Below are 57,671 nucleotides of genomic sequence, written 5' to 3' on the forward strand. Positions count from 1 at the left end.
TCAGGGATGGTCAATCCCAGCTCCCAGATCTTAGGAACGTAGGCATCTAGGAACATCTGGCGCATCTCGTCGTTGCTCGCCATCTTGACTTTCCAGCGCAGTAGCTTTTCGCTGTGCACGGACATAGAGTCAGGCGGACCGAAGAAGTGCATGATCGGCTTCCACCACCGGTTCAGGGCCTCTTGGAGCATTTGCCGCTGCCGCTTGGTACCGCTGGCGAGCGTAACGACGTTGTCGTATCCGTACTTCAGATGGAAGGACTCTTCCTTGCAGATCCGCTCCAGAGCTCGGGCGTATGGGCCATAGGAGCCCTTGCTATTCAGCGTCTGATTGATGATTGCTGCAGCGTCAATGAGCCAAGCAATGATAGCTGTGTCAGCCCATGTCAGAGCTGGATAGTTGAAGACGTTGGAATACTTGGCCTTCCCGCTGAGCAGGTCATTGATCATCTGCTCACGTGGCTTCCCGAGCGTCTCTGCAGCGCTGTAGAGGAGCTGTGCGTGACCCACCTCATCCTGTACCTTTGCCATGAGCGCCAGCTTCCGTTTGAAGCCAGGGGCCCGAGTGATCCACGTCCCTTCGGGTAGGGCCCCGATAATTTCGGAATGGGCATGCTGTTCAACCATCCGAAGGACTTGCCGACGGTACTCTCGTGGCATCCAGTCCCCTGGCTCAATCTTCTCTCCGCGAGCAATCCGCTCCTCAAACTCTGCCAGGCGCTCCGGATCCTCTCGCTCCTCCGTCTTCAAAGGCTCAATGATGCTGAGGTTGCCGTACATCGGCTGCTCTCCCTTGCTGTGTCGGACAATTCGAGCTTTGGGACGAATGCACCAGCGGTGGATTGTCCATCACGTTCGGTACGGACACTCTGCCAGTTGTGGACAATGGGCGAAGATCTGCAGCGAGTGGCGCACGGCGTTCAACTCATACTGCTGTGCCACTCGCCGCACTAGCTCCTGGAGTTGCGGGATGCAGAACTCCACCATTCGACCACAGTCTAGGCAGAAGAGATGGTCATGGTTCGGCATCCGCGCCGCCAATTCATACTTCATCCCGTTACGGTCAAAGCGATGCCGGACCAGCAAATCGCAGCGCGTTAACAGCTCCAATGTGGAGTAAATTGTCGCCCGCGACACCTTGTCGCCCCGCGTATGCATGTAGACGTAGAGCTCATCAGCGGTGAAGTGGTCCGGCATCTCGGCAATCCGCTCCAGAATCCGCATCCGCTCCTCGGTATTCCTATACCGCTGCTCCTGGAGAAATGCAGCGAAACGACGCTTCAGCTCCTCTACGTCTATTGAGTTTGCCTTCAAAGCTTCTGCAGGCTTCATCGGAAACCAGGGCATCTCAGACCGAGCGGCAAATATACACAAGCCCCACCACAGCTCTGTCTAGCCTTTGTCCATCCCCCTCTCATGCCAAGGCGCTAGTTTAGCAGACGCCATGAACCGTGTAGCACGAATCGCCGGGCTAGTGCTATGCATCCTGCCAAGAGCAAGCGACGGGCAACCTCTATCACAGGAACCCCCTGGAGCCGATTCTGCGAGAATCTACCGAGCCCCGGAGGTTGTCGTGACTGGATCTCGGCTTCCCACCATCGCTGAACGCGCCCCTGTTCGAGTCGAAGTCCTCCAACCCCTCCCTCAGACTCTGGCAGGATTGTCCTCCATAGCTGAGCTCTTGGAGGAGTCGGCTGGGCTGCTTCGACAGTACCGAATCCGGAGCGGGGTTCAGCTCATGGGACTGGAACCGGCCTACACGCTCATCCTGCTGAATGGGCAGCCACTTACCGGTCGCGTAGCCGGTGTGGTGGACCTTCGGCGCATCCCCGTAGGGAGCGTTGAGCGAATCGAGATCGTCAAAGGGCCGATGTCTAGCCTCTACGGCAGCACGGCCCTGGGGGGCGTCATCAACTTGATTACACCGAGACCTCAGCAAGGCTGGGAAGGGCAGGCTGCAGCTCGTTACACTACCCGTGGCGGATCCGAACTTCAAGCGGGGCTGGGGTATGGTAGCTCACGTATCGCAGCCCATCTGTTTGGGTATTTCCGCCACGCACAGCCATTCGAGCTGACAGCGGATAGTGTAGGGATTCCCTATGCCGGAGCCACCGAGGTAGCTCTCCAAGGGACAACGTATTGGCACCCAAGCTCTGCATGGGAATTCCAGTCCGATGCTCGCTGGTTCCAGAGTCAAACACGAGGCGCATTCGCGGAGAGCTTTGCAGGACGAGTGGCCGTCAACCGAGGCCGATTCCGACAGCGGGAGTGGAGTGCGGCGGGGACTGGCTCCTGGACTCGACGCCGCGCACGGCTACAGTTCGGCCTCTTCGGTAATCAGTACGAGGAGCAGTACACCTGGGATGTTTCCCAACCCCTTACTGGAAGTTCAGACGACTTGCTACAGCGCTTGGGTCGCCTCTGGGTTCAGTACGACCTGCTGTGGAACGTACGATACCGCTTCACCTTCGGTGGGGAGTGGCTAGTGGAGGAGATCTCTGGAACCCGCTACCCTGGCAGGCCTATTATGCGTACTCTTGCAGCCTTCACACAGTGGGAGGGCGAACCCTATGAGTGGCTTGGCTATGCACTAAGCCTCCGGTGGGACCGGACCTCTGCATACGGAACTCAGTGGAATCCGAAGGCAGCCTTCTTACTGCGACCCTGGGGATCGAACGCCCCCCAGCTCCGCTTTTCCGTAGGCACAGGGTTCCGGGCCCCTGATCCTCGACAGCTCTTCGTTCAATTCACTAACCAACTGCAAGGGGCCGGGTATGCTCTCCTAGGGGCACGCCTGCTCGGCCTTGAGCTCCAAGCAGAGCGCTCTATTGCAGCCGATGCCAGCCTGATGATTCCCATCTGGTTCCTGCTCTCAATCCAGGGCGAAGGAGCTTTAGAAGTACGCGGCTTCGCCAACTGGGTGCGGAATCTCATCGAACCCTTCTACGTCGGGCGCACTGGAGGGATCGACGTCTACTCGTACCGCAACATTGCTCGGATCGCCACACGGGGTTTTGAAGTTACAGCCTCCGCGACTGTCTTGCCGACCTCAGAGTGGCGGCTTTCTGCCCATGTGGCCTACCAATGGCTCGACGCCGTCGATGTAGACGTGCTGGATGCTATTGCTGCCGGACGGGCCGGTACACAAGACCCTACCACAGGACACTTCACTCCACTACGCCGAAATCAATACGGCGGACTCTGGGGACGCTCTCGCCACACCCTTGCTGGACGCATACAGCTCCAGTATGCACCAACGATGACGTGGCTCACGCTTCACTTCCACCATCGGAGCCGCTTTGGGGACGAGGCCTTGGACCGGAACGGAGTCGCCGTGCTCAACCCGCCGCGGCGCGTTTTGGACCGCCCAGACGAGTATGTGCCCGGTTACTGGAATATCAGTGCCTGGTTGTCGCAGTCCTGGAGAACGACCCCTGCTACGGTGAGCTGGAGTGCTGGAGTTCGCAACATCCTCAACACCTCTAATCCCCGCTTCCTTCCCCACTTGGTAGGGCGTCAATGGTTTGTTGGCTGTGAAGTCCGTTGGGACGCTACCGAACAATGAGCAGCGGGCGCAGCACAATTGCAGTTGGACTCTGGAGCCGCAGCCAGTATAGTCCCGCCGGATAGGGCTCGACAGAGAACACCACGGTGTGATTCCCTGCCGGTACCATCCCAGAGGAAAGCTCCCGGAGTTCTTGCCCATAGGCATCGTACAGTACGAGCTGAATCTCTGTTGGCTGTCGAGTACTGAAGCGGAACCGAACCTCTGTAGTTGCTGGCTGCGGGGACGGTGGCTCTACGAAGAGTTGGGTCGTGTCGCTCCTGCCCTGTAGCACTACTCCACACTGGTCACGCCCGATATACGACTGCGGTAGCAATTCACTCCGCAACGCAATCTGCCTGTACCGGCAGAGCGCCTCGAATCGCAGCGTGTCCACATAGGGGCCTACCACAGGCTCCAACGGTGCAAAACAGACCAAGAGTCCCCAGGACTCTCCTGGGGCCAGCACGAGCGGTAGCTGTCCAGGCGGTATCGAAAACGCTGTCCCCCGCTGCAGCAAGGCATAGTCCAGGCGTACAGTGAAGCGCCCTGTGTTCCGGAGCCAGACTGTATCACACCGGAGCTCGCCGTAAGAGCAGGGCGATACTGCTAACTCCTGCTCTATCGGCTTAACGACTTGCACCGTAAACCCCGGCAACGTATCAGCAACACGGCACTCGTTGCCCGCCGCATCGCGAATCAGGAGCTCATACCAAGCATCTTCGTAGGGGTCCAAGACTCTCACCTGCAGACCTACCCGATACTGCTCACGTTCTACGATCGAGACGGTGCAGTTCACCTGCTGGAGAACATTCAGCTCCACGATGCCGGAGGCCAAACCACCCGTGTCAGCGACGATGACTCGATCTTCCCAGCCGCACGAATCTCGGCGTCGGGACACCGCTGGCGGAGTCTCGTCGGTGCCAATTAGGATCCGAACGATCGCTGCGCTGTCGTCAACGAAGCAACTATCGGCAAGGAGTAGTCGTGCTTCGTAGGCACCTGCCCTCTCTGCTCGGAAGCAGAGCTCCACTCGCATAGCCTCTCCAGGGCCAAGGAGTGAATCAGCAGGGCTCAAAGAGACCTCGGTCCCCGGAGGCAGCGCCCCAACGAACCGAAGCTCCCGAAGGTACTTCGGCAAGCGGCCTACGTTGTGCACCATCAACTCTCCACAGTGTCTCTGCCCATCAGCGAAAGCATCTACCTGTACAGTGCCCGGCTCTGCCCGAAGAGTGAAGCCTGACAGTGCGAAATCCCATCGCTGCTCGTAACCCGCTGAATCTCGGGCATAGAGTTGGAAGAAGCCATCCGAGAAGACATCCCGCAGCACGGCCTGGAAGCGTACTGAATCAGCCGGCTTCGGAAAAGGCTCCACAGTCACGAGCACGTTGTCTGTCGAGAGGACCTCCACTGTCTGCAGGCGACTATCTGCGTCAGCTGTATCGTAAACTACCCCGCTGAGGCTGAAACACCGATACTGCGCCACGAGGCTCGGTGGCGTCACATCCAAGGGGCGAAAACTGGCCCCACCAACGTAGCCGTATGAGTCTGCCGGTCCATAGCCGTAGACGTAAAGTCCCAGCGGGGCTGGTGTCCCATCTGCAAAACGTGCCTCAATGTTGTGAACCCCATCCGTGGTCCGCAGCCAGGCATACATGTAGCCAGAGGTTCCTACGGGCTGCAGAAGGGCTGGAGAGACGCGTTGCCCATCCAACCAAAGCTCGGCTCCTCGCGGGAGAACAGCCGTAGCGTACTGTTCCTGGTAGACAGGCATGTAGTTGCCCGCGACATCGTAGCTATACTTCTGGGCATTGATGAAGCGGTACCGCGACATGAATTGCTGCACGGGCGGGATGAGCATCATGAAGGGGTCGCTGATGTTGTTGACCTGCCCAGCATTGGAGGTCTTATGGAAGGCAGCAACCAAGATGGGCCCGGTTGCGCGCACCTCCAATGGTTGAGCCAGCTCACCCTCGTATACTTGCCCGCGATCCAAGACGGCGACCCGCTGCCCGTTCACGAAGACTTGGGTCCCCGCTTGCGCAGCTAAAACACGAAAGCGGTGAGTTCCTTGGGGGGCAATTCCTTGCGACGGTGGTGGGAAGTGGGTGAGGAGCACGGAGTATCCCCATGTGCTAATCGGTGGCAGCTGCTCCACGAGGATATCACGTGAAGTCAGTCCTGGCTGTCCAACGGGGACTAGGGCCCGCTGATGTCCGGCAAACACAGCGATAGGCTTTGTAGCCCGAATCTCTGTACCCGTTAAGTCCGGCCGAAGCTGGCTTGGAGTAATCCGTGCCTGCACCAAGTACACCTGTCCGCGGTTGAGTACTACCCGCTGCTCCTGGAGTCCATTCCGATAGGTAGGAGCGCTGGGAAGGATCGTGACCTCAGTCTGATCCTCCACAGCGACCACAGCAAACTGCGATGGTGTACTCTCGGGGCTAATTCCGCCAACAGAGGAACGGCCATCGCTCGGATAGCTCATCACCAAGTACTCTCGCCCAAGGACATCGATAGGCAGCACCAGGAAGGCATCGCTGCTGTAGAGCGCCTGTTGGAAGGCATAGACGGTAACTTCGCTCCCTTCCTCTACTACAACGTGGAAAGCCTTGTACACTGGGCGTTCGCCTTGGCCCCCCTCGTTCTCTCCGCTCGTTAGCAGGACACCGCTGTCGTTGTATCCCATGAGCTCTAGCCCCCACCAGGAACGGGCGAAGACGTACGGGAATCGGGGATCTACGATCGCAAAGCGCTCTTGGACACGCTGCCCAGCAGTATCCCACCACTCAATGAAGCCACGACAGGGCCCTTCAGCAACGATGAAGATGTAGAGGGAGTCTCCCAAGCGTTCCCGTGGATCTGGATCTCTGCGGTTGTTGTGGTAGTTAGGCAGGAAGGTCAACCAGAACTCGCGTCCACGGCTGTCTGGATACTGTGCCCTAAGCTCGGCTGCCAACCAGCATCCTGCAACGAGCAGGACTAGCCCTTTCAGGTACCACGTCATAGGGAGCCCGAAGGAGGTTCGACGTCTAGAACGAACTGGGGAGTAGCATCCTCTGTGATGAACCACAGCCGACATGCGGAGCCGCTCAGCGCCACATACACGAATCCTGGCCGTGCTAGCGCAAATAGGGAGTGGGGACCGTAGGCTGTCGACCGCACTCCCCCTCCAGCACCGGAGACAACACAGAGGAAGCTGTCATCGGGATGTTTCAGCAGCTGTAGGTCGTGCTCGTGGCCGCAGAAGTAGGCCACTACCCCATAGCGGTCGAAGAGTGGCTTGAGGAGCTTCAGCAAAGCCTCGTTCTCCCCGTAGGCACCAGCAGAGCGCAGTTGATGATGCCCCCAGACGAACTTCCAGCGTCCAGGAAAGGAGCGCAGCGTTTGCTCCAACCACCCCAACTGGCGGCGGCCCGCTCTCGGATTCGTTAAGAGCTCCTGTGTATCCAGGGCTACAAAGAGGACTGGCGTACCATCGGGCAGTGTTTGCGTTACGCTGTAGTATCGTTCCGGCATGCGCCATCGGGAACTGCGCCGGCTGTATGCTATCTGGGCTTCGGGTCGCCCTCGGTAGTCATGGTTGCCCAACACTGCGTACCAGGGCACCTGCAGAGAGCTGTCAGAATAGATGCGCTCATACTTCGTGCTCCACTGGGGATCATCAGCAGCGAGGACGCCCGAAGGGTAGATGTTGTCGCCTGTGCTGAGGATGAAGTGGATGGGAGCCCGACGGGCTATCGCAGCCATCGCGCGAGCAACTCGGCGCTGCGTGACGCTCCCGGTTCCCCAGTCACCGATGACAATCCAGCGCAGTGTGGAATCCGCTGCTTCTGGAGCTGCAATCGTGCTCTCGACTCGGTAAGGTGGCTTCCCGTAGACAGTAGCGCTCCCCGGAGCTACCTCAGCCTGAACGAGCCAGAGCTTCGACCAGTGGCTGGCAACGGCAACAGCAAACGCGAGAAGCCACACCATGCGTCTATAGCGGCGCGTACCTGCAGAAAATTACGTCCTTTCATGCCATGCGCAAGCTCAGCTATGAGGAGCTCTGCCAGCAGAGGCTTACCATCGAGCAATCACGGCAGGCAGTACGCCACCCAATTACGATTGTGCTCGACAACATCCGCAGTCTCTACAACGTTGGCTCCATCTTCCGGACTGCCGACGCCATCCGGGCCCAGGAGGTTATCCTCTGCGGGTATACCCCGGCCCCTCCCCGACCCGAGATAGAGAAGACTGCTCTCGGGGCCACGGAGAGCGTACCATGGCGCTACGTACGCTCTTGCAAAGAAGCCATCCAGAGCCTGCGCTCCGCTGGCATTCGTATCTTCGCGGTTGAGCTGACCGATACGGCTTTCCCCTACGACGGACTCACCACAGCAGACTTCCCGGCTGCCTTCGTCTTCGGCAACGAAATCGTGGGAATTCAGCCGGAAGTCCTTCAGGTCTGCGATGCCGCTCTTGCCATCCCGATGTACGGAGTCAAGCACTCATTGAACGTCGCTGTTGCGGCAGGGATCGTGCTCTACGAAGCCCTCCGCTGCTACCGACAGGGACAGTGGTCTGAGTCTCCTGAAGCCACAACAGCGTCCACCAACGATGCGCTTCCGACTGGCTGCTCCCGCTGACCCGCTCTACGATCCTCTCGTGGCGGTGTCCACAGACCGAGCCGACATCCGACTCCTACGGGTCAGCCCGGAAGCATGTGCAGAGCTACTGATGGCGGGCCGCGTAGAGGCCGCACTCCTCTCCCCGCTGGACTATGGCAGGGCCAACGGCATCGTTGACTACTGCATTCTGCCAGGTCCAGCCCTCGCCTTAGAGGGCTACACACAGCGGGTGTGGTTGTACTTCCGCCCAGGACTCAGGACCATAACGCGCTGTGCTACCCCTTCCACTCAGCACTTCTTGGCACAGGCATTGCGCCTACTCTTCGCAGAGGCCTACGATATAGAGCTGCAGCTCCTCGACATGCCGGCCTCTGGTGTCTCCGAAACCCTCCATAGCGTTGATGCTGTTCTCAGTTGGCAAGAAGACCTCCCGAGCTTGGGCCGCCTAGACATCGGGGAAGAATGGCTCTCTGCCTTCGGCTATGCTCTGCCCATAGCCTTCTGGAGCTGCCGCGCTGAAGTGGCTTCCGAAGAGCTGCTCGCTGCAATCAACGAGCTTACTCACCCACAACTGCCGGAATCGGAGCCCGTTGCGGAACTTTCCCCGTACTGCCGAGGAACTGTCTACTGGCGCTGGAATGAGACTGTAGCCAACGCGCTGCGTGAAACCTTGCTGCTGCTCTACTACCACCAGCTCGTACCGCATATCAGTGAGGTTAAGCCATGGGACAGCACTATGCCAGAATAATCAGCGCTGCGGCCGTTCTTAGCCTTGTCGGTTGTGGTCCCGTCTACCTTCCTGCCTTCTACCAGCTCGAGCGTCCACTCCTCCTGCATCCTGACCTTGACCGCGACGGATGGGCTATCGGAGCAAACCTCTCTGGGGGTGAGAGCCTGAATTCTGATAGATCTCGGTTCACTGGAATCTGCGCTGGGGCTGCTTACGGCATAGGCAGCAAGCGTCGGATTGTGTCCTTGCGCAGCATGGCAGTGGCATACGGTGGCACCATTGGAGGAGAGAGCTGTGGCGGGATTGGAATCATCAATGAGCCTGCCCTGAATCTCCCGCTCGGTAAATGGCTCAGCATCAATCTCCTTTCAGAAGTAGGCGTTGCCTACGAGTTTGGACCGTATGTCCTCCATCACTTCCAGAACCCTTGGTTCCCCAGCCTCAGCTTAGGCGGTGGACTTACCTTACACTTCTCTCCACAGTCACGTCTTGCTGCCGACTGCAGACTGCTAGTGCCGTTCTCCATACGTCTGGCATATCTCACAGACAGCTGGGGTTTTCACGCTTCCACGCTGCGGTTTGGATCAGCGTGGTCCTTTGGGATCAGCTATCTACTGGGCCAAGATCCACTGCCTCGGCGATGAGGCGTCGGAAGGTCTGCACATTCTGCACCAGGTCACCGCGAAAGAGAGCAGAGCCACTGACGATGACAGTGGCACCAGCACGGACGACATCTCCAACATTTCCGGCATGGATACCACCATCGACTTCGATATCCCTCTCCACTCCCTGCCACAGCAGAAAGTCTCGTAGTTCTGAGATGCGCCGCAGCACACCAGGGATGAACTCCTGCCCACCAAAGCCAGGGTTGACCGACATGAGCACGAAGAAATCGCAGTATGGCGCAGCTTCATAGGCGTACGCCAGAGGAGTCGTAGGGTTGAGGACCACCCCTGCCCGCTTGCCGAAGCTACGAATAAGAGTGAGCACCCGGTGGAGATGCCAACAGGCTTCAACATGGACAGAAATCCAGTCAGCTCCAGCTTCAGCGAAAGCGGGGACATATCGCTCTGGCTCCGCAAGCATGAGGTGACAGTCTATTGGGAGTCGTGTGTGGGGGCGCAGAGCTGCGACGATTGAGGGACCAAGCGTAAGGTTGGGAACGAAGTGACCATCCATGACGTCCACATGGAGCAAGTCTACGCCAGCCCGCTCACAGGCAGCTATCTCCTCTCTCAAGCACGCAAAATCTGCAGCCAGCAGTGACGGTGCAATCCGGACGGTGCGTCCTTGCATTACCGCTTCAGCGTTACCCGGTTCCTATGGGCGCGGCGCAAGCGGTTCGAGGATGGCTGCCGATCGCTCTGAGATAGCCTCCAGAGCTCCTCTAGCCGCTTCTGGACTTTGCCGAAGAGTGTGTTGCGGGGATATGTACCATCGGGACGGAGAACACCCGCAGGCATTCCCATCAATAGCGGGATCCCTTCCTCGAAGTGGCGGATCGGCCAAATGTGGAACCGGCCTTCCCGCACAGCATCAATGATGATGTCGGGCAGCATCAAGTCTTCGACGTTCTGCCGGGGGATGATGACACCTTGGGTTCCCGTCAGGCCTCGCGCTTGGCAGATTTCAAAGAAGCCACGGATCTTCTCATTGATGCCTCCCACAGGCTGGATGTCCCCCTTCTGGCTCAGCGAGCCTGTAACAGCTATCTCCTGGCGCACCGGAACTTGGGCCAATGCAGAGAGCAGTGCATAGAGTTCTGCCGCCGAAGCGCTGTCACCGTCCACACTACTGTATGACTGTTCAAACGTCAGCGAAGCCGTCAACGTCAGAGGATGGCGGTGGGCAAAGCGCTCGCGTAACAACCCCGCGAGGATGAGCACCCCTTTGCTGTGGATGCGTCCGCTGAGCTCCGCCTCCCGTTCAATGCTGATGATACCGCTACTTCCGCTACCAACAGAAGCCGTAATCCGAACAGGCTTGCCGAAGTTGTAGGTGCCGGTGGAGTAGACCGTCAGGCCATTCACCTGCCCAATTCGCTCTCCCGTTGTATCAATCAGCAAGCTGCCCTGGAGGATGAGCTCGCGGATCTTTTCATCCACGAGGTCGGAGCGGCGCCGACGTGCGGAGAGTGCTTCCTCCACGTGAACCCGCTCTATGCGCGCCGCACCTTGCTGCTGCGCTACATGGTGAGCCTCCCGTACGACATCGGCCAGATCGCTGAAGAGGAGTGTCAGCTTCCGTTGAGTCTCTGCCCATTCGGCAGCCCATTCTGCTATCGCCGCCACGGCGCTACGATGTGCCGGCAGAATCCCCTCCTGCTGGCTCAGCTTACGGATGAAACGAGCGTAAGCCAGCAAGAGCTCTGGAGAACGCGGAGCTTCGGAGTCAAACTGGGCATGCACCTTGAACATCTTGGGGAAGTCCTCATCCAGCAAGTGTAGCAGCGTGTACACCTCCTCTGGTCCGATGAGGACCACCTTCAGCCTCACGTGGACAGGCTCTGGTTTGATGCCTGTAGGCAATAGCGCGAAGAGAGGATCCCAAGCCTGGATGTCCAACTTGCCGTAGAGGATAACGTTCTTCAGCGCTGCCCACACTCCAGGCTGGATCAGGACATCCAGAGCGTTGAGGATGAGGTAGCCCTGGTCAGCCCGCAACACGGAGCCAGCCCGGATGGAAGTGTAGTCAGCCGACCATAACCCGCGACCATCCACCGCACGGTCAATTGTACCGAAGAGGTTGGCATAGGTGGGCGATGTCTCTACGATGACCGGAGCACATTCTGTCTGGCTATTGTCAACAACGACGTTGACGCTGTAGTACCGTAAGCGCTCGTTCAGCAATGCCAAGCGCTGTTCGGCCTGGAGCGGAGTCTCCTGAGGTTCTGCAACGAACAAGTGGAGGTGATCCAGCAAGTCCTGTTCTACCTCTGCAAGAAACTCCTCCACACGCTCGTACGGGAAATTCTCGCGTAGCTCCCCAAAGATTCCGCGAACAAGCACCATGACAGCTGAACGATCGTGCTCTCGCACCGCCTGTTGGTATTCCTGCCAGAGACGTGCCGCCGCGCGAGTCAGCTCTTGGAGGCCAAAGCGCGCTTCGTCGTAGCGGCGCCGAATCTCCTGCGCTTCTTCCGGCGTCAACTTTCGTCCGCGTACGTAGTCATCCAGCTCGCCAATCGTAATCGGTGTTCCAGCAACGACAGGGAAGATCTCGGGCTCTACTCCAGCTTGTGTCTCCACCTGTCCTAACGCAAATCCCTGCTGTCTAAGCCGTTCCTCAAACTGCTGTAGGAGTTGGCGATGACGCTGCTCGAAGTCTTGCGCTAAGCTATGGCGGCGGGAGCGGAACTCCTCTTGCTCAAACAACTGAGGAATCCTTTGGCGCAAAAGAGCAATTGCCCGCTCCAAGGCATTCCGGAATGCCGTTCCCTGCCCTTTGGGAAGGCGCAAAAGGCGTGGCTGACTCCGATCCCGAAAGTTGTGCACGTAGCAGTAGTCGTAGAGGGGCGGGCAGACAGTCAACGCCTCTTGGAGAATCTTCTGCACTGTTGCCAGGCGCCCCGTTCCCGAGAGCCCGGAGACGTAGATGTTGTAGCCCGGAGCCCAGAGGCTGACCCCCAACCTTAATGCCTCCAGTGCTCGGGATTGACCTACAATCTCTTGCAATGGCTCCAGCTCATCCGTTGTCTCAAAAGGAAGCTCCTCTTCGCTGCATCGCCAGCGCAGCTTCTCCGGCGGCAACGGTTCCGGGAGCTTAGCGCCAAATCGCTTCATGGCTCTTCTTCGAGGACTTGGAGCTGACGGATACGACACAGGGCTGTATACGGACAAGTGCGACAGAACGTGTGACGATACGGGCGCACGGGGAAGAGAGCCGAGCGAATCCCTTCTACCGCCTCTTGGGCATAGCCGAGGCTTTGCTCCAAGACCTCCTCCACCGATGGGAATTGGCGTCTTCCCCAGGTGCTGACGAGCAAACGCTCGTATTCCGCAGCCTCCTGCCGCTCCCGCATAGGCCGAAGGGCATAGAGGGCGGCAAATACCGGCCTTGTGTCAAGACCGTAGTCGCGCCGTAGGATTCGCTGAACAGCCCAGAGATACAACGGGAGCTGGAGGTGTATCCCCCTGGAGACATCGGCTGCTGTGAGCTGCCGCAGTAGGCCACTCTTGTAGTCAGCAATTCCCAACCGCACATCTGCTCCCTCCTGCCACAGCTCAATACGGTCAACACGTCCCTGCAACCATGCCTCGCTACTGAACTGGATCGGCTCCGCAAGGGTGGGGCGCATCCCGAAACCGAACTCAAAGGCTACCGGGAGGAACCCAGGACGCTGCTGCTGCCGCCTCGACTCCGACTGGAGCCAGTACCATAGTATTCCCTGCTGCTCCCCGTAGCCAAGCAGTCGTTCAACCTCCAGTGTGAACCAGGGATGCTCAAACTGGAAGCGCTGGAGCTCCTCCTGAGCAATCCGACGGAGCCGTTCATAAGCAGCATCTAGTTCCTCCACAAGCGGTGCCGTGCGCAGCGGTGGCAGCCCTGAGCGTCGGGCTGTAGCGATGAGCTGCCCGTACTCCTCCTGGAGTTCGCGGAAGAAGCGGTAGACGATGCGGTGAAGGAGGAGGCCTCGCTCTATCGGGGAGAGCTCTAATGGAGGGCGGCGCTCGCCGGGTAGCCTCAAGACATGGGCAGCGAAGTAACGGTATGGGCAGCGGCGGTAGAGCTCCAACTCGGTCGCAGAAAAGTATACCCCAACTCGCTCCAAGAAACGCCGCTGAAGCTCCGGTAACAACTGGAGTGGATATGGCACTGCTGAGGGCTCCCACGGATGGAGCCTAGAAGGAAGTAGGAGCTCTTTCCCTGCAAGCTCCGATATCTCCTGGCCGCGCTCCCATGCCAAGAAAGCCAGCTCTGCAACGTTGCCTTGGACTACTATCCAAGGGGCACGCTCGAGCATTTGGAAAGCCGGGGGTGGTTGCCCCTCCCAGCCTTCATGGAAGACCTGTAGCAATGCAGGGACACTCACCACACAGCCGTCTTGCTCCAGCGAGGTCACCTTCAACAGCTCCTCCACGAACGGGGAGCGCACCAATTGCTCTGTCTCCTCCGTCGTAGGGTAGGTAATGAAGAGGCGTTGCTCCCCTTGCTCCAAAGCCTCGGGGTGGTTAGTCAGGAACTGGTAGAAGAGCATTCGCTCAGCACGGCGGTGACGCTCTTCTGCGCCAGGAAGTTCATAGCCCAAAAAGACCTCTGTCTGGTAGGGCAGTGGGAACTCGCCATCTACGGCGCCGCAGAGGATGAGTGCCCGGAAAGGAATACCGCGGGTCTGCTCAATTGAGGTGATCGTCACCCCCGCTCCCGGTTTCTCTCTCACCTGATACCGCTCTCCCCGTAGAGCTGTCGCGAAACGCTGGACGTACTCCGCCAGTGGGCGTGGCTCCATTCCCCAACGACGCTGGTAGAGAGCTACCAGCTCTTCCGTTACTTCCGTCAGTCGCGCAACGGCTCGCGCCTCTTGTTCCACTCGCTCCAGCACTGTTAGCCACTCTGCAGTGCTCTGCCACTGCTGGTTACGGAGCTGCTCGTGAGCAGCCGTGATTGACCCGTAAATCCCCATGCCGACGAGAATCTCCTCCGTAATGAGGCGCAGGAACTCCATCGGGGTCAGGCGGCGGTTTGCCCAGGAGAGGCGGCGCTGGAGAGCCTCAAAGTCGTACAGTGCCTGCTCGCAGGCTGCTAACTCGCGCTGCAGTTGTTCTCGCTCCAAGGGATCAGCGTAGGGGTCCTCTTCCAGCAGCGCCAGGTGCCGCCTGAGGAACTCCGCAGCACTCCGCATCTGCCGCAGCCACCCGAAAGCGCCGCCGAATTGATGCCCACCGACGATTCGTAGCCGAGCTGCCACAGCAACGAGGTTCCTTCCATCAATCGGCTCGCCTCCAGGTCCAGAGAGGGTAATGTGCGGGCTATGGACGAGGCGCTCTAAGTCCACACGGCGAAAACCGTTGATGGGAAGCTCCAGCAAGCTCATAACGGCAACGACAACCGGAGACTGAGAGAGCCAGAAGCGATCTGTAACGTTCACCGGTATGCCGTACTGGGTGAAGATTTCCCGAAAGAGTGCGGAATACCGCTGCGGCTGACGCATTACAACCGCAATCTCCTGCGGGCGGTACCTTTGGCGGCAGAGCAACTCTTTAACGAGCCGAGCAATCGTACGAACCTCCTCCTCACGGTCTCGACACTCCAGTATCGTGATGACCTTGGAGAAGCCAGGATGGCGAATCTCGCGCTCCGTATTGAAGAGCCATCGACGCAGATATGCCCCCAGCGGCAGGAAGATTCGCTCCTCTGCCGGTGTCTGTTCCGTCATGAGTACTGGGGGATCGGTAGCGTAGGCCGTGTACCCTGCCTGCTGCAGTCGCTCGATGAGTTCTTGGAAGTTGCCGAAAAGGGGCCCATTGTCGGGCGAGTAGTCGATGCTGACAACTACCGGCAGCGTCTGCGTTGCCAGGAGCTGCAAGAAGCTTAGCTCCGGCATGCGGAAGGCGGAGAATCCTTCCACCAGCAGCATCTCCGCCGCTGGGAAGAGTTCCTTCAGAGCGTTGCTGCCCCGACAGGTTACCTGCTCCGCCAGAAGTTCCCAACCGCGCGGCTCGTCTACGAGATCGTCTCCTAACAGCTCCTCATACGCTTGGGCAATCGCAGCGATATCGTGGAGGCGGGCGGTGTCAACGTTGGGATCGTTTTGCTCGCGAGCCTCCTTGAGGCGTACCCAAAGGGCTGCAGCCTTCACTCCATCACGTCGGATACCGTCCAACACTGCAGCCAGTTGCTCCAGCAGAGCAGATGGCAGCGGTCTGTCGTCCTCATACCTCCGATAGAAGGAGAGAGCAGCCTGCACCGATGCGTCCTCAACCAACGCCAAGCGGTGAGCATCCGACAGCACTGTGTAGCGCCCTGGCGGGAAGAGCTTGCCGAGGCATGTCCAGAGAAAGCCTGCCAGCGTTAGCACCGCCGGCTCTGGGGTGGATTTTCCATGAAGCTCAAACACTCGGCGAAAGTACTGCCGCTTCAACCACCGGACACGCCGCTCTGTTGGGACAATGCAGAGGAAACGCTCTGGCGTATCCGTCCTGGCAGCCTCGTCCAGCAAGGTCTCAACCCTAAGCTCCTCCCCAAGAATCCAGGGCTCGTGCTGTAGCCGTTTCCATTGCTGCCACGCGGCCGTGTTGAAGAGGAAGTATGCCACGTTGAGGGTCAGGCTGGTTGAGTATATTGGCACAACGAAATTCGGACTTTCTCAGCACAGGACTCCAAGCCTCTGATGTTTACCGGCATCGTAGAGACTCGAGGCAGAGTAGTGCGTCGGCGCCGTACGACGTCAGGCTACCGGTACTGGCTCGAAGCCCCAGAAATAGCGCCAGAGCTACGGCCGGGAGCTTCTGTTGCGGTCAATGGGGCCTGTCTTACTGTGGTCTCCACAGAGGGCGACCGCTTCTATGTGGACGTTGTTCCGGAGACTCTACGGAAGACAACGCTAGGACTCCTGCGAACTGGCTCCTGGGTCAATCTGGAACGAGCATGTCCTGCCTCGGGACGCCTCGACGGCCACATTGTCCAAGGACACGTAGACTGTACTAGCCGGATCATAGCGGTCGAACGCGAATCCGGCGAACATCGACTCTGGATTGAGCTACCACCAGCATTCCAGCAGTACGTCGTCCTCCATGGCTCTATCTGCGTTGACGGGGTTAGCTTGACAGTTGCCCGCCTACGGAGCGGAGCTTTCATGGTTGCTCTGATTCCCGAGACGCTCCGCCGAACGACCCTAGGGCTCCTCCAGAAAGGCGATACCGTCAACTTAGAGTTCGACGTCGTCGCAAAATACGTCGAGAGTCTACTGCGTCCGTACGTGCGCCTATTCTTCCAGCAGACCGATACAGAATGAAGCCAACCGCCCGTACCCTGGGGGAGCTCAAGCGCAGCGGCTACCGCGTGGTACCGGTCAAAGAAGAAATGCGGCGCAACCTCATTGAGAAGCTCCGCCGCCGCGAACGGCTCTTCCCAGGAATCATCGGCTTCGACGACACCGTCATCCCTCAGCTCGTCAATGCCATCTTAGCCAAGCACGACTTCATCCTCTTGGGCCTGCGCGGCCAGGCCAAGACCCGGATTGCGCGGATGCTCATCAACTTCCTGGACGAGTATGTCCCAGTCGTGGCTGGCTCTGAGGTCAACGATAACCCCTTCGCCCCCATCTCTAAATACGCTGTGGACCTAATCGCCGAGCTTGGAGACGAGACCCCGATCGAGTGGATCCATCGTTCGGAACGCTACGGGGAGAAACTGGCAACGCCCGACGTTACGATTGCGGACCTCATCGGGGACATCGACCCCATCAAGGCTGCCACTCAGCGGCTGCACTACTCTCACGAAGGCATCATCCACTTTGGCATCATCCCTCGGACAAACCGAGGCATCTTCGTCATCAACGAGTTGCCAGACCTCCAGCCCCGCATCCAGGTAGGGCTATTCAATATCCTCCAAGAGCGCGATATCCAGATTCGCGGCTTCAAGGTCCGGCTGCCACTGGACATCTGCATGGTCTTCACTGCAAACCCAGAAGACTACACCCGCCGCGGGACCATCATTACCCCCCTCAAAGACCGCATCCAGTCGCAAATCCTAACCCACTACCCGCGCACGCTGGAAGATGCCATCGCTATCACAGAGCAGGAGGCCTGGATTGAGCGTGCTCCTGACATGCACGTCGTCCTGCCGCTGTATATGAAGCAAGTGGTGGAGACAATTGCCTTTGTCGCCCGAAGCAGCGAGTTCGTTGACCAAAGCTCAGGGGTCTCCGCACGATTGAGCATCTCGACGATGGAGGCACTCATCTCCAATGCCGAACGCCGAGCCATCCTCAACGGCGAGTCAGTCATAGCCCCTCGAATTGTCGACCTCCAGCGTGCCCTTACCGGCATTACGGGCAAGGTAGAGCTCGTCTTCGAGGGCGAACAGGAAGGACCCGTCAAGGTTGCAAAAGCCCTCATCGGACGAGCAGTCCGGGAAACCTTCAAGCTCTACTTCCCCGATCCGCTGGCCCGGCCGCGTCGTCGAGAGGGGAGCCCTGCGCCAGAACCCAGTCCCTACGTGGAGCTCCTCCGCTGGTTCGAGGCCGGCAATACCGTTGTGATTGACGACATTATGCCAACAGAGCGCTTCGTCCAGGAACTAGACCGCGTCCCAACGCTTCGCCAATTGGCCGTCCACTACCTAAAGGTGGACGAACGGAATCCGTACGAGCTAGGAACTGCTATGGAGTTCATCTTGGATGCACTCCATCAGCACTCCAAGCTGGCAAAGGAAGAAGTAGACAGCAGCGCTACCTACAAGGACATGCTCGGCACCCTCTTCCGCAGCCGCGAAGAGGAATAGTGCAGCGAGCGGCCAAAGCTTCGAGATGGTGTTGTGCACTCAGTGAACCACTCTACCGATGCTCCCGTCTCCCTACTCACCAAACCGCGAGCTCACAATTGGCATCATCGGTGGCGGACAGCTTGCCAAAATGCTAGCCCAAGCGGCCTACCGTTTGGGACTGCGCGTTGCCATTATCGAGCATGGAGCCGATTCCCCAGCCGGCCGAATGACGCAGCTAGAGTTCCCGGAGGGCTGGAATTCCCGCGAAGCCTTAGAGGCTTTCCTACGTGTCAGCGATATCATCACGCTGGAGAATGAGTTCGTCGCCCCAGAGCTTCTGGAGGGACTGGCCCAGCACCGACCAGTCTATCCTACCCCGGAGACGATTCGGCGCGTCCGTGACAAGCTCACACAGAAGCAGACGATGGTGGCTGCCGGCATCCCCGTGCCCAGCTTCGCCGGCGCGAGTAGCTCAGATGACGTCCTGCAGTTCGCTGAAGACTACGGCTTCCCCGTTGTGCTGAAGACCCGCACCTTCGGTTACGACGGCTATGGCAATCGCACTGTCTACGATCGGCAAGCCCTCCCCGAAGCCTGGACAGCACTGAAGCAGCGCACAACCGATTCCTCGCTGCTCGTAGAGCAGTTCGTCCAGCTCCAGAAAGAGCTTGCCGTCATCGTTGCACGGAACCGACGCGGGGATATAGCCGTCTACCCTTGCGTGGAGACCGTTCAGCAAGACCATGTCTGTCGCGTCGTCTACGCCCCTGCTCCCATTCCAGAGCCTCTCCGGCGACGTGCTCAAGAGATCGCTGTAGCCTGCGTGGAGGCTGTGGATGGGGTTGGGGTCTTTGGCGTCGAGCTCTTCCTGACTACCGATGGGGATATCCTCTTCAACGAGCTGGCCCCGCGACCGCACAACTCTGGGCACTACACCATTGAAGCCTGCTACACCTCACAGTTCGAAAACGGCATCCGCGCCATCTGCAATCTCCCACTCGGTTCGCCAGAGATGATTGTACCGGCAGCCGTCATGATTAACCTGCTGGGGGTCCGCTCTGGTAGCGGCATTCCTGACTCTGTCCTCCCAGCACTTCGAGTCGGGAAGGCCTGGCTCCACCTCTACGGCAAGCGCGAGAGCCGAGTACGCCGCAAAATGGGTCATGTCACCGCTGTCGGCCAGACACTAGAGGAGGCATATGCCCATGCCCAACAGGCAGCTGAGGGGGTGGTGTGGTGAGCTCAGCTGCCATTCGTCAGTGCGCGGACCCGAGCCTGAGCCCGCGCGTACGAGAGTCGACGAATCCGGTGCTTCAATGGGATGAGAGCCGCTGGGATTGTGCTCAGTTCGTCCACTCCTAAGCCAACGAGGAGTTCGGTGGCCTCAGCATGAGCCGCAAGCTCGCCACAGATGCCGACCGGTAGTCCTCTCTGGTGGGCTACCTCCACGACCCTCTCAATGAGCTGCCACACTGCCGGATGGAAAGGCTCAAACAGTTCCGCGAGCTGCCCATGCTCGCGGTCTACGGCAAGCGTGAACTGTACAAGGTCATTGGTGCCGATGCTGAAGAAATCAGCAACCTCGGCAAGCTGGGCCGTGCAGAGAGCAGCTGCCGGGGTCTCTACCATTGCTCCTATGGGGATAGCTTGTGCTACGTTTCCAATGCACTCCTGCTGGACTCTCCAAAGGTGTTGACGGATCGCCGTAAGCTCCTGTGGGGACGTCACCATTGGTACAAGGACGCGGATGTTCGGCCATATCGCCGCTACCCGAACGATAGCCCTCAACTGCGTCTGCAGCACTTCTGGATGTCGCAGCAGAAATCGTACTCCTCGCATCCCCAAGGCTGGATTTTGCTCCGTTGCCCCCTCACCGTACTTATCGCCTCCCAAGTCAAAGAGGCGAATCGTGACTGGATCGGGATAGAACCGCTGGGCAAGCTCCTGGTACCACTGGAACTGTTCCTCCTCGTTCGGCAGACGACCTAGCTGTAGGAAGAGGGCCTCGGTGCGCAGCAGTCCAATCCCTTCCGCACCAACGAGATCTGCCTCTTGGACATCTTGTGGCGTGGTGATGTTGACCCTTAGATGGAAGCGTCGCCCGTCAATCGTCTCTGCCGGTAACCGAGCGAACCGCCGCAGAATTCGCCGATGCCACTCGGTACTGTCCCGATGGCGCTCGTACCGTCGGCGAGTCTCCTCCGCAGGTCGGACTACGACAGTCCCTGTGTAACCATCCACGACCACGAGCTCTCCTTCAGTGATTGCCCCCAACGCGTTTCGCACGCCGATAACTGCTGGCAGCTGCAGACTGCGGGCCAGGATAGTGGTGTGGGAGGTGATACCACCGACGGCTGTTACCAGCCCGCAGGCACCGGCCCGATGGAGTAGCACGACCTCCGATGGTGTCACCGCCGGAGCAACAACAACGGCGCCCGTCGTCCGCGCATAGTCTCGCTGAGGTAGCCGTAAGGCCGCAAGGAACCGTTGGAGGAAGTGCTCTAGCTCGTTCCCCCGCTCCTGAAAGAGCACATCTGCTGAACGGCGCAGGCGTCCGATGAGGCTATCGAACACGCGCTGTAGGGCCTGCTCCGCAGTCATCCCTGCCATAACGAGCTCCTGCACCCGCTCCTCCAACGAAGCATCCTCCAAGAGGTGCAGGTAGCTGTCAATGATGGGCACAACCTCCGCTGCCTCCGCCGCTACGACAGCACGCGCTGAAAGGAGCTCCTGCCGAAGTTCTGAAACTGCTCGGGCATACCGTCCCCACTCCGCATCCGCACTCACACGGCTATCACTTCCTCGCGCCGCAGGAGGGAGCCAGAGAACGGCCGGTCCAATCGCAATCCCCGGGGAAGCAGCGATTGCCCCCAGCCACTGTTCGTTGCAAGGGGAAGCGGGATGGTCTGCGATGGTATCGGGGGATAGGAAGCCCTCGTGTCCCGAAGAGGAACTGTCCACTTCCACTCCAACACCTCCCGAAGACCCGACAAGCTCGCGGGGCAATTTACAACACTGCCGTAACTTCTCACCCCTCCTCTGCCCTCTGCAAGAAGTCAGCTACTCGAAGCACCGCCTCGTCAGCATCCTCACCCTCTGCCTGCACCACCACCGTTGTACCGTGCTCTACTGCTAGGCTCATAAGCTCAAGCACACTCTTTGCATTCGCAGCAATCCCATCTCGGACAAGCCAAACCGCAGCAGTAAACCGGGCCGCCAGCACCGCTAACTCTGCTGCTGGGCGTGCATGGAGCCCCAGTGGGAGCCGAACGACAACGCTCCGCTCCACCATTCCGCTCAGTCCCTCCTACCTAACAACTTAAGGTTGGACGAACGAAGCCCCAATGGGCGGTATGCCGCTTAAGGCAGCGGGAGCAAGGGAATTCGAGCTCTAGTGGGCAGCTGACATGCACTTCCCAACTGCACAGAGCCAGTGGCAGCAAGAACAGCTCTGCATGCCACGGTCCGTTACCAGTAGAGTTACTAGAGAAACGCCCGACCACTCGGCCCTGCAGTGTAAAGAGAGCGAGCATTCCCGCAGTATCTCCTCCAGGCAAAGCTATCCACCCTATGCCAAAGAGGTGAGGCCAGGAGTACCGACTCTTCAATTGCCATGAATGCCATGAACATACCGAGGCTCTCTCCCGCCGCCCATCAACACTGGAATACACAGCGTGAGAGCACAAGCAACCTAGTGCCAGCCTACACCTTCCGCAGGGCTTGGCGCAGTGTTGGTAGATGGCGATGGAACAGGAGCGCCAACAGTACCCCGATCGTCAGGCAGGAGTCGGCAACGTTGAAGACGGGCCAGCGAGTGTATAGCCGCCCGAAGAGCTCGAAATCGGGGAATTCCACATCGATGAAGTCCACCACGCTCCCCTGGAGCAGCGGCGCTTCGCCGTAGAGCACTCCGTAGAAGGCACGGTCTATGAAGTTGCCCGTCGCTCCTGCCAACAGCAAAACGACGCTCAGCCGTGCCCGAAACGGGATACCGAGATACTGCAGGCGGCGTAGATACCAGCCCAACCCAATGCTGACTGTAAGGGAGAAGAGTGTTAGCAGAACCTTCGCCTCTCCGACAGGCAGTCCAAAGGCAATGCCAGGATTCTCTACGAACGTAATTCGGACCCAGTCTCCAAGGACTGGCAGGCTCTCACCCAGACGCATCCCCTCGTGTACGAACGGGCCCACGCGGAACCCCTTAACGAGCAGCTTCGTCACCTGATCGAGCGCAAGCAGTCCTCCAACTACGAGCCAATCCCGGCGCACAGTACTCACACCGAGCTTGACTACTCCTTTAGCGCCTTCGCCTTATGGATGGGGATAATGCGGTCTATACCATCCTCGGGGCAGCGGCGGTGAATCTTCCACGAGGCCGACAGCGTCGTAATCGGTACCGCCATGAGTCGCTCTTTGGCGATGAGGATCCCACACTTGCGGCAGATACCGTAGGTCTTGTCATCGATCCGCTTGAGAGCTTCCTCCAGCTTCTGCAAGTAGCCCGTCAAGCGCTGGATCTGGACGTAGGTCCGCTCTCGCTCCCAAGCCTCCGTCCCCTGCTCCGCGGGGTGTAGCGAGAAGATGCCGCCCTCCTCGATGTAGTTGAAGGCGTTCAAGTCCTCTAACCGTTCCCGGAGAAGGCGCAGCTCCTTCAGCGTCTTCTGCTTCTCGGCGAGGATGATCTTCCGGAACATCTCCAGCTCCTCGTCCGAGTAGCGCACTTTCGGCTGCGTTGAGGATTGTGCTGTTTGCCCGGCTGTTGCTGAAGATGGGCTACTCTGAGCAGTGTCGGCCGCCTGTTGTGTCTCAGCTGCTCCTTCAGTGTCAGAGACCTTCTTCTTCCGCTTCGCTGGCATTGGCTCTTCCGTGCTGCAAGTCGTTACGACCTCTGTAAGCGCTCAACGCAGACATATGCGCGGTAGCCGTTGACGTCCACCGGCTGTCCTGACGGACACGGGGCAAAAATAAGGTTTTCCGCTAGAGTCTCCCGTTGTACGTAGTCACGGAGCAGCTCCAGAGCTTGCTGCAGCTCTGGCGGCGCCGCACAGATGATCCGGATTCGGTCCGTTACGGCAAGGCCAGCCCGCTTCCGGAGATTCTGGACCCAGAAGACGAACTCTCGCGCTAGACCCTCAGCACGAAGCTCCTCCGTCAGCGTCGTGTCAAGAGCCACAGTGAGTTCCCCCTCGGTCGCAACAAGCCAGCCTTCGAGCTCGGTGCTGCGAAGCTCCACTTCCTCCCGATTCAGCTCTATCCTTTCCCCTTCGAGCTCTACTACAAGACGTCCAGTCTCGGAGAAGCGCCGAAGGGTTGCCTGCGGAAGCTCCGCCAGAGCCTTCTCCAACAGCGGCATTCGCTTGCCCAAGCGCTTGCCCAAGAGTCGGTAGTTCGGCTTCGCCGTCCACCGCACAACGTCCACCTCCAGCGGCAAGAACTCGATCGCCTTGATGTTAACCTCGTCGGTGATGAGGGCCTCCACAGAGCGAATATCTCGCCGCAGTTGCTGAGAGGCCGCCGGGATGAGAATCCGCTGTAGGGGCTGCCGAACCTTCAGCTGGGCACGCTCCCGAAGCTGGCGCACCAACCCAACGATTTGTCGCGCCAATCCCATGCGACGCTCCAACTCCACATCCCGCAGCTCTGCCGTCGGCTCCGGCATGTCCCAAAGGTGGATCGACAGCGGCTGCCCATCGCGGCGCAAGCGCTGGTAGAGCGCTTCTGCTAGGAAGGGAGCCACCGGCGCCATCATCAGTAGCGTACCCTGCAGCACGGAATACAGTGTCTGGTAGGCTGCCAGCTTCTCCTGGTCCCGCTCCCCCTTCCAGAAGCGGCGACGGTTACGGCGGACATACCAGTTGGAGACATCCTCCAAGACAAAGTCCTGCACGAGTCGGACGGCTCGTGTCAACTCATAGTCGTCCATAGCCTCGCGGTACTGCTGCAGCACAGCCTGCAGCCGCGAGAGTATCCAGCGGTCAATCTCCGGACGTTCGCTAATGGGCACTTCAGGCTCAGCCCCTGTGAACCCGTCAATGCGGGCGTAGAGTGCAAAGAAGTTGTACACGTTCACCAGTGCCCGCAGGAAATTCGCCACCACCGTGCGCCCGATCTCTTCCTCGTTGAAGAGCAATGGCTTCCACGGCGGATTCGCCGAGAGGAGGTACCACCGAACAGCATCCGCCCCGTAGCGCTCGATGACTGCGAAGGGGTCAACGACGTTCCCCTTGGACTTAGACATCTTCTGCCCCTGCTTGTCCAAGATGAGCTCGTTGACCACCACAGAGCGGAAGGCCGGCTGGTCAAAGAGCACCGTGGCTAAGTTGTGCAGCGTATAGAACCAACCACGAGTCTGGTCCACTCCCTCGGCGATGAAGTCGGCGGGGAACTGTTCAGCGAAGAGTTCCTGGTTCTCGAAGGGGTAGTGGAACTGCGCGAAGGGCATTGCGCCAGAGTCGAACCAAACATCCACCACTTCGGGCGTACGGCGGAAGAGCTTGCCATTGCGAAGGAATACGACGCGGTCTACAAAGGGGCGATGTAGATCAATCTCCACTCCAGCCTCCCGCAACGGCACCCGACGACCGTCTGGGAACTCGTAGAGTCCCTCCATAAGCTCAGCAATTGAGCCGATGGCGAACATCTCCGCCCCATCTTCGCTAATCCAGATGGGAAGCGGGGTCCCCCAGTACCGGTCGCGCGAGAGCGCCCACTCCTTGACCTCCTGCAGCCAGTTGCCGAACCGTCCTGCGCCAATCTCCGGCGGCTGCCAGCGAATCTGTTCGTTGAGCTCTAACATGCGCTCTTTGTACGCCGGCGACTTCAGGAACCACGACAGGCGAGCGTAGTAGATGATTGGATTCCCCGTCCTCCAGCAGTGGGGATAGGTGTGCACGTAGTCAAACGTTGCCCGGTAGAGCTTGCCCATACGGCGCAGCGCAGCGACGATGTCGCGGTCAGCTCCTTCTTCTACGCGGTCGTTGTACCGGAAGGTCTTGACCGCCCGCCCGGCAAACTCGCGAACTTGTTCAGTGAAATGCCCATCCGGGGTGACCGGCTGGAGGAGCGGCAGCTCGTAGCGCTGCCCTAACTCAAAGTCCTCCACCCCAAATGCCGGAGCAATATGGACAATCCCTGTTCCCTCTCCTGTCGTGACGAACTCTGCCGGAAGCACTGTCAGTGCATTTGGGTACTGCGTGCGATCGATCGAAAGGTCAGGGAAGATCTGCTCGTAGACCGTCCCCACCAGCTCCGCTCCGGAGAAGCGCTCCACGACCTCAACCTCCCCCTCCAGGACGGAGAGGCACGCCTCCGCCAGAATGAGCCCTTCAGCAGCCTCCGGCGGGTCATTCGGACGGCGATTGCGCACCAGCACATATGTCACCTCTGGATGGACTGCCAACGCCGCATTCCCGAAGAGGGTCCAAGGCGTCGTCGTCCACACCAACAGTGCCGCCCGCTCCAGACCAGAACGGCTCGGCTGTACAACCCGGACACGCACGAAAACGCTCGGGTCACGCACCTCTCGATAGCCCAAGGCCAGCTCATGCGAACTCAGCGGAGTCTCAATTGTTGGGGACTGGGGCACGACCTTAAAGCTGCGGTAGATTAATCCCCGATCGAACAACTGCTTCAGCGCCCACCAGAGCGACTCAATGTACTCGTTGGAGCAGGTGATGTAGGCATTGTCGAGGTCAATCCAGTAGCCCATGCGGCGAGTCAGACTCCGCCAGCCCTCCTCCATCTCGATGTAGCGCCAGACGAGCTCTTTGCAGGCCTGGTTGAAGCGCTCTACGCCGTAGGTTGTCTCAATCTCCCGCTTGTCAACGATCCCCAGCTCCTTCTCTACTGCCAACTCTATCGGCAGCCCGTGACAGTCCCAGCCCGCCTGGCGGCGGACATAGTACCCGCACATGGTCTTGTAGCGGCACACCACGTCCTTGATTGTCCGGGACATGACGTGATGGATGCCCGGCTTACCGTTGACCGTTGGCGGACCCTCGTAGAAGCGAAACCGAGGTGCTTGCCGCCGCTGCTCCAGTGAGCGCTCGAAGATGCGCTCACGCTCCCAGAACGCCAGCACTTCGTGCTCTAACGCCGACAGATTCAACGTCTCCCCAAGCTGTTCCAGCCACATTCGGCGCCCACTCTCGAGCTCTCGTTGCAGAGCCTTGCAATTTTAGGGCTTTCACGCCAGATAGTCCGGCCGTTGCCCCATAATTTCGCCCAGTACCAGCAACACATCTTCGGTATGGAGCTAACTCCACTGAATCCGCATTTCCGCGAAGCCATCGCCGCTGCTCTCCGCGGCCAGCGCTTCATAAAGCTCCTGGGATGTGAACTGACCCGCATAGAGCCAGGCCATGTCGTAGCTGAAGTTGCCCTCCGACCGCAGCATGACAACAGCTCGGTATCGTCCACGGCGGTCTCATCGCAACACTGGCGGATGTTGCCGCTGGATTCGCCAGTTTTACCCTCACTCCAGAGGGGTTCCAGCCCGTCACAGCAGAGCTCCACGTGCTCTTCTTCCAGCCAGGACGTGGCGAGCGCTTGCGTGCTGTCGGACGTGTCCTCCATGCTGGGCATCGACTCCACTTCGCCGAGGCACGTATCTTCTGCCTGCAGGATTCGGCTGAGACACTGATTGCACAGGCAACCTCTACGTTGGCTCTCATCCGCATCCCCGCTGATCCTTGACACTGCAATGCCTCTGCGTTCGTCTGCCTTGCAGCCATAGTCTGTGTACTTTGCTGACCCTCGGAGGACCATGGCGATTCCATGGCAGCGCCTGACACTGAAATCTCAAGAGGCACTGGAACAGGCTCGTGAACTGGCTGCGACGGCTGGGCACCAGTACATAGAGCCGCTCCATCTCTTGGCCGCTCTGTTGGAAGACGACGCAGGAATTCCTGCAATCCTCCTCCGCAAACTGGAGATCGACCTCTCTCGGCTCCGGCGCCGAATCCAAGAGGAGCTGGATCGGCTTCCAAAGGTCAGCGGAGCAGTCGAGCAGTACCTTTCACGCGAGCTTACAGCGCTCCTGGAAGAAGCATGGCGCCAAGCCTCGGCGTTGAAGGACGAGTACGTCAGCACAGAGCACCTCTTGCTAGCCCTTGCCGAGGGGCACTCCAGCGCCGCTCAGCTCCTTCAGGAGCAAGGGGTCACAAGGGAAGCCCTCCTACGGGTCCTAGCGAGCGTGCGTGGCACCCACCGCGTCACAGGCCCTACGCCGGAAGAGAAGTACCAGGCCCTTCAGCGCTACGGGCGGAATCTCAATGAAGAGGCCCGCCGTGGCAAGCTGGACCCCGTCATTGGGAGGGAAGAGGAGATCCGCCGGGTTATGCAGATCCTGACCCGGCGTACCAAAAACAACCCTGTCCTCATCGGCGAACCTGGGGTTGGGAAGACCGCCATCGTAGAAGGCCTAGCGCAGCGCATTGTAGCTGGCGATGTCCCTGAACCACTCAAGACCAAGACTATCATTGCCCTGGACCTGCCGTCCCTCGTTGCTGGGACACAGTTCCGAGGACAGTTCGAAGAGCGCCTCAAGGCCGTCGTCAAGGAGGTCGTTGAGTCCAACGGCGAGATCATCCTCTTCATCGATGAGATCCACACCCTCGTTGGGGCCGGGGCAGCGCAAGGCAGCATCGATGCCGCCAACATCCTAAAGCCCCCGCTGGCCCGCGGCGAGCTGCGCTGCATTGGTGCTACAACCTTGGACGAGTACCAGAAGCACATCGAGAAAGACCCCGCCTTAGAGCGTCGCTTTCAAAAGGTCTTCGTCGACGAGCCCAGTGTGGAGGACACCATCTCGATCCTCCGAGGGATCAAGGAACGGTATGAGCTCCACCACGGCGTGCGTATCACCGATGCGGCTATCGTTGCCGCGGCCCAGCTCGCAGCCCGCTACATCACTGACCGCTTCCTACCAGACAAGGCCATAGACCTCATCGATGAGGCTGCAAGCCGACGCCGCATGGAGATGGACTCCCTGCCGGAGGAATTAGACCAGCTCGAGCGGCGCATCCGCCAACTGGAGATAGAACGGCAGGCCCTCCTACGCGAATTAGGATACCGAGATGGCGAGGCGTCGCCGTAGAGCAGAAGAGGCCGCTGCGACAGTCCCCGCCGCAGGAGATGAGGAGCTTGCTCGCCTACTGACAGAGCAGAACAATCCCGCAAGCTGGGACATAGACCTTCTGGACACCCGACAGATCCTGGAAATCATCAACGCCGAGGATCACAAAGTAGCTCCCGCCGTTGCCCAGGAAATTCCTGCGATTGCGGAAGCAGTAGACCGTATTGTCGAGGCTTTCCGCAATGGAGGCCGGCTCATCTACGTCGGAGCAGGCACGAGCGGACGCCTGGGGATTATGGACGCCGCCGAATGCCCGCCAACCTTTGGGACACCACCGGAGATGGTCCAAGCTCTCATCGCTGGCGGGGAGGCTGCTGTCTTCCGAGCCCAAGAGGGTGCTGAAGACCGGCGAGACGACGGCGCTGCAGCAATTGCTGCCCGCGGCGTGACAGCCAAAGACGTCGTCTGCGGCATCGCCGCCTCTGCTCGCACACCGTTCGTCATCGGAGCCCTTCAAGAGGCCCATCGCCGCGGTGCTACCACACTCTTGGTAACGACCAACCCCAGGAGGCTCGTCCAGCAGATGGAGATCGCACGCTACACCGACATCCTCATCTGTCCCGAAGTCGGCCCCGAAGTCATTGCCGGCTCTACCCGAATGAAGTCTGGAACGGCCCAGAAGCTGGTCCTCAACATGCTCACCACTGCGGCCATGATCCGCTTGGGCAAGACGTACCACAACATCATGGTAGACCTGCAGCCGCTCAACTACAAGCTCCGCCAGCGGTGTCGGCGTATCCTAATGCTCCTTACAGGTGTTGATGCCCCCACGGCCGAATGCGCCCTCCAGGAAGCACAAGGAAGCACGAAACTGGCGCTCTTTATGCTACTGACAAACCTCCCGGCTGAGGAAGCCCGCAGCCTCCTAGAAGCACACCACGGTCGGCTGCGGGAAGCCCTATTAGCTCGCGCTAACAAGCCTTAAACCTCGCCTCACCGCCTATCTCTCTACAGGCGGTGAGGCAGTATATTTGTGCCTAAGGTCCATCAACACAGGCAGCCTGCCATGAGGGCGTGGCGATCGAGCGGGGCGCTCTTCTCCCTCTCCGCAGCAATTGCCGTAGCTCTCCCCCACACCGTACATGTTCCTGCCGAGCTACGGCCGCTCATCTCTAGCCAGCGCCTGATTGCAGATGCACCAGCCATTCCAGTTGCCCACTTCGCTAATGAGCCACTCCCAGTACGCCAAGCCCAAGTGGAAATCTCTGGAGCACCGGTCCAAATCCCGACACTAAGACCACTCACGCCTCGGATTGCCTACGCTCCAAGCGGTGCCCCAAGTTGGATTGAGCTGCCCTTAGGTGTAGCCCGAATGTACGATGTCCCCCTGCCACTTGGTCTGGGTACTCAGCGCATCCCCGAGATCAGCTCCGTCTTAGGGGTGTTGGAGCAGCATCGCTCCCTGCTGAAGCTTACAGAGCCGCGCCATGAACTGGCGCTCATCTCTGCCAGCACCGATGAGCTGGGTATGGTCCACCTACGATTTCAGCAACTCTACGCTGGCATCCCTGTCTGGGGGGCCGATCTCTATGTCCACCTTCGCCAGAACGGCGAACTGCTCCTCGTCAACGGGCGCTACTACCCGACACCAGTCGGCGTTCCAACACAGCCGAAACTAAGCCCAGCGGAAGCCATAGAGCGCGCCATAGCAGCCGTAAAGCAGATCACCGCTGTAGAACCCTTGCCCGAAGAGCTTCCGAACCTAGCGGGAGCCAAACAGGCACGGGCACAGCTCGTCATCTTCCCCCATCCCCTCTCGGGCTCTCTTCGGCTGTGCTATGAGGTGACACTCATCGCCAACGCCGTAGAGGAGTACTTGGCATTCGTAGACGCCCTCAGCGGGGAGGTCGTCTGGCGGCTCCTCAATACTCGCACCCTGCTGCCGTACACCCCACACCCCTCCGTCATTACCAAACCAAAGCTTCGCCTTCGCAGCGTGCCCAAGCAACGCTCCCTGGCCACCCCACAAATGCCTGGACGCTTCGTAGATGCAACAGCTGCTGACTACTTCGGCACCCAGCGCTCCCTCCGCGTCTACCGCCACGACGATGGCGTGCACTACATGATTTGGGACCTTCCGAGCTACAACCCTAACGAATCGAATCTCCCCAGACAGATCAAGGGCGGAGCGGTGACACTGACCGCAAACGGCCAAGAGCTAAGGGGAAACGTCCCACTCTACCACATCACTTCCACGACAAACACCTGGCAGGACCGAGTGGCTGTCTCAGCCCATTACCATGCCTTCCTGACGGACCGATACTTCCGCACTACACACTCGCGGAACTCTTACGACAACCAAGGTGGCACAGTCTACAGCATCCTGCACTTCACGGAGAATGGCCTACCTGCTGACAACGCCTTTTGGAATCCAGGGCTCAAAGTGATGGCCTTCGGTGACGGGTACCAGCTCTTCTATCCGCTAGCAGCATCCCTTGATGTCGTCGCACACGAATTCACGCACGGTGTTACGCAATACTCCGCCAATCTAGTTTACCAGTTCCAGCCTGGTGCCCTCAACGAGAGCTTCTCCGACCTCTTCGCCGTCATGGCGGACCGCGATGACTACCTGATCGGCGAGGGCACCATTCGGGTCCCCGGCAAGATCGCCCTCCGAGACTTCGGGAATCCAGGCAATCCTCAGGCGCTCAGCCAGCTGCCTGGACACATGAGTGAGTATCTGAACTGGCCCATAGAGCGCGACAACGGTGGGGTCCACTACAACTGTGGTATCCCCAATCGCGCTGCATACTTGCTCATCCAGGCCATCGGGCGGGAAAAAGCAGAGCGCATCTTCTACCGCGTGCTGACTCAGTACCTGACCCGTACGTCGGAGTTCATTGATCACCGGCGTGCAGTCATCCGAGCAGCCCGGGAGCTCTACGGACAGTCTGAAGCCCAGGCAGCTGCGCAGGCCTTTGATGCTGTTGGCATCTATGACGCCGGCGGTGGTGGAGGCGGCGGTAGTGGTAACGAGGTCCCACCCGTCCAGGGTGGTACTTGGTACATCGCATTCGTGCTCTCCGACGGGAGAATTGCTCTGCTGAGGACGTCCGATGGTCAGTCTGGGGTCATTAGTTCCAGCGATCCACGCACGAGGGTGCTGATGACTCAGGATGGATTCCCTCTCTCGCAGCTGAGCACAGCTCGGAGTGGGGAGAGAATCTACTTCGTCAATCAGCAGCAGCAACTAGCCTATGCGGACTTGACCCGGCAGCAGTTCTTCATCGTCAATCTGCCGCAACTTGCCAACCTCCGGAACGCTTGCATCAGCAGCGACGGACGTCTCGCTTCAATAGTAAGGGCAGTTGTCGAGCCCTTCATCTACATCACCGATGGACAGCAGGTTGCGCGCCTCCCGCTAACACCCCAGGCTCCTGATGGCGGCGCGGTTAGCACCGTCTGGCTCGCCGACGTCATGTCGTGGACCCCTAACATGCGAGATCCAAAACTTGCCTTTGACGCCTTCAACGTGCTTCCGCTGCAGACAGGCGATACACTGGCATACTGGAACATTTACGAGGCTCACTTTGCGGGGCCGGCTATTTACGAGCTCGTGCCTCCAAACCCAGCCGAGTACAGCCTCGGGAACATCACCTACAGCAACACGGACCCCGACATCATCGCTTTCAACTACTACAGCCATCAGACGGGGATTTACGAGACCGTCCTGGCGAATCTCCAGACCGGCCAAGTCGCAGTCCTAGGTACCTCACAGTGGACTTACAACGGTCAGCCTCTGCTCGATGTCCAGCGTCCGAGCTTCTCGCCAGATAATCGGTACCTAGCTCTCGTCTCACCAGCTGCAGGACTCCTAATTGTCGCTGACCTCCAGCAAGGGCAAGTCGGTGGTCTAGAAGTAGGACAGCCCGTGTACCATCCACGATGGTTTGCTGTCGGAGCAACGGGGATTGCGTACGAATCCCCTCAGACTGGGAATCTCTGGGCACAAGGTCTGCCAGGAGGAGAGCTGGTACTCGGCTACGTGCTACCTGAGGCTGCGCAAGTTTCGCTGGAGCTTCTGGACGTCTTCGGTCGGCCGGTGGCTACGCTCGTAGCAGGCCAGTGGCAGCCGGCTGGACGTCACGAATACCGCTTCCAGTTGCCGTCCGTCGCAAGCGGATGGTATGCTGTCCGCCTACGCTGGAAGGAGGAGGCCTCAGTTCGTCCATTCCTCTGGCTCCGCTGAACAGCCCATGGTATGCCCGAGTGGATTCTGGCGATAGAGAGCTCAGGGGAGCCGCTGAGCGTTGCTCTGTACGAAGGTGACCGTCTTCGGGGACTCTCCATAGTAGCGGCCCCACGGGCTCACGATCGCATGGCAGCGGAGCTTGTCCGGCGGTTGCTGGAAGACCACGACCTTGAGGTACCGCAGTTGCATGCTGTTGCGATCTCAGCAGGCCCGGGTTCGTTCACGAGCCTGCGCATCGGAGCAAGCTTAGCAAAGGGGCTTTGCTTCGGAAGTTCACCCGTCCTTGTTCCTGTGCCAACTCTGGAGGCTCTGGCAGAGGCAGCGGCCCCCGTTGCTCAAGCCTTGGGACTGCGGCGCATCATAGCCTGTGTCCCTGGGCACCTCACTCAAACAGACTCTGGTACCGAGGGCTGGCTCTTCGTGCAAGAGTTTGATCCCGAGGCAACCCCGATACGAGAGCTTCAGCAGTACGAACTCTCCGCCCTCCGTCCAAGCGAAGACACCCTGCTCTGTGGTCCCGCGGCACCCTTGATCGCTGGAGGCCTGCACGTACCATGTTTGGAGCGCCTTTCAGCCGAGTGGATCGGTACTGCCGGCTACCGTCGCTACCTCCAGGGAGCCACAGTTGCGCCAGAGGAGTTCACCCCCATCTACGGAGCGGAGTTCCAGCCGCGGAAGCCATCGCAACGCCTTTAGCGTCCGTGCTGCTGCTGCCACCGCCGCCAGATTTGTCCCCGCATTGCTACAAAGTACAGCGCCGGCAGCACTACCAGGGTCAGGAACGTGGCGAAGACGAGCCCAAAGATGATCGCCCACGCCAGCGGTTCCCAGAAAGCAGCACTGAAGCCTCCGAAGTAGAGCTTCGGATCAAAGCGGGTCAGCAAGCTACCGAAGTCCATGTTGAGGCCTATCGCCAATGGCAGCAGTCCTAAGATCGTAGAGACCGCCGTTAACAGCACAGGGGTAACTCGCGTAGCTCCGCCGCGGATGACGGCCTGTCGCAACGTCAAGCCTTCCTGCCGCAACTGCTCGATGTAGTCCACGAGTACCACCCCATTACGCACCACGATACCCGCCAGGCTTACAATCCCCACCCCAGTGAGCGCGATGGAGATCGTCAGCCCGCTCAAGATGAAGCCCCAGAGTACCCCCATGGTGCTGAACACAACCGTCGTCAACACCAGCAGAGGCTTTGTCACCGAACCGAACTCCGTCACTAGCACCAGAGCGATGAGCACGATGGTGATGAGGAAAGCTGTCTGCAGGAATGCGACCGTCTTACGCTGTTCTTCCTGTTCCCCAGTGAGCCGCACTGAGTAGCCGGGCGGGAGCTGCAGCCGGGTCAGTGCTGTGCGGATCTGTTCGTTGATGAGCGGGGCACTGTAGCCTGGCAGCACGTTAGAGGTCAGCGTAACGACCCGCTCCTGGTCGATACGAGTGATGGTGCCGTACGTCGTTGTATATGTAGCTGTCGTCACAGCCGACACCGGAATGATCCGGAACTGCCCTGTGCTCATGTCGCGGAAGGCCACTGGTACATTGAGGAGATCCTCTAGCCGCTGACGATAGGGTGACATCAGGCGAACCTGGATTGGGTATTCCTCGTCGGCCGTGCGGAACTTTGAAGCTTCCACACCATAGAGCGCCGTCCGTAGTGCGCTGCCTACCTGGCCCGTATTGAGACCTTCCCGAGCGGCCTTCGCACGGTCAATCGTCAGCAACACTTCGGGCTTAGTCTGCTGCAGATCGCTCGTAATCCCTTCCAGGCCAGCAATCTTCAGCGAGTCGACGATGAGCGCACGAATACGGTCGGCCAAGGCTGCGAGCGTGTCCAGATCGGGGCCGGCAATCTCGATGTTGACGGGCCTTCCTGTTGGTGGGCCCGCTTGATCCTTATCCACCACAACTTGCACTCCAGGGATGTCCGCCACCGCTTGGCGCACCAGCTCGAAGTAGTCCCACGTGGAGATTCCCTTTCGGTGCTCTTGGTCAACGAAGGCGATCGTCAGGCGTCCCTTGTGAGGGGTAACCCCAAAGCTGGGACGGAAGGGATCTCCGGCAGCGACTCCCACGTTGACACTTATCGAAGCCACTAATGGGTTCTGCTCGCCCAGGACTCGGTAGACTCGCTCCTCTATTACGCGCATCACTGAGTCCGTCGTGGCAGCATCGGTCCCCACTGGCAGCGTGACGTACACGTAGACAAAGTTGGGCTCTGGGTTCGTGAAGAATTGGACCTTCGGCCGCACGAGCGCCGTCACTACCAGCGTCAACCCAAAGAGGAGCACAACTCCAACCACCAAAGCCACCGCACGCTGCCCCCGAAGGACCCGAGCCCCAACGCGCCGATACAGGCTCAACACCGCCGGCCACAGCCGCTGCTGGAATGGGACCAGGATGCGCGGTGTGAAGATCGTTCGGTTGAAGAGCCACAGCAGCGCGATCACCCACGTCACCGTTGCCAACCCCGTAAAGATCGGCAGCCGGCTCCAAGCTCCCAAGGCATAGCCGAGCCCCGCAACCCCAATCAGGGCTGCTGTTCGCAGGAAGAGTTCACGTCGCGTCAACGGCCGCGGCTGCCGAGGCATGAAGTCTAGTGCAAAGACTGGGTTGAAGACGTAAGCAACTATGAACGAGGCCGAGAGAGTAGCGATGAGCACAACGGGCAAGTACACGATGAACTCACCAACCACTCCAGGCCAAAACAGTAGCGGCACAAACGGTGCAAGCGTCGTCAACGTCCCAGCCAGCACCGGTGCAAAGACCTCTCCAGCCCCCTGCTTGACTGCTGAGACAATATCCAGCCCTTCCCGCCGGTAGAGCCGGTATGTGTTCTCAACGACCACGATCGCATCGTCCACGATGATGCCGAGCGCCAGCAGGAAGGCGAACGTGACCACGATGTTGAAGGTGTACCCCAACGCAGGTAGCACCAACATCGCCAAGAAGGAGGACAGAGGCGTCGCTAACCCCACAAACAGGGCGTTCTGCACGCCCATGAAGAACATCAGCGAGACGACCACGAAGATGAAGCCAAGGATGATAGCGTTCGTTAAATCGGCCAGTGTCGTCCGGCTTCGCACCGACTGGTCGTTCGTGATGACTAGCTCCACCGAAGGCGGCACGATCCGTGCGCGGAACTCTTCCACAATCTGGTAGATGCCATCGGCAGCCTCTAGGAGGTTTTCGCCCGATTTCTTGACGACGCTGAGCGTCACTACTGGCCGGCGATTCAGGCGAGCATAGCTCTGCTGCTCCTTGAAGTCCTCTACAACGGTAGCAATGTCGCCTAGGCGAACTGTGACGCCTGTACCACTCCGCACGATGATGTTGGCGATCTCCTCAACGCTCTGGAACTCGGCTGCCAGCCGAACATTCAAGAGCAGACCGCCGGCTGAGACTTCTCCTGCGGTAATGTTCAAATTCTCTCGGCGAATTGCCTGCTCTACGTCACTCAGGCTCAGCCCATGTGCCCATAGCCGGTACGGGTCTACGTCTACTCGGACCTCTCGTTCGGGTAGCCCAACGATGTCTACCCGCCGAATCTGCGATAGGGCCTCGATGCGGTCGCGCAGCTCTTCAGCGTAGCGTTTGAGCTGCTCCAGCGGCAGATCGCCGGCAATGCTGACCTGCATAATGGGGAACTCTGAGAAGTCGATCTCCAAGGCCCGCGGATCCTCAGGCAGGTCGGTCGGCAGCTCCGATTTCGCTCGATCTATCGCATCCTGCACACGCTGCTTTGCGACTGCTGGGTCTACTGTGGTCTCGAACTCCACGACGATCGTGGAAACATCCTGTGAAGAGTAGCTCCGTACCTTCGTCACGCCTGCAACTGCTTTGAGCTGCTTCTCAATCGGCCGAGTGACCAGGTTCTCAATGTCCGTGGGAGAGGTGCCGGGGTAAATCGTGGTGACGAGGATCGTCGGGACGACAACATCTGGTAGCAACTCCTTGGGCACTCGGATGTACGTGTAGATGCCCGAGAAGAGGACAACGACTGCCAGCACATAGACCGTGACACGATTGCGGATTGCCCAGTTCGTCAGCCAGAACTCTCGCCGCAGCATCATCACCTCACACCTTACAGCTGGACCTTGAGACCGTCACGCAATTCTCCCGAAGCACGGATGACGACCTCCTCTCCAGGCCTCAGCCCCGCCAGGACTTCTGCCTTCTCGAAGGTCAACAACCCCACTCGCACAAGGCGCTCTCGGACGACTGCAGTGCCCCCAGGCTGACGCTCCACAACGTAGACGACCAGGACACCATTCCGTCGCTGCAGAGCAGCCAGCGGGATCGTGACGGCATTCGGGCGCTCTACATCACTCACCCGAACCTGGCACTGTAACCCTGGTCGAAGCCCTGCTGGCGCACGCTCCAACACTAGCTCCGTACGGAACGTGCGGGTTCGGGGATTGACTGCTTGCCCGACGTTTCGGAAACGTGCCGGAACTGTGTCTCCCAGCTCTGGTAGAACCACCTGTGCTCGCGCTCCCGGTTTGAGACTGCCAGCGTATGCCTCGGAAATCTCTGCGGAGACATAAAGATCGCTCGTGTTCACTAGCCCAACGGCAGGCATTCCTGGTGCTAGGAACTCGCCAGGCTTGACCATCACTTCATTCACCAGTCCCGCAAAAGGAGCCGTGATTCGAGTTTGCGCCAACTGCTCGCGAAGAGTCTCCAGGCGCCGTTCCAATGCTTCCCATTCCTGCTTAGCACTCAGGTACTGGACCTCCGCAATGGCCCGGGCTTCCCATGCCCGCTTGTACTTCTCGTAGAGCGTCCAGGCAAGGTCGCGCTGGGTCTGGGCCTCACTCAAGGTCCTTCTCAAGACCTCCGAATCCAGTTCCACTAGCACTTGGCCGCGGGAGACCCGCATCCCAGGCTGGACTCGAACGGCAACGACGGTGCCAGCAGACTTCGCACTGAGGGTGACGGTTGTGCGCGATTCCACAGTCCCCTGCACCTCCAAGACCCGTCGCAGGAGCTCCTGACGCACAGGCTCCACCACGACCGAAATCTCTCGCCCAGCCCCAGCCTGGGTTCCCTCCAACTCCGCCTCCAGGGCCTGGATCTCTCGCTGGAGGCGTGCTAACTCGCTGCGGAGCTGCTCCAGGCGGCGCTTCTTGGTGTCGGCCTCTTCCGAGCGAGCACCACAACCGCTGAAACTGGTCCAACCGACTATCGTGGCGAGGACGATACCAACGACGATTGTGCGCGGCATTGCCACCCACAGAGCAGTAGTTCCACAAGCTCTTCCACAAGTTCTTCAGGCTTCACTTCCTGCATCAAGCGCATGCGGTATGGGTGTCGTGCCAGCAGCAGAGCTCCGCTGAGCACGACCCAGAACTCTGCCAATACCCGTCCCGGGACCACACCTGGTGGGAAGATCCCCTCCTGGATACCCCGCTGGACGAGCTCCATCCCTCTCAGCACAGCCCGCTCCTGGAGCTGCTGCAGCTCTGCAAGGAGTTCCGACCGCACTTTCTCCAGGGGTAGCTCAATGGCTGTGGAGACATGCATGAGCAGCACGAAGTACTCTGGGTATTCGTTGGCAAAGCGCCAGTACTGCCGAGCAAACGTGTGGATAGCCTGCCGGACGGGCTGTTGTGCTGCCTCCTGCGATGCTTGCGCCATCATCGCATCGAAGAGCCGTAGGCCATCCTCCAGTAGCGCCACGTAGAGCTCCTCTTTTGTGTGGAAGTACTCGTAGAGCGTCGCCTTCCCCAGCTCCGCCTCAGCCGCAACCATCTCCATGGTTGCATTCCGGTAACCGTGCTGGAAGAAGACACGCTGAGCGGCCTCCAGAATGGCCCGCCGCCTCTGCTGCCGTTCCCGCTCACGGCGCTCTGGGATTCCCATCCTAGGCCAAGAGGTTACAGCTCTGGTACAAGCCCTGGCTCGGCAACCCCCAGGAGGTAGTCCAACTCTGCCTGTGCACTCAAGTAGTCATGAAGTGCTTGGGCATATGCCGTCCGGGATTGCCGTATGGCTACATCGGCATCAATGACCTCTAGCTGGCTACCCAGTCCCGTACTGAAGCGTATCCGAGCAATCTCGTAGCCCCTCTCTGCTTGAGCAATCGTACTCTGAGCGGCTTGTAAACGCTGTTGAGCGATGCGCTGCTGTTCTATGGCAAGTGCTGCCTGGACCTTCAGTGCCTCCCGCAAGCGCTCTCGTTGCTGCTGGATTTTCCGGCTCTCAATCTCTGCTTGTTCCACACGGGCGTCGGTCTGGAACCCCTGGAATAGCGACAGCGAGAGCTGAATGCCAACGGAGGCGCTTCGAGCTGTGAGGAAGTTGGATAGCTTCTGCGACTGCCCCTGGTAGCTGTACGCACCAAACCCGACGACGGTCGGGTAGGACTCCGCCCGGTAGATGCGCGCGATATCACGCTGCACAAGCTCCTGGAGCTCCAAGGCCTGGAGGAGTGGGTTGGACTTCAGCATCTGCTCCATCACGGTCTGAACAGACGGCAGCGGTGTCGGGCGATACTCCCCTTCCAAGCTGCCCAAGGGCATGATCTCTTGGTCTTGGGGAACTCCGATAGCAAGCTTCAACTGCCGGAGTGCAGCTGAATAGCCAAGCTCCGCCTGTGCCACGGCCGTGCGGATCTGCTCTACCTGCACTTGCGCCCGCAGAGCATCGTAATCCGCCACTAGTCCCTCGGATGCTAGAACACGGACATCCTGGGCAAAGCGCTCTGCTCGCTGCAGACTGGCGCGAGCCGCCTCTAGAAGCTCCCGGGCCAGCAGGGCCCCGTAGAAGGCCTTCTTCACGTTCATCACGGTCTGCAGTACCTCGGCCCGGTACTGTTTCCGCGCTGCCTGCGCATATATTCGCGATGCCCCAATCCCCGTGATGACCGCCTGGCTGAAGATCACTTGGTTCAGCTGTACCTGGACTTGGAAGCTGTTCTCTGCTCCAATCCGCACTGGCTGGAGCTGTCCCGATTGCGGGTTGCGGAAGTCCGGAAGGAAGAACACTGGTAGCTGGAGGTAGCGCGTGTACCCAGCTGCTATCCCTAGCGATGGTAGCGCCGTCCCTACGGCTTCCCGCACTCGAGCGTCCGCACGTTCAACCTCCAGACGGGCCGCTACGATCTGGGGATTTTTCTCCACTGCAAGCTCCAAAGCCTGTCGTAGTGTGAGGCTCTGCTGCCCAAAGCCTGCGGTGACTATTCCAACAAATGCCCAGATGCGCCACCCTCTCATGTTCCGACCAGCAGTCATTTTCCGACCGACGGTCGCAAAGATACGAGTCGGTCCCCTTACTGCCTCAGAACGCACCTCAGCAAGCTATGCGGCGAACACGGAAAACGGCTTGCCTCAAGGTCTCAAGGCTCCCGGACCCCTTTCACGCAGCTGCGTGGTAGAGCACCGTCGCGTAGAACCGAATGGCCCGTAGGAGTTCCCCAATCGGTAGCCGCTCGTTCGTACCGTGGAAGGTTTGGTATTCCTCGGGGGTCAGTCGCACGGGCAGGAAGCGGAAGATGTTCGGTGTCAGCGGTACGTAGTGGCGTGAGTCCGTTGCCCCCAGCACAAGGTAAGGAACGGCTCGCGCCTCAGGGAAGAGCGAGCGGACGGCCCCCTGGAGCACTCGGAACCCTTCGCTGTGCACATCGGCCACTGGTGAGGGCAGACTGAGTACCTTCTGCACGCTCACCCGCACCTGCCTGTTCGGCACTATACGTCGGACATGCTCGACGACCTCCTCTGGCGTGTCCCCAGGCAAGAGGCGAACGTTGACAGCAGCGCGCACTGCAGAAGGGATCACGTTCTCCTTGATCCCAGCGTGGAAGAGTGTCGGGGCCAACGTTGTGCGCACCGTTGCATTCCCACGCGGTGTCTGCTGGAGCTGCCGGAGGAGCACAGCACCGAAGAGCCAGCGGTTAGCCACCATGAAGCGCTGCCAGAAGGGCAATTCCGGTGCAACTGCCTCCAGCATCGCCACCGCTGCTCCCTCCAGCCGAGCGGGCAACGGAGAGCGCTCTATAGCTGCCACAGCCTCTGCCACCATTCCTAACGGACTCCGCGACGGCGGTGTTGAGGAGTGTCCACCCGGACCCTCAGCGCTCAGCTCTAGCATTGCATAGCCCTTCTCAGCAATCCCAATCATTCCCAGCGGCCGCTCAACTCCGGGCAGCATACCGACCGTCACCGCCCCACCCTCATCCCAGACCCACTCCAGCCGAACACCGCGGCGCTGTAAGAGGGCCACAATCTGCTGCGCCCCTCGAGCACCGCCAACCTCTTCGTCGTGCCCAAACGCGAAGTAGATGTCGCGGCTGGGCTGGAACCCTTGCCGGAGTAGCGCCTCAGCCGCTTCCAGGATACCCATCACCGTGAGCTTGTCGTCAATCGCCCCCCGCCCCCAGATGTAGCCCTCTGCCACGACCCCGCCGAACGGCGGATAGCGCCACTTCCCTTCCGTGCCCGGCTCTACTGGGACAACATCCATGTGCCCCATCAGCAGAATCGCGGTCCGTGTTGGATCTCGCCCTGGCCAGCGATAGAGCAGGCTGTATCCCCCTACCGTCTCCCACTGCAGTCGCCGATGGACTTCAGGAAAGCTCGCCTGGAGGAAGCGATGGAAGCGCTCGAACTCAGCAACCTCCACTTGCGCCGTGTCCTGATGCGAAATTGTGCGGTAGCGGAGTGCCTCTGCGAAGCGAGCAACGGCCCCTGCAGAATCTATGTCCAGCGGCGGCACCTCTAGCGGCGCCACCTCCGCCCCAGTCTCCAGGCGCACAGTACGGTAGAGCATGACCCCAAAGAGCACGAGGAACGCAGCTCCCAAAAGCGCTACTGCAACAAGCCATCGTCGGCGCATCGGAAGACCTCTCGGCCAAGCTTACCCGGCGGCAAAAATAGGCGCTTCCGCAGAGCTTAGGCTATGAGACCTCCGTCGGGCTGGGAGCCTCTGCTGCAGCAACGGCCACCTTCTTCCGCCGACCCGGCAGACGGCGCAGCCGCTCCACTCCACTCCAGGCGAGCCCAACAACGGTCAGCAGTGCTCCCAACCACACGAGGTTGATGCCCGGCTTGAGCGAGAACTCCACCGTGAAGACCTCCCGCGACTGCGCTCCAGGCCGACGCACACCTAGGACTGCCTGTGAACGGCTCAAGTCTTGTCTATTCGGCACAATCCGCAGCAGTGCCAGCTCTAGCGAATCCCCGTACTGGCGCCATCGGGGAAGGAAGCGCTCCAGAGACAGCATCTGCGCCTCCAGATGCAGGGTGTCGCTGTGACTTGCAGAGCGAACAGCAATCCAGATGCCGAGAGTAAGCGTGTCGTCTGGCGTATGTCCCATTGCGAACCGCAAGAGCTCTACCTGTCTACCAGAGTCCAGCGGCAACGGCATGCTCTCCCCTCGACGCAGGACTAGCTCTGCAGCGCCACCCTCCGTCTCTACAGCTTTCGGGGCAACGTAGAAATCCGCCGTCAGACGCCACTGAATGCCGGGCTCCAGGAACGCTGCTTGTCGTTGGTTGTAATCGCTCCAGAACAACACTGGGAAGACCAGAGCCCGCTGTGAGCCGTGCTCTATTTGGACGGCATAGCGCCACTTCTCGCGGTCCGTGTACTCGCGCTCGATCTGCTCCCGTCCGAGATAGGTCAGCCGATATGCACCCAACTGGACCGGTTCATTGTAAGGCAACCGCGCATGGGCTGTCCACGAGAGAGAGCTCAACACCAGTACTCCGATCGTGAGCAGTGCAATTCCAGCGTGGGAAAGCCAAGCTCCCAGCGTCTGCGGATGTCGGCGGAGATACTGGAGCAGAATCCGCCCGTTGACCGCGATGGCGAACCAGGCTGAAGCAGCCAGCGCTACCAAAGCCGTATCGCGCACGCCTAAAAGCCACAGCCCTAGCGTGCTGACCGCAGCCAATCCCAGCGGGAACCACAGCCGCTTCCAGAAGAGCCGCTGTGGCGTTGCCCGCCACTGGAGGAGCAGCGACAGCCCGTTGAGCATGAAGAGCCAGATGCCGATCGGAATGTGGAGTAGGTTGTAGAAGCGCTGCTCTACCGCGACCTTCGGACGCCCCAAGAGTTCGGCCACAATCGGATAGCTCGTCCCCACGAGAACGACGATAGCACTGATGACAAGTCCCAAGGCCCCCAGCGCCAACGCCAACTCCCGAGAGTTAGTAGAGAGGGCAAGTGCCCGCTGCCCCAACTCCCGCCAGCGCCAAAGGAGAAAGGCTGCACTCACCCCCACGCCACCCACCATGAGCGCTATGAGCAGCACATACGCGAAGAGGCCTGGGTCAACGAACGAGTGCACCGACGTATCCCCCAGGACCCCACTGCGCGTCAAGAAGGTCGAGTACAACGCCGCCAAGAATCCCAGAACGACCAGCACGACCGTTGTCCTCACCAGTCCTCCACTGCGCCGCTGGATCAACGCCGTGTGGATGCCTGCAACCAAGAATAGCCAAGGGACCAAGGAGGAGTTCTCCACCGGATCCCAAGCCCAGAACCCACCCCACCCCAGCGTCTCGTATGCCCACACCCCGCCGAGCATGATTCCCAATCCCAGCACCGCAGCCGCCACCCCCATCCAGGGTAGCGCCATCGCAACCCAACTCTGATACTGCCGCTGCCACAGCCCCGCAAGCGCCAGCGCAAATGGAGGCGTCAGGAGCGTGAAGCCCAGGAAGAGCGTCGGAGGATGGAGCACAATCCAGTAGTTGTGCAGCAGCGGATTCAGCCCACGCCCGTCGCTGGGGACGAAACCTTCAGTGACCCCCTGCTCCGCGTACGTCTCCCAAACGAACGCGAAGGGATTCTTCACCACCAGCAGGAGCAACATCCCGGCCAGAACGCCGGTGTAGATGCTCATCGTAGGAGCCTCCCAACCATAGCGGCGCGTATGGGCCCGCAGAACAAGCCCAACGAGTGCCAACCACAACGTCCACAACAGCAGGCTCCCTTCCTGCCCAGCGTAAGTGCTGGAGATGAGCAACTCCAGCGGCAGTTGCCGTGAGGAGTGGCCCCAGATGTACGTGTAGCGGAAGTCATGCAGCAGCGTGCTCACAAGCAGGACTAGCCACACGACCGCAACCCCACTGGCCAGCAGGGTATAGCCCCAGCGAGCTGGCGGCAGGAACTCCTGGCGGCGATATGCCAAGCCATAACAGAGCGCCGTCGCTACTGCCACGGACCAGACCAGATGCACCAAGAACTGCGGGACCATCACCGGTACCTACTCTTTCCGCACCTCAGAGGCGTGGAAGTAAGGAGAAGAGCCTCCGTGGGCATGCCCTACCACGACGACGCTTTGACCGACTTGGAGAACGGGCAATGCTTCACCGCCCGTATACTCAACGGCAAAGACCTGCCCCTGGCGGTCTTGCATCCAGAAGGTTGGGCTTATCTGCCCGGATTGCGGGAGTGCATGGACCGTACCACGCACCATGACCTTCGGCGCTCGCTCCTCACTCGGCTGCGCTGCTACAAGCCGGAGTGCCTCCTCGAAAGTTACCTCCGGCAACTGAGCAAAGTGCAGAGCAACGAAGAAGAGCAGCGGGATTGCACCGACGATGACAAAGACTACCAGCAGGCTACGCCGCATCGCTCATTGCGGAATCGGCGAACCACCCTCGTACTTAGACGGGCACTTCGTAAGGATGTCCGTAGCGCGGAACTCCCCGTTCTCCACCTTCCCACGCACGACGACACTCTCCGCCAGCTCAAAGTTGTTCGGCTTGGCCCCAGCGTAGACCACTGGAATGCGCGTCCCAGCCTCGTCCTGGAGCACGAAGCGGAAGGTGTTGGTACGGGCGTCGTACGCCGGTTCTACCTCCCGCACCCACGTGCCTTTGACTTGCACCCGCCGACCTGATTGGATCGCCTCTGCAATCGAAGCGTAGTGCACCGACGTCTGCTCCAATGCAGAGATGCCTAGTGCCACAAACCCTACGAGGGCCATCCCTCCGAGCCAGTACCGTGCACGTACCCGCAACATCGCCGAATCTCCGACCTTTGGCTCACCACCTGGCAATGACGAGCTGGGCATGTCCAGCACTGAGCATACCAACGCTCCAACCCCCTACCGCCGTTCCAAGTAGCGCTCAACCCGGCGTAGGCGGCGCTCCACCCACAGGAGCAGGCCAGCGACTCCCGCCCACACCGCCAGTACAACCCACAGGACCACGTACTCACTGTGCTGGCTCAGGAACTCCATGGTGGGCCTCTGCCTGGATTTCAACTGCCCGGGAGAGGCGAAGCACTCGGACGGCTAAACTCCAGAGCCATCCGAAGAGCGCCGTGAAGGCCAAGAGGGCCCCGGAGAAGAGCACCTGCTTCACCAGGTTTAGCGCCTCCGGCGATGGATCCACGAGCGGACCGAGCGTCGTATCTCCTCGGCCACCTGGATGGAGACTCTCCATCATCCGCGGGAGCACGAACACAAGGAAGGGCACCGTAACGAACGCAAAGACCAAGTAGACGCTGCTGAGCCGCGCCCGCTGTTCCCCCTCTGGCAGCGACGACCTCAGGGCAAAGTAGGCCAGGTAGATGAGTAGTAGCACGACGATCGTAGTCTGCCGCGGGTCCCAATTCCAGAAGGCGCCCCAGTTGAACCGAGCCCAGATAGCGCCCGTTACGGTCGCCAGCACGGTGAAGAGCGTTCCTACTCCTGCAGCAGCCACAGCCCGAAGCTCTGCTTTCAGCTCCCGGTGCCGCAGGTACTGTAGGGCTGCAACCATCGCAATAGCGTACGCTACAACGGCTCCCCAAGCGAAGGGGACGTGGAAGTAGAGGATTCGCGCCCGCTCCTCCAGGCCCAGAATGTAAGGCAGCACTATCCACGGCTCCAGCGCAGCAACCCGCTGGACTGCCCACAGAGTGTCTGAACCCATCCACCTTAGCTCAACGACCGCCGACGAGGCCTGGAGTAGCTCTGGTGGTGGCTCCATGGGGAAGAGTGCCGTAGCACGATACCGTCGGGGGCTCAGGTCCTCGACGCTGACGCACCACGCTCGGTGCACAGTGTCGTAGCTCGGCAGCCCAACGCAGCGAAGCAGGACCGGCACACTCGCCGGCGCCCTCTGGAGCTGCTGGACTTCGGAGCTGCTCAAGAGTGGCAGCGACACTACTGGTCGCTGCCCCAAGCGGTTAGCCACGACAGCGTCAGTCAAGCTCCCGCCGATTGGAGGGAGCAATGTAGCCAGCAGCACTCCGGTGACGAGCGCTACCACTCCGAGCTGCCACCACAGCGGCCGTGCCCGCTCTGGCGGATAGAGCACAGCAAGCAGAACCCCAAGCGCTAACCCCGCCAGGAGCAACACGTACTTCATCCGTTCAGCGGCAAGGCATGCACCCGTAGCACGACCGCCACAAAAATACCAAAACCCGCCTGCCCCCATCAGGAACCCAACTCACGAGCCGCAGGAAAGGCCTCAGCCGAGCTGGAGAAGCCGTAATTTCAGCCGCGTCGGTCGCACAACCGCCCGTACTCCCATGCACAGGCTACTCCTCTGCTTTGCTTGGAGCACCGCCCTCCTTTGGGCCCAAGAAGCCAAGTGTGACAACCCTTTCCGCCATCTTATGGAGAAAGCTCAGCCGCGGCCGGAGACGGAGTATACCCTTCCTCTAGCACCCCTCCAGCCCCTGCTCCCTTCGGCTCGAGTAAGCCCATTCCAGAACGTGAACCTCATCGTCACCCCCGAATCCGACCCCTTGCCCATCCAGAATGAATCCTCCATCACCGTCAACCCACGCAACCCTCGGAACCTCATTGCCTCGGCCGTGGACTACCGGAACAACTCCTCCACCTGGGTCTACGTTTCCAGCAACGGAGGGCGTACCTGGCAGAACATCAACCTAGGCAAGCCCTTTGCCGATTGGGTAGCCTCTAACGATCCCTCAGTCGCGTTCGATGGCGAAGGCCGCGGCTACCTCTGCTACGGTGGCTTCAACCTCAACACAGGCGAAAACGGCGTCTTCATTGCCATCACCACCGATGGCGGCTCTACCTGGCGCCCCCACATCCCGGTCATCCTCCACCGTGGGGCCATGACGCCCGACTCTGCCTTCGAGGACAAGTACTACATCACCGTAGACAACTGCGGCCGCTCGCCCTACTACCGGCGAGTCTACATCCCTTGGAAGCGGGTCATCGCACGGGACTCTTCAACGCAGATCGTGCTCTCGTACTCCAGCGACGGCGGGCTGACGTGGAGCATTCCAACACCCGTCAGCGAGCGGCTACCGTACTCGTCCGAGGATACAACCTACGGGCAGAGCTTCCCGCTGGCTGCCACGGGACCCGACGGCACCCTCTACGTCGTCTGGAACCACGGCCCCCAGAAGGCTATCGGCTTTGCGCGTTCTACCGACGGAGGGCGCTCCTTCGAGCCTCAACGGCTCATCATCCGCTACCGTCCCTTGGGAACGGCCAAGCGCATCCCAGAAGGCGTGCGCCACACTGTCAAAGGCGGAGTCCGCGCCGAGACCTACCCCGTGCTAGTCTGCGATACGACCCAAGGCCCACGCCGCGGATGGCTATACCTCTGCTGGGCTGCTGACTCCATCCCCAACATCTACTTCAGCCGCTCAACCGACGGCGGAGCCACCTGGAGCCAACCTGTGATTGTCCACTCCGACACCGCCGGCGACCAGTTCTGGCCATGGATGGCGTTGGACCCAACGACGGGCGATCTCGCCATCATGTACATGGACAGCCGCGACGACCCACAGAACCTCCTCGTGACGGTCTCGGTCAGCTACTCCTCCGACGGCGGCACCACCTGGGTTGACCGCCGCGTCGGGGACACGCTCTGGGATTTGCGGCGCAATCCCTTCCGCGGGAACGCCTTCGCCGGAGACTACAGCGGCTGTGCCTTCTACGACGGGTGGCTCTATCCGTCGTGGGTAGACATGCGCAACACGGCTACGAACATCGCCGACAACGATGTCTACAGCGCCCCAATCAACGTCCGGGCGCCGATGCCGGTGAGGAACTTCCGGGTCTCCGTGCTGCCGGACACCCCAACGGCTTTGCGCTTGCAGTGGGAACCTCCGACCGCGCGCGTCTTCGGCCAGCCACTGGCGACGTTTAGCTACCTCCTGCTACGGGACGGCGTGCCTCACCGTGTACTGCCACAAACCGTGGCGAGCTACACCGACACCGGCCTCCAGCCCCATCGGCGCTATCGCTACGACATCGCCGTCGTTTCTGGGCCCGACACCAGCTCCTTCCGCACGGACTCTGCCATCGCCGGCGGAGCCCGCCAACCTGCTCCTCCAGAGCTGCTTCCCGCTTCGTTCCTCCAGCCCGACACAGTCCGCCTCTCCTTCCGCCTGCCACGACGGCGAGCCGATGGCACCACTCCGCTAGCGAACCTCTCAGCCCTCCGCCTCTATCGGAATGCCCAGCTCATCGCCACGGTGCCATTGGCGCCAACAGACACTGGACGCTCCGTGACGCTCTCCGACCCCATCCCCGAGCCTGGATTCTACCGCTACTGGGCCACGGCCGTAGCCGGCGAAGAAGAGAGCGAACCCAGCACCCGTCTGCTATGCTACGCCGGCGCTATCCCCACCGAGATCTCCGAATCCTTCCCGGCCCCTGAGCTTCCGCCCCATCGCTACTACAACAGCGGCGCCTGGGGACTGACGGCCGAGTTCGCCTACTCCCCACCGTTCTCGCTGACGGAATCTCCTCAGGGCCCGTACGCAAACCGTGCCCGGGATACCTTCCTACTCCCGCCGATTGTGCTCCTGCCTGGAGCATCGGGCGTAGAGCTCGGCTTCGTCCATGCCGCTCCTATCCACCCCTCGGACACCGGCTTCGTCGAGATTGCTTGGAACACCTGGGATACCTGGCAGCGGATCGCCGCGTACAACGCCAGCCTCTATGCGCCCTGGGCTGATACCCTGCTGAGCCCCGAAGACTGGCGCCCCGAGCGCTTCTTCCTCCAACGCCCGGACACCGCTCGACTGCTCTGGGTGCGCTTCCGCTTCTTCTCTGGCCCCCTCCGCACGGCCGAAGGCTGGTTCATAGACGACATCCGGCTCCAGCCAGTGACTGGCATAGCGGAGCTTACAAGTGAGCACGTCCCCATCCTCAGCTCCAACCCAGTCTCGTTCTTCGTGCGCTGCACCATCCCTCAGGCCGATAGAGCCACCTTCCGCCTCGTCTCCCTCTTGGGGCAGAGTGTTGAGCCGCCCGTCCTGCAGCGTTCGGAGACGGAAGCTCTGCTAGATGTACGCGGTGTCCCGGCCGGAGCCTACCTCCTGCAGGCCCGCCTACCGAGCGGTACCGTTGTAGTGGCTCCGCTCCTCATCGTGCGCTGAGGCGATGCCTGAGCCGATCTACATCGTGTTCGACATAGAGACCGTCCCACTGCCGTGGGAGAGCTTCGCCCCGAGCCAGCAGGAGTTCATCCTCCGCGGGGCCCAGACAGAGGCTGAGCAGGAACGCCGCAAGTTCGAAATGGCGCTCTCCCCCTTCACAGCCCAGGTCATCTGCCTGGGCCTCCAAATCATGGAGACAATCGGCGAGGGAGAGTGGTCCATGCGGAGCCGCGGGGCATACGTCGTTGACCCTGCCTGCAGCGACGGTGAGCTCCTCCCCGATGCCCTCCCCGACGGCGAACCTGTCTACCGCTGCACCGAGCGGACGCTCTTGGAGCAGTTCTGGAAGCTCCTGGACAAGTACAGCGGCGCCTACCTGGTCACCTTCAACGGCCGCAACTTCGACGCCCCTTTCCTGATGCTCCGTTCGGCCCTCTATCGGATTCGTCCCTCACGGAACCTCATGGAGGGCACGCGCTATCGCTACGGTGGGCACACCGACCTGCTGGACGAGCTCTGCTTCTACAACCCGCAGAACGTCGGCGCCACGAAGCGCTTCAACTTCGACTTCTATGCCCGTGCTTTCGGGCTTGTCTCCCCGAAGTCGCACGGCATTGATGGCTCGCGCGTTGCCCAGTACTACCACGAGGGCCGGCTGCTGGAGATCGCCCAGTACTGCCTCGGCGACGTCGCCGCTACGTGGGAGCTGTTCGTGCTGTGGTACCGCTACTTACGCTTCGAGGAGCGGAACCGCAGCCCGTAAGCGCAGGCCTTCCACTAGTCTACACGAAGGGCAGCTTCACCACCTCAGCTGCAAAGCGGCGTCCGCCGTGCCCCACGATCTCTAACCGAGTCCCCGGTTCCGCAGCCGTCGCTGGCACGTACCCCATCCCAATGCCACAGCGCAGCACTGGGGAGATGTTCCCGCTCGTGACCCGCCCGATGAACTCCTGTCCCTCCACGATAGCGTAGCCAGGGCGCGGGATAGCACGCTCGCTCTCCGTTCGGAAGCCCACCAGCCGCCGCTTGAGCCCCTCCTGCTTGACCCGAAGCAGCGCCTCTCGGCCAATGAACTCGCCCTTGTCCAACTTCGTAATCCACCCCAGCCCCGCCTCCAGCGGGTTGGTGGTCTCGTCGATGTCGTTGCCGTAGAGGCAGTAGCCCTTCTCCAGCCGGAGCGTGTCTCGGGCGCCCAACCCCGCAGGTTCTATGCCAACTGGAGCCCCAGCCCGGAAGAGCTCTTCCCAGACGTGTTCCGCCGTGGCTTGGTCGCCTTCGAAGTAGAGCTCGTAGCCCAGCTCGCCGGTGTAGCCCGTACGCGAGATGAGCATCGGGACTCCCGCCAGCTCTGCCCGCCGATGGTGGTAGTACGGCAGCTCTAAGAGGGGAAGCTCCGTCAGAGGCTGCAGCGCTTCGGCTGACTTCGGTCCCTGGACGGCCAGCAGGTGCGTCCGCTCACTCACATCCTCCAGCTCCACCCGGAACTGGGTGGCCTGCTGCTGCAGCCAAGTGAAGTCCTTCTGGGTCGTGGCGGCGTTGACCACCAGCATGTAGTAGTCGCCGCAGTGGTAGACGAGCAAATCGTCCACGATGCCGCCGTCGGGATAGCACATCACCGAGTACTGTGCGCGCCCGGGGGTGAGCCTGGAAACATCGTTGACCGTCACGAACTGCAGGAACGCCAGCGCCTCCTCGCCCCAGACGCGGAACTCGCCCATGTGGGAGACATCGAAGACACCCACCCACTGCCGCACCGCCATATGCTCGTGGACGATCCCCTTCGGGTACTGGATCGGCATCTCGAAGCCGGCAAAGAGGCCCATCTTAGCGCCCAGCCTCCGGTGGAGGTCGTAGAAGATGGTCCTCTTGGCCGTCACGGTCTGCTGCTCCTGCATGGCCCGCCTACCCAACTTCTCGAACGTGCACAATCCCGAAGCGCGCCGCCACGTACGCCAGGTCCGTGAAGCTGGCGTTCCCTGCAGGATTAACCCCTGCACCGTGGAAGTCGCTGTAGGCTGCCGACTGGTTGATCCAGATAGGCCCCGTGAAGTTGAGCGCCACCGGCGCCCCCGCAGCGGTGATGCTCTCCACGGCTTGCTCCCGAAAGTCCGGGTCCGTGCTGTAGACCGAGGTCACCAGAGCACCAGCACTCCGCACCAGATCGGCCACTTCAGCAATCGCTGTCGCCGCGTCAGGCACCCGCACCACAAACGCGATCGGGCCAAACCACTCCCGTCCGTAGAGCTCTCGATGCTCCCTCCAGCGGGCCTCCAAGAACAGCGGTGTAGCTGTCCGTGCCTCCGGGAACTCCGGATGCTGGATTGGAGTGCTCGCCCGCAGAATGGGCAGCCCGAGAGCTTCTGCCTCCCGAACGCGCTGGAGGGTCCGCTCATTCTGGATGGCTCCCAGCGTCGGTGGTCCTGCCTTGGGGTTCTGCACCAGGGCATCAACGGCTTGGAGGAGCCGCTGCACGAACTCTTCCGGTGTCAGACGCCCATTGCCCGTCCCGACGCCCTCCTCGGGCACGAAGAGGTTCTGCGGTGCCGTACACATCTGCCCGCTGTAGAGGCAGAAGCTGAAGGCTAAGTTCTCCACCACCGCCCCGAGGTCGGCAACTGAGTGCACAACGACGGAGTTCACCCCTGCCTTCTCCGTGAAGACCACCTTCCCTCCAAGCCGGCGCTCCAGCTCTGCCCCGAAGGCCGGGCTGCCGGTGTAGTCCACAATCCGCACGGCCGGGTGTTCCGCAACCTCCCACGTCAACGGCTGCTCCGGCGTGCACGAGAGCAGGACGAGCAAGTGCGGATCCAGCCCGAGCACATCCAAGCTCTGCTGGACTCGCGCCACGAACAGCGCCGCCGGCAGGATGACCGCTGGATGCGGCTTCCACAGGCAGGCATTCCCCGTGACGAGGCTTGCAAAGACGCCCGGTAGCGCATTCCAGAGCGGGAACGTAGAGCACCCAATGACCGCCCCCAGCCCTTTGGGGACCGCCCGGAAGCGCTTCCGTACCGTCACCTCCCCCTTACCCAGCGGCTTCGTCCAGACGGCTTCCGTCGCAAACGTCTCCAGTGCCAGCACGCCCGTAGCCACCGCCTCCAGCGCCCGATCGAAGGCATGCGGGCCAGAGGCCTGGAACGACATCACGAAGCCCTGCCCCGTGGTGTGCATCGTAGCGTAGGCAAGCGTGAAGAAGTCGGCCGCTGCCCGCTCCAGCGCCTCTACCAATACGGCCGCCCGCTGGCGCACCGGGAGCCGCTGCCACTGCTGCTGCGCCCGCTGCGCCCGCTCCACAGCCTCCTGCAGCCCAGTGCGGGGATACTCCACCTTCAGCGGGAGTCCGTACGGGGAGACCTCGTGCCCACCCCAGAAGCCATCATGCACCTGCAGTAGCTCCGCGAAAGGCTTCCCCAACAGCCCCTCGAAACGCTGCCGCCCGTCTTCGTTCGCCGTCTCGCCGTACACCTTCCCACTCGGCACCTCTGCCCAGTGGGCGAAGAAAGAGCGCGAACGCACAGCCTCGATTGCTGCCTGCAGCGTCGCAGCGTGTTTCTCCACCAGCGTCTCCCACCCCATTGCAATCCCTGTAACCGTACCACTTCCCACAGCCCCAAACTTAGGGCTTTTGCCTGCCGCAAGAGACCCACCCTTCCTGTCAGCCTGCAGAGCACACGGCCCAACGCCGCGACCGCGGCCCTGCCATATTTTTGTGAGCCTGGTTGGGCCAACAAGCTATGGCTCGCGATGAAGGTTGCCGTGTACTCTGCCCACAACTTCGAGCGCCCGTACCTCCGCGAAGCGGCTGGTTCACGCCACGAGCTCCTCTTCCTGGACTATCGCCTGGACGTCTCCACCGCCACCTTCGCCCAGGGGTGCCCGGCTGTCATGCTCTTCGCCAACGACGACGGCTCAGCCCCCGTGCTGGATGTCCTGGCAGCCCAAGGGGTCCGCTTCCTGGCGCTGCGCTCGGCTGGGTACAACCACGTTGACATCGAGCACGCCCACCGGCTCGGCATGCGGGTAGCCAACGTGCCCGACTACTCCCCGTATGCCGTTGCCGAGCATGCCGTGGCCATGATCTTGGCGCTCAACCGCAAGCTCATCCGCGCCTACAACCGTGTCCGCGAGCTGAACTTCTCCCTCGACGGCCTCGTAGGCTTCGACCTCCACGGGAAGACCGTCGGCGTCTTCGGGGTCGGGCGGATCGGCTCCGCATTGGTCCGCATCCTCCACGGGTTCGGCTGCCGCGTACTGGGCTGTGACCCGGTCCAGCGCCCCGAGCTCTGCCAGCAGTATGGGCTGGAGTACGTCCCGCTGGAACGCCTCTGCCGGGAGAGCCGCATCATCGTCCTCTGCGCCCCGCTGACGCCCGAGACGCGCTACGTCATCAACCGCGACACCCTGGCCCTGATGCCCGACGGCGTCATGATCATCAACGTCGCCCGCGGGGGACTCCTGAACACCCGCGACGTCATCGAGGCGCTCAAGAAGCGCAAGATCGGCTACCTCGGGCTGGACGTCTACGAAGAGGAGGCCGGGCTCTTCTTCTACGACCACTCCCAGGACATCATCACCGACGACCTCATCGCTCGCCTCCTGACCTTCCCGAATGTGCTCATCACGAGCCACCAGGCCTTCCTGACCGAGGAGGCCCTCCGGAACATTGCTGCCACTTCCATCGCCGCCCTGGACGCCTGGGAACAGGGCCTCCCGGCTGCCAACGAGCTGTAATCGACCGGGGGCTGTCACCGCCAGGGGCTGCACTTGACCTCCGGGCATGTAATCGGCAGACCATCCGGTGCCCCTCGCCTACGACGGAGGCACTTCGCAAGCACAGCACTGCGCGGCCCGAAGGTCATCTCCACAGCCCCAGCGCTGAGCGCCTTCGCGGCACCACTACAGCCCCAGCCACCCCTGCACCACGACCAGGACCCGCTCCTTCGCCCTCACGGGTCCCCGCTTGCGAATAATTCCCGCTGGCGAGTAACTTTGCTGAGCGCGCTGAGGCAGAGCTGCCGAGGGGACCAATGAACCCAGGGATCGTCGTACGCTTCCGCAATCGGGAGTGGGTGGTGCTGCCCAGCGGGCATGACGAGATCATCGCACTCCGGCCTCTGACCGGCCTGGAGGAAGAGGTCGTGGAGGTCCACCGCCGTCTGTCCCAGCTCCTCGGCTACGAACTCCCCTTCGAATGAATTGAGCCGGCCACGTTCCCACTTCCGACCCCTGACGGCATCTCGGACGCAACCAGCGTGCGCCTCCTCTGGCAGGCGGCGCGCCTGACGCTGCGCGAAGGTGCTGCACCCCTCCGCTCGCTCGGCCGCATCTCCATCCGCCCCCGCGTCTACCAGTTCGTGCCGCTCCTCATGGCCCTGCGGCTCCAGCCAGTGCGGCTCTTCATTGCCGATGACGTCGGGGTCGGGAAGACCATCGAGGCCCTGCTCATCGCCCGCGAGCTCCTCGACCGAGGAGAGATTCGCCGCCTCTGCGTCCTCTGCCCACCCTACCTCTGCGAGCAGTGGGCCAGCGAGCTCGCGCAGAAGTTCAACCTGGAGCCGGTCGTCATCCGCTCCGGCACGGTCAGCCAACTGGAACGGCTCGCCCCCGCCGGCAAGAGCATCTACGAGTACTTCCCCGTCCAGGTGGCGAGCATTGACTTCGTGAAGACCGACCGCAACCGCCACCTCTTCCTGCAGTTCTGTCCCGAGCTCGTGATCGTGGACGAAGTGCACGGCGCAGCGGCCGCACAAGGACGCCTGCAACAGGAGCGGCACGCGCTGCTGAAGGAGCTTGCCAAGGACCCCAACCGCCATCTCATCTTGCTGACTGCCACGCCGCACTCCGGCATCGAGGAGGCCTTCCGCTCCCTCCTTGCGCTGTTGGACCCTAGGTTCGGCCAGTGGAACATCGCCGAGCTCACTGATGAACAGCGCGCCGAGCTGGCCCGCCACTTCGTGCAGCGCACCCGGGCCGACATCCTCCAGGACTGGGAGAGCGCACCCCCTTTCCCGAAGCGGGAAGCCACGGACGCAACCTACGAGCTCTCGGGGCCCTACCTCGAGCTCTTCCGGCATACCTACGACTTCTGCTCCGAGCTTGTGCAGACGGGTCAGCGCTTGGATGAGCGCCGACGGCGCGTGCGCTACTGGGGCGCGCTGGCGCTCCTGCGGTGCGTCATGTCCAGCCCGAAAGCAGCCATTGCAGCCCTCACGAACCGCATCGGGCTTCCCACGGAGGGTGAAGACTCCCCCGACCTGGCCTTCCGACCCTTCGTCTTCGAGTCGGCCGAAGACTACACGGAGGACGAATCCCCCACGCCACCTGTGGAGGCAACCGAGACCACGCTGCCCGAATCCGACCAGCGCCGACTCCGCGAGCTGGCCCTCCTGGCCGAACAGCTCTGCGGTCCGAAGCACGACGCCAAACTGCGCCGGGCAGCGGAGCTCGTGCAGGGGCCCCTTTCCGAAGGCTTCCACCCCATCCTGTGGTGCCGCTATGTGGCCACAGCCGAGTATGTGGCCGAGCACCTGCGCTCGGTCCTGCCGCCAGAGGTACAGGTCCTCTGCATCACAGGCCGAATGAGCGACGACGAGCGGCAGAGTCGCATCCGAGAGCTCGATCCCGACCGGCCCCGTGTGCTCGTGGCCACCGATTGCCTCTCGGAGGGCGTGAACCTGCAGGAGTACTTCACGGCCGTCATCCACTACGACCTCCCCTGGAACCCCAACCGCTTGGAGCAGCGCGAAGGCCGCGTGGACCGTTACGGCCAGCCTGCGAAAGTGGTCCGGGTCGTGCGCTTCTTCGGGAGCAACAACCCCATTGACGGCGTCGTCATCCGCGTGCTGCTCGACAAAGCCGCCGAAATCCGCCGGGCGTTGGGCACGTACGTACCCGTGCCCGAAGAGAGCCAAAGCGTCATGGAAGCGGTCCTCCAGGCGCTCTTCTTCCGCCACGGGCTGCGCTCGGAGCAGCTCGCCCTGGAGCTGGAGCTACCTGACGTGAGCGAGCTCCATCGCCGCTGGGAGTCCGATGCAGAGCGGGAGCGCCTCAACCGCACCCGCTTCGCCCAACGGGCCCTCAAACCCCAAGAGGTCCAGCGCGAACTGGAGGCCACCGACGCCGTGTTGGGCGACCCCAAGGCCGTGCGCGAGTTCGTGCTGGCAGCAGCCCAGCGCTTGGGGCTGCCCATCTCCCAGGACCCGCGCCGGCCGAATGTCTGGCGCATCCCACTATCCCCGGATGCCCTCAGGAACCTCCCAGAGGCCATCCGCTACGCCCTCCCCCGCCACTCGCAGAGGCACTGGCTCATCAGCTTCGACTCCCCCACGCCCGAAGGGGCCGAGTACGTAGGCCGCAACCATCGGTTCGTCGCCGCACTGGCACGCTTCCTCCTGGAACAGGCCCTGGCGCAGCCCGGTCATGCGATCGCCTCCCGCTGTGGGGCCATCCGCACCCGCGCGGTCCAGGAGCTCACCACGCTACTGCTCCTGCGCGTGCGCTACCTCCTCCAGCGGCCCGACGCCCCGCCGCTACTCTTGGAAGAGGTCCTCGTCCTGGGCTACGTCGGCGACCCGCAGTACGGCCTCCGCTGGCTCAACAGCAGCACAGCGTTGCGCCTCCTGGAGGCCCAGCCCGACGCGAACCTCCCACTCAGCGAGAAGCGAGAGCTCATCGAACGGGCGCTCCACCACTGGGCCGATTGGCAGGCCAGCGACCTTGTCTGGAGCCAGAGCTCAGGACCATACGCTGAGCTCCGCACGAAGCTCAACGAGCGGGCCCAGTACCTGGAACAGGCCTACAAGCGAATCCGCCAGGCTGTCAATCTACGCGTGCGCGGGCTCTCCATACACCCGCAGCTTCCGCCTGACCTCTTGGGAGTTCTGGTACTGCAGCTGATGGTAGAGCCGTGAACGCCTACCCCGCCATCCGCACCGAAGGTGGCCTCCTCGGTCCGGACATCCTGGAGGAGCTGCTGGCCGGCGAGCTCCCCGGACAGCGCCCGCAGGACTTCGGTCTGGACGGGCGGCGCAACCTCCTGGACGAGATCGCCTCCGCCTTTGCCGATGCCCAGACCCAGTGGGAGCTCTTCCGCCGCCGGCTCGAGCGCCTGCCGGAGAGCGACCCGGCAACATCCGTAACCCGCGACTCCTGGGCCATCCCCTTCTTCAGCCTGCTCGGCTACGAGCTCCACTACAACCACCGCGCCTACGACGTCGATGGCACCACCTACGCCATCTCACACCGCGCCGGCAAAAACGACGACGCCCCACCGGTCCACATCGTCGGAGCTCGCCAAGACCTCGGCCGAGTGCCCCCAAGTGGCCGGCCGCGCTTAGCCCCACACTCCCTGCTGCAGGAGTTCCTGAACCGCACCGAGCACCTCTGGGGCATCGTCACCAACGGCTACACGCTACGGCTGCTGCGTGACAGCACCTACATCCGCCGCCAGGCCTACGTGGAGTTCGATCTCCGCCAAATCTTCGAGGAGCGCCGCTTCATCGAGTTCGCCCTCCTCTACCGGCTGCTCCACCGCACGCGGCTGCCGAACTCTGCGGCGGACGCACGCGAATGCCTCCTCGAGCAGTACTACCAGCACGCGCTGGAGCAAGGCGGGCGCGTGCGCGAACGCCTGCGCGATGGTGTCGAGCGCTGCCTTGAGGGCTTGGCGAATGGCCTCCTGGCCCATCCCGCCAACGACGAGCTCCGCCGTCGGCTGAGCCCGCACGCTAC

The 57,671-nt window shown here is 60.9% G+C and carries 41 protein-coding genes and 1 pseudogene (2 of these 42 cut by a window edge); 16 read left to right on the forward strand and 26 right to left on the reverse strand.

Translation table 11 applies throughout. The features are described from left to right. A protein-coding gene (gene paaA / locus NZ960_04635) for a 1,2-phenylacetyl-CoA epoxidase subunit A (GenBank protein MCS7176892.1) crosses the window boundary here: on the reverse strand, nt 1-779 show its 5' portion. 202 nt of this gene lie to the left of the window's left edge; the window shows 779 of its 981 coding nt (coding positions 1-779); its start codon is at nt 777-779; its stop codon lies off the left edge, out of view. Nucleotides 780-848: 69 nt separating this feature from the next. Then, nucleotides 849-1,346: a transcriptional repressor gene (locus NZ960_04640; protein MCS7176893.1), complete on the reverse strand. Its 498-nt coding sequence runs from the start codon at nt 1,344-1,346 to the stop codon at nt 849-851. Nucleotides 1,347-1,443: 97 nt separating this feature from the next. On the opposite strand from NZ960_04640, the gene NZ960_04645 reads away from it, so the two are divergent. Continuing rightward, a complete protein-coding gene (locus NZ960_04645) occupies nt 1,444-3,564 on the forward strand; it encodes a TonB-dependent receptor (GenBank protein MCS7176894.1) in 2,121 nt (706 codons plus the stop codon). Here NZ960_04645 and NZ960_04650 read toward each other — a convergent pair. After that, a complete protein-coding gene (locus NZ960_04650; protein MCS7176895.1) occupies nt 3,551-6,550 on the reverse strand; it encodes an IgGFc-binding protein in 3,000 nt (999 codons plus the stop codon). The two genes, NZ960_04645 and NZ960_04650, sit on opposite strands and share 14 nt — an antisense overlap. Then, nucleotides 6,547-7,518 carry a metallophosphoesterase gene (locus tag NZ960_04655; GenBank protein ID MCS7176896.1) on the reverse strand — a complete coding sequence of 324 codons (972 nt, stop codon included), beginning with the start codon at nt 7,516-7,518 and terminating at the stop codon, nt 6,547-6,549. Before NZ960_04655 ends, NZ960_04650 begins: the two co-directional genes overlap by 4 nt. Nucleotides 7,519-7,565: 47 nt before the next feature. Between NZ960_04655 and NZ960_04660 the strand changes: the two genes are divergently transcribed. Genes NZ960_04660 through NZ960_04670 form a run of 3 tightly spaced genes read left to right on the forward strand, consistent with a single transcriptional unit; the run spans nt 7,566 to nt 9,527 of the window. Then, nucleotides 7,566-8,171: an RNA methyltransferase gene (locus NZ960_04660; protein ID MCS7176897.1), complete on the forward strand. Its 606-nt coding sequence runs from the start codon at nt 7,566-7,568 to the stop codon at nt 8,169-8,171. Next, a complete protein-coding gene (locus tag NZ960_04665; GenBank protein MCS7176898.1) occupies nt 8,143-8,901 on the forward strand; it encodes a hypothetical protein in 759 nt (252 codons plus the stop codon). Before NZ960_04660 ends, NZ960_04665 begins: the two co-directional genes overlap by 29 nt. Beyond that, nucleotides 8,877-9,527, forward strand: coding sequence for a hypothetical protein (locus NZ960_04670; protein MCS7176899.1), 651 nt, complete (start codon nt 8,877-8,879; stop codon nt 9,525-9,527). Before NZ960_04665 ends, NZ960_04670 begins: the two co-directional genes overlap by 25 nt. Here the strand turns inward: NZ960_04670 and rpe are convergent. Genes rpe through NZ960_04685 form a run of 3 tightly spaced genes read right to left on the reverse strand, consistent with a single transcriptional unit; the run spans nt 9,487 to nt 16,138 of the window. Then, the gene (rpe, locus tag NZ960_04675; protein ID MCS7176900.1) at nt 9,487-10,179 is read right to left on the reverse strand and encodes a ribulose-phosphate 3-epimerase; all 693 of its coding nucleotides are present in this window, start codon (nt 10,177-10,179) and stop codon (nt 9,487-9,489) included. The two genes, NZ960_04670 and rpe, sit on opposite strands and share 41 nt — an antisense overlap. Then, nucleotides 10,179-12,665, reverse strand: a complete 2,487-nt coding sequence (locus NZ960_04680) for an AAA family ATPase (protein MCS7176901.1) — start codon at nt 12,663-12,665, stop codon at nt 10,179-10,181. Before NZ960_04680 ends, rpe begins: the two co-directional genes overlap by 1 nt. Then, nucleotides 12,662-16,138 carry an exodeoxyribonuclease V subunit gamma gene (locus NZ960_04685; protein MCS7176902.1) on the reverse strand — a complete coding sequence of 1,159 codons (3,477 nt, stop codon included), beginning with the start codon at nt 16,136-16,138 and terminating at the stop codon, nt 12,662-12,664. The genes NZ960_04680 and NZ960_04685 overlap by 4 nt, the downstream gene beginning before the upstream one ends. A gap of 75 nt (nt 16,139-16,213) precedes the next feature. Between NZ960_04685 and NZ960_04690 the strand changes: the two genes are divergently transcribed. From NZ960_04690 to NZ960_04700, 3 genes are read left to right on the forward strand one after another with little or no spacing between them, the layout of a single operon-like run. After that, nucleotides 16,214-16,837: a riboflavin synthase gene (locus tag NZ960_04690; GenBank protein ID MCS7176903.1), complete on the forward strand. Its 624-nt coding sequence runs from the start codon at nt 16,214-16,216 to the stop codon at nt 16,835-16,837. Then, nucleotides 16,834-18,327 (forward strand): magnesium chelatase, encoded by a 1,494-nt coding sequence (locus NZ960_04695; GenBank protein ID MCS7176904.1) that lies wholly within the window; start codon nt 16,834-16,836, stop codon nt 18,325-18,327. The genes NZ960_04690 and NZ960_04695 overlap by 4 nt, the downstream gene beginning before the upstream one ends. Nucleotides 18,328-18,385: 58 nt before the next feature. Next, the gene (locus NZ960_04700) at nt 18,386-19,549 is read left to right on the forward strand and encodes a 5-(carboxyamino)imidazole ribonucleotide synthase (protein MCS7176905.1); all 1,164 of its coding nucleotides are present in this window, start codon (nt 18,386-18,388) and stop codon (nt 19,547-19,549) included. 2 nt (nt 19,550-19,551) lie between these two features. Here NZ960_04700 and ptsP read toward each other — a convergent pair whose 3' ends face one another. From ptsP to NZ960_04730, 6 genes are all read right to left on the reverse strand, one after another. Beyond that, a complete protein-coding gene (gene ptsP, locus NZ960_04705) occupies nt 19,552-21,276 on the reverse strand; it encodes a phosphoenolpyruvate--protein phosphotransferase (GenBank protein ID MCS7176906.1) in 1,725 nt (574 codons plus the stop codon). A 61-nt stretch (nt 21,277-21,337) separates the two neighbouring features. Then, nucleotides 21,338-21,601: an HPr family phosphocarrier protein gene (locus NZ960_04710; protein MCS7176907.1), complete on the reverse strand. Its 264-nt coding sequence runs from the start codon at nt 21,599-21,601 to the stop codon at nt 21,338-21,340. A 410-nt stretch (nt 21,602-22,011) separates the two neighbouring features. Further along, nucleotides 22,012-22,578 carry a signal peptidase II gene (locus NZ960_04715; GenBank protein ID MCS7176908.1) on the reverse strand — a complete coding sequence of 189 codons (567 nt, stop codon included), beginning with the start codon at nt 22,576-22,578 and terminating at the stop codon, nt 22,012-22,014. Nucleotides 22,579-22,598: 20 nt separating this feature from the next. Then, on the reverse strand, nt 22,599-23,165 hold the full coding sequence (locus tag NZ960_04720) for a TraR/DksA C4-type zinc finger protein (protein MCS7176909.1): 567 nt from the start codon (nt 23,163-23,165) through the stop codon (nt 22,599-22,601). A 23-nt stretch (nt 23,166-23,188) separates the two neighbouring features. Continuing rightward, complete coding sequence (ileS, locus tag NZ960_04725; GenBank protein ID MCS7176910.1) at nt 23,189-26,443, reverse strand: isoleucine--tRNA ligase; 3,255 nt, start codon at nt 26,441-26,443, stop codon at nt 23,189-23,191. 120 nt (nt 26,444-26,563) lie between these two features. After that, nucleotides 26,564-26,704 (reverse strand): hypothetical protein, encoded by a 141-nt coding sequence (locus tag NZ960_04730; protein MCS7176911.1) that lies wholly within the window; start codon nt 26,702-26,704, stop codon nt 26,564-26,566. 14 nt (nt 26,705-26,718) lie between these two features. Between NZ960_04730 and NZ960_04735 the strand changes: the two genes are divergently transcribed. From NZ960_04735 to tsaB, 5 genes are all read left to right on the forward strand, one after another. Further along, nucleotides 26,719-27,003: a PaaI family thioesterase gene (locus NZ960_04735; GenBank protein ID MCS7176912.1), complete on the forward strand. Its 285-nt coding sequence runs from the start codon at nt 26,719-26,721 to the stop codon at nt 27,001-27,003. 70 nt (nt 27,004-27,073) lie between these two features. Next, nucleotides 27,074-28,405: an AAA family ATPase gene (locus NZ960_04740; protein MCS7176913.1), complete on the forward strand. Its 1,332-nt coding sequence runs from the start codon at nt 27,074-27,076 to the stop codon at nt 28,403-28,405. Next, nucleotides 28,386-29,369 carry an N-acetylmuramic acid 6-phosphate etherase gene (gene murQ / locus NZ960_04745; GenBank protein MCS7176914.1) on the forward strand — a complete coding sequence of 328 codons (984 nt, stop codon included), beginning with the start codon at nt 28,386-28,388 and terminating at the stop codon, nt 29,367-29,369. The genes NZ960_04740 and murQ overlap by 20 nt, the downstream gene beginning before the upstream one ends. A gap of 81 nt (nt 29,370-29,450) precedes the next feature. Further along, complete coding sequence (locus tag NZ960_04750; GenBank protein MCS7176915.1) at nt 29,451-32,633, forward strand: M4 family metallopeptidase; 3,183 nt, start codon at nt 29,451-29,453, stop codon at nt 32,631-32,633. A 12-nt stretch (nt 32,634-32,645) separates the two neighbouring features. Next, nucleotides 32,646-33,332, forward strand: a complete 687-nt coding sequence (gene tsaB / locus NZ960_04755; protein MCS7176916.1) for a tRNA (adenosine(37)-N6)-threonylcarbamoyltransferase complex dimerization subunit type 1 TsaB — start codon at nt 32,646-32,648, stop codon at nt 33,330-33,332. Here tsaB and NZ960_04760 read toward each other — a convergent pair. From NZ960_04760 to NZ960_04805, 10 genes are all read right to left on the reverse strand, one after another. Beyond that, the gene (locus tag NZ960_04760; protein MCS7176917.1) at nt 33,329-36,706 is read right to left on the reverse strand and encodes an efflux RND transporter permease subunit; all 3,378 of its coding nucleotides are present in this window, start codon (nt 36,704-36,706) and stop codon (nt 33,329-33,331) included. The genes tsaB and NZ960_04760 overlap by 4 nt on opposite strands. A gap of 11 nt (nt 36,707-36,717) precedes the next feature. Continuing rightward, nucleotides 36,718-37,860, reverse strand: coding sequence for an efflux RND transporter periplasmic adaptor subunit (locus NZ960_04765; GenBank protein ID MCS7176918.1), 1,143 nt, complete (start codon nt 37,858-37,860; stop codon nt 36,718-36,720). After that, nucleotides 37,818-38,498, reverse strand: coding sequence for a TetR/AcrR family transcriptional regulator (locus NZ960_04770; protein MCS7176919.1), 681 nt, complete (start codon nt 38,496-38,498; stop codon nt 37,818-37,820). Before NZ960_04770 ends, NZ960_04765 begins: the two co-directional genes overlap by 43 nt. A gap of 14 nt (nt 38,499-38,512) precedes the next feature. After that, the gene (locus NZ960_04775; protein MCS7176920.1) at nt 38,513-39,850 is read right to left on the reverse strand and encodes a TolC family protein; all 1,338 of its coding nucleotides are present in this window, start codon (nt 39,848-39,850) and stop codon (nt 38,513-38,515) included. 142 nt (nt 39,851-39,992) lie between these two features. Beyond that, a complete protein-coding gene (locus NZ960_04780) occupies nt 39,993-41,468 on the reverse strand; it encodes a M20 family peptidase (GenBank protein ID MCS7176921.1) in 1,476 nt (491 codons plus the stop codon). Nucleotides 41,469-41,529: 61 nt separating this feature from the next. Continuing rightward, nucleotides 41,530-43,836: a cytochrome c biogenesis protein CcsA gene (ccsA, locus tag NZ960_04785; GenBank protein ID MCS7176922.1), complete on the reverse strand. Its 2,307-nt coding sequence runs from the start codon at nt 43,834-43,836 to the stop codon at nt 41,530-41,532. 9 nt (nt 43,837-43,845) lie between these two features. Continuing rightward, complete coding sequence (locus NZ960_04790) at nt 43,846-44,214, reverse strand: hypothetical protein (GenBank protein MCS7176923.1); 369 nt, start codon at nt 44,212-44,214, stop codon at nt 43,846-43,848. Between the two features lie 3 nt (nt 44,215-44,217). Then, nucleotides 44,218-44,607, reverse strand: coding sequence for a cytochrome c maturation protein CcmE (locus NZ960_04795; protein ID MCS7176924.1), 390 nt, complete (start codon nt 44,605-44,607; stop codon nt 44,218-44,220). A gap of 84 nt (nt 44,608-44,691) precedes the next feature. Further along, nucleotides 44,692-44,826 carry a hypothetical protein gene (locus NZ960_04800; protein MCS7176925.1) on the reverse strand — a complete coding sequence of 45 codons (135 nt, stop codon included), beginning with the start codon at nt 44,824-44,826 and terminating at the stop codon, nt 44,692-44,694. Beyond that, the gene (locus tag NZ960_04805; protein ID MCS7176926.1) at nt 44,801-45,940 is read right to left on the reverse strand and encodes a cytochrome c biogenesis protein; all 1,140 of its coding nucleotides are present in this window, start codon (nt 45,938-45,940) and stop codon (nt 44,801-44,803) included. The genes NZ960_04800 and NZ960_04805 overlap by 26 nt, the downstream gene beginning before the upstream one ends. Nucleotides 45,941-46,103: 163 nt before the next feature. Here NZ960_04805 and NZ960_04810 point away from each other — a divergent pair, with 163 nt between their 5' ends. Further along, nucleotides 46,104-48,941, forward strand: a complete 2,838-nt coding sequence (locus tag NZ960_04810; protein MCS7176927.1) for a hypothetical protein — start codon at nt 46,104-46,106, stop codon at nt 48,939-48,941. A 4-nt stretch (nt 48,942-48,945) separates the two neighbouring features. Then, on the forward strand, nt 48,946-49,704 hold the full coding sequence (locus NZ960_04815; GenBank protein ID MCS7176928.1) for a ribonuclease H-like domain-containing protein: 759 nt from the start codon (nt 48,946-48,948) through the stop codon (nt 49,702-49,704). Nucleotides 49,705-49,723: 19 nt separating this feature from the next. On the opposite strand, the gene gcvT is transcribed toward NZ960_04815, so the two are convergent. Beyond that, on the reverse strand, nt 49,724-50,836 hold the full coding sequence (gene gcvT / locus NZ960_04820) for a glycine cleavage system aminomethyltransferase GcvT (protein ID MCS7176929.1): 1,113 nt from the start codon (nt 50,834-50,836) through the stop codon (nt 49,724-49,726). A gap of 7 nt (nt 50,837-50,843) precedes the next feature. After that, nucleotides 50,844-52,517: a phenylacetic acid degradation protein PaaN gene (gene paaN, locus NZ960_04825; GenBank protein ID MCS7176930.1), complete on the reverse strand. Its 1,674-nt coding sequence runs from the start codon at nt 52,515-52,517 to the stop codon at nt 50,844-50,846. A 168-nt stretch (nt 52,518-52,685) separates the two neighbouring features. Here paaN and NZ960_04830 point away from each other — a divergent pair, with 168 nt between their 5' ends. After that, the gene (locus NZ960_04830) at nt 52,686-53,672 is read left to right on the forward strand and encodes a 2-hydroxyacid dehydrogenase (GenBank protein MCS7176931.1); all 987 of its coding nucleotides are present in this window, start codon (nt 52,686-52,688) and stop codon (nt 53,670-53,672) included. Between the two features lie 296 nt (nt 53,673-53,968). Next, nucleotides 53,969-56,851, forward strand: a pseudogene (locus NZ960_04835) (DEAD/DEAH box helicase). A 500-nt stretch (nt 56,852-57,351) separates the two neighbouring features. On the opposite strand, the gene NZ960_04840 reads toward NZ960_04835, so the two are convergent. Then, nucleotides 57,352-57,671, reverse strand: partial view of a hypothetical protein gene (locus NZ960_04840; protein MCS7176932.1) — the final stretch only. It continues 454 nt past the right edge of the window; the window shows 320 of its 774 coding nt (coding positions 455-774); its start codon lies beyond the right edge, outside the window; its stop codon occupies nt 57,352-57,354.

This window comes from Candidatus Kapaibacterium sp. (assembly GCA_025059875.1).
In the GTDB taxonomy this organism is placed as follows: domain Bacteria; phylum Bacteroidota; class Ignavibacteria; order Kapaibacteriales; family HRBIN21; genus HRBIN21.

What these genes read in the sequence shown, in the direction of transcription:
- paaN (MCS7176930.1), bottom strand. Translation starts at nt 52,517, where the DNA reads ATGGGGTGGGAGACGCTGGTGGAGAAACACGCTGCGACGCTGCAGGCA.
- NZ960_04775 (MCS7176920.1), bottom strand. Translation starts at nt 39,850, where the DNA reads ATGAGAGGGTGGCGCATCTGGGCATTTGTTGGAATAGTCACCGCAGGC.
- NZ960_04660 (MCS7176897.1), top strand. Translation starts at nt 7,566, where the DNA reads ATGCGCAAGCTCAGCTATGAGGAGCTCTGCCAGCAGAGGCTTACCATC.
- NZ960_04650 (MCS7176895.1), bottom strand. Translation starts at nt 6,550, where the DNA reads ATGACGTGGTACCTGAAAGGGCTAGTCCTGCTCGTTGCAGGATGCTGG.
- NZ960_04670 (MCS7176899.1), top strand. Translation starts at nt 8,877, where the DNA reads ATGGGACAGCACTATGCCAGAATAATCAGCGCTGCGGCCGTTCTTAGC.
- NZ960_04780 (MCS7176921.1), bottom strand. Translation starts at nt 41,468, where the DNA reads ATGCGCCGACGATGGCTTGTTGCAGTAGCGCTTTTGGGAGCTGCGTTC.
- NZ960_04730 (MCS7176911.1), bottom strand. Translation starts at nt 26,704, where the DNA reads ATGCTGCGGTCGGAGGGCAACTTCAGCTACGACATGGCCTGGCTCTAT.
- NZ960_04710 (MCS7176907.1), bottom strand. Translation starts at nt 21,601, where the DNA reads ATGGTGGAGCGGAGCGTTGTCGTTCGGCTCCCACTGGGGCTCCATGCA.
- NZ960_04810 (MCS7176927.1), top strand. Translation starts at nt 46,104, where the DNA reads ATGCACAGGCTACTCCTCTGCTTTGCTTGGAGCACCGCCCTCCTTTGG.
- NZ960_04695 (MCS7176904.1), top strand. Translation starts at nt 16,834, where the DNA reads ATGAAGCCAACCGCCCGTACCCTGGGGGAGCTCAAGCGCAGCGGCTAC.
- NZ960_04790 (MCS7176923.1), bottom strand. Translation starts at nt 44,214, where the DNA reads ATGCGGCGTAGCCTGCTGGTAGTCTTTGTCATCGTCGGTGCAATCCCG.
- NZ960_04665 (MCS7176898.1), top strand. Translation starts at nt 8,143, where the DNA reads ATGCGCTTCCGACTGGCTGCTCCCGCTGACCCGCTCTACGATCCTCTC.
- NZ960_04640 (MCS7176893.1), bottom strand. Translation starts at nt 1,346, where the DNA reads ATGCCCTGGTTTCCGATGAAGCCTGCAGAAGCTTTGAAGGCAAACTCA.
- murQ (MCS7176914.1), top strand. Translation starts at nt 28,386, where the DNA reads ATGGCGAGGCGTCGCCGTAGAGCAGAAGAGGCCGCTGCGACAGTCCCC.
- ileS (MCS7176910.1), bottom strand. Translation starts at nt 26,443, where the DNA reads ATGTGGCTGGAACAGCTTGGGGAGACGTTGAATCTGTCGGCGTTAGAG.
- tsaB (MCS7176916.1), top strand. Translation starts at nt 32,646, where the DNA reads ATGCCCGAGTGGATTCTGGCGATAGAGAGCTCAGGGGAGCCGCTGAGC.
- NZ960_04655 (MCS7176896.1), bottom strand. Translation starts at nt 7,518, where the DNA reads ATGGTGTGGCTTCTCGCGTTTGCTGTTGCCGTTGCCAGCCACTGGTCG.
- NZ960_04795 (MCS7176924.1), bottom strand. Translation starts at nt 44,607, where the DNA reads ATGTTGCGGGTACGTGCACGGTACTGGCTCGGAGGGATGGCCCTCGTA.
- NZ960_04760 (MCS7176917.1), bottom strand. Translation starts at nt 36,706, where the DNA reads ATGATGCTGCGGCGAGAGTTCTGGCTGACGAACTGGGCAATCCGCAAT.
- NZ960_04720 (MCS7176909.1), bottom strand. Translation starts at nt 23,165, where the DNA reads ATGCCAGCGAAGCGGAAGAAGAAGGTCTCTGACACTGAAGGAGCAGCT.
- NZ960_04805 (MCS7176926.1), bottom strand. Translation starts at nt 45,940, where the DNA reads ATGAAGTACGTGTTGCTCCTGGCGGGGTTAGCGCTTGGGGTTCTGCTT.
- rpe (MCS7176900.1), bottom strand. Translation starts at nt 10,179, where the DNA reads ATGCAAGGACGCACCGTCCGGATTGCACCGTCACTGCTGGCTGCAGAT.
- NZ960_04690 (MCS7176903.1), top strand. Translation starts at nt 16,214, where the DNA reads ATGTTTACCGGCATCGTAGAGACTCGAGGCAGAGTAGTGCGTCGGCGC.
- NZ960_04800 (MCS7176925.1), bottom strand. Translation starts at nt 44,826, where the DNA reads ATGGAGTTCCTGAGCCAGCACAGTGAGTACGTGGTCCTGTGGGTTGTA.
- NZ960_04750 (MCS7176915.1), top strand. Translation starts at nt 29,451, where the DNA reads ATGAGGGCGTGGCGATCGAGCGGGGCGCTCTTCTCCCTCTCCGCAGCA.
- NZ960_04700 (MCS7176905.1), top strand. Translation starts at nt 18,386, where the DNA reads ATGCTCCCGTCTCCCTACTCACCAAACCGCGAGCTCACAATTGGCATC.
- NZ960_04765 (MCS7176918.1), bottom strand. Translation starts at nt 37,860, where the DNA reads ATGCCGCGCACAATCGTCGTTGGTATCGTCCTCGCCACGATAGTCGGT.
- NZ960_04815 (MCS7176928.1), top strand. Translation starts at nt 48,946, where the DNA reads ATGCCTGAGCCGATCTACATCGTGTTCGACATAGAGACCGTCCCACTG.
- NZ960_04770 (MCS7176919.1), bottom strand. Translation starts at nt 38,498, where the DNA reads ATGGGAATCCCAGAGCGCCGTGAGCGGGAACGGCAGCAGAGGCGGCGG.
- NZ960_04830 (MCS7176931.1), top strand. Translation starts at nt 52,686, where the DNA reads ATGAAGGTTGCCGTGTACTCTGCCCACAACTTCGAGCGCCCGTACCTC.
- gcvT (MCS7176929.1), bottom strand. Translation starts at nt 50,836, where the DNA reads ATGCAGGAGCAGCAGACCGTGACGGCCAAGAGGACCATCTTCTACGAC.
- NZ960_04740 (MCS7176913.1), top strand. Translation starts at nt 27,074, where the DNA reads ATGGCGATTCCATGGCAGCGCCTGACACTGAAATCTCAAGAGGCACTG.
- ccsA (MCS7176922.1), bottom strand. Translation starts at nt 43,836, where the DNA reads ATGGTCCCGCAGTTCTTGGTGCATCTGGTCTGGTCCGTGGCAGTAGCG.
- NZ960_04680 (MCS7176901.1), bottom strand. Translation starts at nt 12,665, where the DNA reads ATGAAGCGATTTGGCGCTAAGCTCCCGGAACCGTTGCCGCCGGAGAAG.
- NZ960_04645 (MCS7176894.1), top strand. Translation starts at nt 1,444, where the DNA reads ATGAACCGTGTAGCACGAATCGCCGGGCTAGTGCTATGCATCCTGCCA.